This window comes from Luteibacter sp. PvP120, assembly GCF_054055715.1.
Genome location: NZ_JBSRXP010000013.1, coordinates 1 through 56352 on the forward strand (window position 1 = coordinate 1; position 56352 = coordinate 56352).

Below are 56352 nucleotides of genomic sequence, written 5' to 3' on the forward strand. Positions count from 1 at the left end.
CGAGGCAAGCCTCCGAAGGTGGCCATCGTGGCCTGCATGCGCAAACTGCTCATCACCCTCAACGCCATGGTCCGCGATCAGACTCCATGGCACGGCACGGTAGGGGCCTGAAAAAGACAGTTGCTCCTACCGGGATCAAACGGCGGGGCGATTGTCCAGGGTGGCGAGCCAGCTGAGTTCGCTTTCGGAGAAACCGGCGGCGCGGCGGGCATCGAGATTGAACGGGCCACGCAGCGAGCCATTCATGTAGTCGTCGAGCAAACGGGCGAAGGTGGCTTCAGGGTCGATGCCGTCGCGCGCGCAGCACCAGTGGAACCAGCGCGTGCCGGCGGCCACGTGGGCCACCTCCTCACGCAGGATCACGTCCAGGATGGCCACCGTGCGATCGTCCTGCTGGCGGCGCAGGCGCTCCATCATGCCGGGCGTGACATCCAGCCCGCGCGCCTCGAGCACGCGCGGCACCAGCGCCATGCGTGCCGTGTCGCTGTGCGCCGTCTTCTCGGCCATCTCCCACAGGCCGTTGTGCGCGTCGAAATCGCCGTAGGCATGCCCCAGTTCGGCCAGCCGGCCCGACAGCATCGTGAAATGCCGCGCCTCGTCGTTGGCACAGGCGGCCCAGTCCCGGTAATACGCATCGGGCTTGCCACGGAAACGATAGACCGCGTCCCACGCCAGGTCGATTGCATTGAATTCGATATGCGCGATGGCGTGGATCAGCGCGGCGCGGCCCTCCGGCGAACCGAGCCCGCGTTGCGACAACGCACGCGGCGACACCAGCCGTGGGCGATCGGGTCGCCCGGGTAGCTCGATAGGCCGCGGCGGCGGTGAGGCCGAGTCGGGTCGAAGGTCGCCACTTTCCAGCGCGGCGAAGGTCGCGAAGCTCAGGCGTACCTTCTCCGCGGGATCGGTGGCGGCGAGGCAGCGCCCCGCCGCGGCGTGGAGATCGTGCACGTCGGACATGACGTCAGCCGGAGGGCATCGAGGCGCCGCCGGCGATCAGGCGCTGCGGCGTTCGTGCTTCGCGGAATCCGAGCGCATCGCTTCCTGCTGTTCCAGGAAACCGGCGTCCACGCCCGTGACGTACTCACCGGAGAAGCACGAGGTGTCGAACTGCTTGAGGTCCTCGTTGCCGTCGTTGACCGCCCAGATCAGGTCTTCCAGATCCTGGTAGATCAGCCAGTCGGCACCCAGCGCCTTCTCCACTTCCTCCACCGTGCGACCGGCGGCGATCAGCTCGGAAGCGGCCGGCATGTCGATGCCGTAGATGTTCGGGTAGCGCACCGGCGGCGCGGCGGAGGCGAAATAGACGTTCCTTGCGCCAGCGTCGCGGGCCATCTGGATGATCTGGCGCGAGGTGGTGCCACGAACGATGGAGTCGTCCACCAGCAACACGTTCTTCTTGCGGAATTCCAGCTCGACGGTGTTGAGCTTGCGGCGGACCGATTTCACGCGCTCGCCCTGCCCCGGCATGATGAACGTGCGACCGATGTAGTGATTCTTGACCAGGCCTTCGCGCATGGGCACGCCCAGCGCCTGCGCCAGCGAACTGGCGGCGGTGCGCGAGGTGTCGGGAATGGGGATGACCGCGTCGATGCCGTGATCGGGGCCGCGCTCGCGGAGGATCTTCTCGGCGAGCTTCTCGCCCATGCGCAGGCGAGCCTTGTACACCGACACGTCCTCGATCATCGAATCCGGACGCGCCAGGTACACGTATTCGAAGATGCACGGCGCGTGCACCGCGTTCTCGGCGCAGCGACGGGCATGCAACTCGCCGCCCTCGGTGATGATGACCGCCTCGCCCGGTTCGATGTCGCGCACGCGCTTGAAGCCGAGTACGTCCAGCGCCACCGATTCGGAGGCCACGGCGTATTCGCGGCCTTCGGGCGACACACGCTCGCCGAGCACCAGCGGACGGATGCCGTTCGGATCGCGGAAGGCGATCAGCCCATAGCCCAGCACCAGCGCGATGCAGGCATAACCGCCGCGCGCACGCGCATGCACGTTGCCGATCGCCTTGAACACGTGCTCCGGCGTCAGTGCCCCGCGATCGTCCACCTGCAACTCGTGCGCGAGGACGTTCAGCAGCACCTCGGAGTCGGAGTCGGTGTCGATATGGCGACGATCGTCCTCGAACATCTCCTTGCGCAGCGCCTCGGTGTTGACCAGATTGCCGTTGTGCGCAAAGGCGATGCCATAGGGCGAGTTGACGTAGAAGGGCTGGGCTTCTTCCGTGCCCTCCGAGCCTGCCGTGGGATAGCGGCAGTGCCCGATGCCGATGCGGCCACGCAACCGGCTGACGCCAGCCGAGTTGAAGACGTCGCGAACCAGGCCGTTACCCTTGTGCAGGCGCAGCCGCGCACCATCCACGGTAGCGATGCCGGCGGCATCCTGACCGCGATGTTGCAGGACGGTCAGGCCGTCATACAGGGCCGATGCCACTTCCGTGGTACCGACGATGCCGATGATTCCGCACATGGTGTTGCCTTCTACTGATGGGCCGACGTGGTCGCGGCGGCAGGATGAGCATTATCGCTCTTCGGCGCCTGCCCTGGCATGGTGAGGTCGCGAAGTTTCATCAGGTCGGCCCCGCTGGGCATCGACATGTTGGGCATTTTCATCTCCTGCAGCGCCGCGGGCGGATGCAGGTACTGACGCACGTTGCCGGGCACCTGCTGGCCCAGCCAGGCGGCTGGCGCGGCGAACTGCGGCAGCAAGGCGGATTCACGCCAGATCGGCTCGTTGGGCAACGGCGTGAAGCCCATGGCGAACACCACCAGACTGACGATGAGGATGCCACGCAGCGCGCCGAAGGCCATGCCGAAGAGGCGATCCGGCCCGCCAACGCCCGTGCTGGCCACCAGGCGGGAGATCATGAAGCGGAACAGGCCGCCGATCAGCAGCACACCCATGAAGCAGACGCCATAGCCGATGCCGATGCGCGCCATGGGCAGCGAGATGCTGCCCTCCAGGCGCTGCGCGATCAGCGGACCGAACGTCCAGGCGGCCCAGAAGGCGCAGACCCACACCACCACCGACAACACTTCGGAAATGAGGCCGCGCACCAGGCCGATCAAGGCCGAGATGAACAGCACGCCCATGATGACGTAGTCCACCCAGCTCATGGCGCCCCCCATGGTGTCGTGGTCATGCGAGCGTTACGGCGCCGACACCACGACGCCGTCGAGGCCGACCTTGGCCTTGATCTGGTCTTTCAGGCGCGTCGCGTCGTCGCGCTGGGTCTGCGGGCCGGCACGCACGCGCCACAGCTTGGCCCCCGAGGAGGCGACGACCGTATCGACATAGCCGGCGATGCCCGCACCACGCAATTTATCGCGCAGACGCGTGGCTTCCGCCTCGCTGCTGACCGCGGCCACCTGGACGGCGAAGCCACCGGCGCGCGGCGAGGCGGCGGGAACCGCGGCGGCCGTCGGCGCGGCCGCCGCAGCCTGCGTGGGCGTGGGTGCAGCCCGCGCCGGCGCATCGGCGGTCTGGGTCTCCGGTCGGGACGACAGCGAGGCCGGCGCGCCCGGCGCCGCGGCAGTAATCTTCAACCGGGCGGCTTCCGCGGCGGCGCGCGTCTCGAACGGCCCGGCGGTAACACGGGTAAGCGACTTGCCCGCCTGGTTGGTCGCGGCGGTGCTGACGGGATAGCCGAGGGCCTTCACCTTCTGCACGAGGGCATCGGCCTTGCTGCGGTCGGCGTAGGCGCTCAGGTTGATGCTGTAGCTGCCGCGACCGGCCGTACCTGTGGGCAGGGCCTCCGCGGCGGCGGCCTTGGGCTCGGCGGCGGGCACGGCAACCGCCTTGGGCGGCTTGGCCGTGGCGACAGCAGCCGCTGGCGTGGCCGGCGCGGCGGCCTTGGGAGACGCCGGCGCATTGGCGAAATCTTCCGGCAGGGCGTCGGCCGGCTTGCGCGAGGCGATGTCCACCGAGGCGAGCTTGCTGCCACCACCGGGCGTGACCGTGGCCGGCGGCGAAGCAGGCGCCTGGACCGGCTGCGCACCGCCGTTGGCGGGCGTCGTACCGGCTACCTGCGCCGCACCGTTGGCCGCGGCGGGCGAACCGCCGGGGGCCACATCGAGCGTACGGGTTTGCAGTTCGCGATCGGGCGCGGGCGGAATCTCCAGGCTGACCGTCTGGTCGGCGTCCGATTTCGGCGGCGCGCTGGAGAACATCATGGGCACGAACAGGACCAGCAACGCGATCAGTACCGCGGCACCCAGCAAGCGTGTTTTCAAGGAAGGCTCCATACGACCAGCGCAAAGCGAATCGAGCCGATTATAGCCGGCAAAGGGGTGGCCCCGACGCCCCGGGCGCCGGGGCGTTCACGTCGTAGCGGCCAGTGCCGCGCTGGCGACGAAGAACGAGCCGAACAGCAGGACGGTGTCGCCCTCCCCGGCCGCGGAACGCGCCCCGGCCCAGGCACTGGCGACATCGTCGAACACCGCGTGCGCGGCATGCGGCAGGACCCCCGCGAGGCTGTCCGCCAGAGCCGGCCCGGCAAGGCCCCGGGGCGTGTCCCCGTCCAGGCCGGCGAGGTACCAGTGATCGACCCGGTCGCCCAAGGCGGCCATCACGCCCTTCGTGTCCTTGTCGGACAAGGCGCCGTACACGGCCAACAGGCGTCCGTCGCGGTGCTCCGCATCGATCCAGGCGGCCAGGGCGCGCGCCGCCTGGGGGTTGTGCCCCACGTCCACGACGGTCGTTGGATGCTCGCCGATGCGTTGCAGGCGGCCCGGCACCCGTACCGCGGCCAGCGCATGGCGGAGCGCGGCGGTCGGCACGACCACCCGCGGGACCAAAGCATGAACGGCGGCGATGGCGGTGGCTGCATTGTCGAGCTGCACCGGCGCATCCAGGGCCGGCAACGGCAACGCATGCCGCGTGCCGTCGGCGTGCACCCAGGTCCACGCGGCGTCGCCATCGCCACCTGCCGGCTCGACGCGGTAGTCGATGCCCGCGCGGACGAGGCGTGCGCCGTGTGCCGCCAGCGCCGTGAGCAGGCCGTCCGGCGGCTGCCGCTCGCCGACGATCGCCGGTCGGCCGGGCCGTGCGATGCCGGCCTTCTCGCGACCGATGCTGTCGCGGTCGCCACCCAGCCAGTCCTGGTGATCGAGGTCGATCGTGGTGATGACGGCCACATCGGCGTCCACCAGGTTCACGGCATCCAGCCGGCCGCCCAGGCCCACCTCGAGGATGGCCACGTCCAGCGACGCGCGGGACATGAGGTCGATGGCCGCCAGCGTGCCGAACTCGAAATAGGTCTGCGCGATATCGCCACGCGCCCGCTCGATCCGTTCGAACGACGCCACCAGGGCGGCGTCGTCGGCATCGCGGCCGTCGAGGCGGATGCGCTCGTTGTAGCGCACCAGGTGCGGCGAGGTGTAGCAACCGACACGGTAGCCGGCGGCACGCAGCATCCCCTCGACCAGGGCGACGGTGGAACCCTTGCCGTTGGTGCCGCCCACGGTGACCACGAGCGGCGCGGGACGTGGCGCGCCCATGGCCGTCCATACGGCACGGACGCGATCCAGCCCCAGTGCGATGTCACGGGGGTGCGTGCGCTCCTGGTAGGCCAGCCAGTCGGACAGCGAGCGCGTCATGGGGAAAACCAGGGTGACATAGAGCGGAAAGCCCGATGAAAGAGGCGTGCAGCTTAATGCTCCGGACGGTCGCGTGCACCCTTGCGGCCCTGGCACACGCGAAGGTAGGCGGCATGTTCGCGCTCTGGTCTGCACTGGTCGAGGGCACACGCGCCCATGCGATCGTTCCCCTCCTGGCCTTCCTCCACCTGGACGGACTGGCCGGCGACCCGCGGGAGATCGCCGAGGCGATCCTCATCTCGCTGCTGCAGGTGGCGATCATCGGTTTCCTGTTCCGGCCGCTGGAGTCGATGATTCCCGCGGAACGCTGGCCGGACCGCCGCCTCACGCGCGTGGACCGCCAATACACGCTGATGATGCTGCTGGGCATCTTTCCGATGTTCAGCTACCTCGTGCTCACCCCGATCGGCAACTACTTCGGCGGCACGGGCAACGAGGCGGGCAGCGACGATTCGCTGCTGGGCATCACGCACTGGATTCCCGCGCTGGCCGGGCATCCGCTGGCGCTGTTCGTCGTCTATTACCTCATCTACGACCTGGTGTACTACTGGATGCACCGCCTGCAGCACGCCCTGCCCTGGTGGTGGGCGCTGCACAGCATGCACCACAGCACCCGGCAGATGAGTTGCTGGACGAACGATCGCGGCAGCCTGGTCGACGGTTTCCTGCAGTCGATGGTGCTGGCCGGCGTGGGACTGGTCATCGGCGTGGAGCCCACCGACTTCGCATGGCTGATGCTGCTCGGCGAACTGGTGCAGAACTTCTCCCACGCCAACGTCCGCGTGCGCTTCGGCCCCGTCCTCGACCGCGTACTGGTCTCGCCCGTGTTCCACCGACTGCACCACATGCGCGTGGACCCGGACCGTCCCACCCTGCACAACTGCAACTTCGGCCAGGTGTTCTCGATCTGGGACGTGGTATTCGGTACCGCCCTGTACGGCGAGCCGATCCGCCCCACGGGCGTGGGCGATCCGATGGTGGACGCCGACAACGACAAGGGCTTGGTCGGCCTGCACTGGAACGCCTTCCGCCGCTTCTGGGGCGCCGTCCGATGCCGCGCCGGCTGGCGCCTGGGCGACGTGGCCTTCGGCCAAGACTACCGCCCCATATCCGTCAAGGACCTCGACCTCCACGCCCTGGAAACCCGCCACGACACCCCTGCCCGGTAGGAGCGCACGATGTGCGCGAAAAAAAACGCCAGCCGCAAGGCTGGCGTTTTTCACCTCATCTCACCGAAGCAAGATCAGCAACCCGCCTCGCCTCCAAACGGATCGTCCAGGATGATCGTGTCGTCACGATCCGCACCGGTGGCCACCAGCGCCAGCTTGCAGCCGGACAGCTCCTCGACCGCACGCAGGTAAGCGCGCGCGGCGGGCGGCAGCTTGTTCCAGTCGCGGATGCCCGCGGTGGATTCTTCCCAGCCCGGGAACTCCAGGTACACCGGCTTGCACTCGTCCCAGCCATCGGCGTCCAGCGGAGCCAGTTCGCGACGCTTGCCGCGGTATTCGTAAGCGATGCAGACCTTGATGCTTTCCAGGCCGTCCAGCACGTCGAGCTTGGTGATGGCCAGGCCGTCGATGCCGTTGATCTGCACGGCGCGCTTCAGCGCAACCAGGTCGATCCAGCCACAGCGGCGCGGACGGCCCGTGCTGGCACCAAATTCGTTGCCCTTCTTGCGCAGCAGTTCGCCCATGTCGTCGTTGAGCTCGGTCGGGAACGGACCGCCGCCGACGCGCGTGGCGTAAGCCTTGCAGATGCCCAGCACGTAGTCGATGTCACGCGCGCCGACACCGGTGCCGGCCAATGCGCCGCCGACGGTGGTATTGGAGGAGGTGACGTACGGGTAGGTGCCGTGGTCGATATCGAGCAGCGCGCCCTGCGCCCCTTCGAACAGGATGTTGCCACCGTCGCGGCGCACGTCGTGCAGGATGGTGGCGACATCGTCGACCATCGGGCGCAGGTATTCGCCCCAGGTCAGCGCTTCGTCGAGGACGGTCTGGTAATCGACCGGCTCGGCCTTCAGCCACTGCGTCAGCACGAAGTTGTGGTAATCCACCGCGGCCTTCACCTTTTCCGGCAGCTCATGCGGGTACATGAGGTCGGCGACGCGGATGGAACGACGGGCGACCTTGTCCTCGTACGCCGGGCCGATGCCGCGGCCGGTGGTACCGATGGCCTTGGCGCCGGAAGCCACTTCGCGCGCCTTATCGACAGCGATGTGGTACGGCATGATCAGCGGCGTGGCCGGCGAGATCTTCAGGCGCGGACGCACGTCGACGCCCTGGGCTTCCAGCTCGGCGACTTCGCTCATCAGCGCGGCCGGCGACAGCACCACGCCGTTGCCGATCAGGCAGAGCGCGTCGTCGCGCAGGATGCCCGAGGGGATGAGGTGCAGGACGGTTTTCTTGCCCTTGATAACCAGCGTATGACCGGCGTTATGGCCACCCTGGAAACGTGCGACGGCACCGACGCGCTCGGTAAGAAGATCGACGATCTTGCCCTTGCCCTCGTCGCCCCATTGCGCGCCCAGAATTACGACTGACTTACCCATGTTGACGGTTCTCTTTGGTGGCGTTGCCCGAACGGGCGATGTGGATACGGATCAGCGCTGACGACCGGGGCCGTCGTTGAGATAGCGCAGGAATTCGGAATCGGGCTTTAGGACGAGTACGCCCTTGCCATCGGCGAACGACTTGCGATAAGCCGCCATGCTGCGATAGAAGGCGAAGAACTCCGGATCCTGGCTGTAGGCCTGGGCGTAGATGGCGGCCGCCTGGGCATCGCCGTCGCCCTTGACCTTGGTGGCGTCGCGTTCCGCGTCCGCCAGAAGCACCGACTTCTGCCGATCGGCATCGGCGCGGATCTTGGCCGCGCTTTCCTGGCCGGTATAGCGCAGTTCGTTGGCCAGCTGCAGGCGCTCGGCACGCATGCGCTTGTAGACCGACCCGCTGACCTCGTCGGGCAGGTCGATGCGCTTGATGCGTACATCGACCACGGCGATGCCGAGGTTCTTGCGGGCGGCGGCGTCGGTGTCCTTGCGAACCTGGCCGGTGATGTCCTCGCGGCCGCCGGCGATCAGGTCTTCCAGCTTGCGCGAGTTGAACTCGTGGCGCAGGGCGTCCTTCACGATGGGGGTGAGGCGCTGGATCGCCTGGGTGTCCTCGCCCGACGTGGCGCGATAGAACGCCGCGTTGTCGGCGATGCGCCACTTCACGTAGAAGTCGACGTTGACGCTTTTCTTCTCGAGCGTGAAATAGCGCTCGGGCTGGGCGTCGAGGCCGAGGATACGGTTGTCGAAGCGCATCACCTGCTGCACGACCGGGATCTTGAAGTGCAGGCCGGGCTGGTAGTCGGCACGGACGATGCGGCCGAATTGCAGCAGCAAGGCGTTCTCGCCTTCCTTGACCACGAAGACGCTGTTGAGGCCGAGCAGGACGACGAGAAGGACGATGAGGCCGGAAACGATCTTCACTGGGCGCTCCCCTGCGGCGGGTTCGTGGTCGGGGTGGCATCGGTGGTGGCCGACTGGACCACGGTGCCGACGCCGGGCACGTTACGAACGGCGTTGTCGGGCGAGCCGACCGGCAGCTGGATGATGTTCTTGCCGTTGGTGCCGTCGACGATCTTCGGGTTGTCCGCCATCACTTCCTCGACCGTTTCCAGCCACAGCCGGCGCCGGGTGACCTCGGGCGCGGCGCGGTATTCCTTCAGGAGCAGGTCGAAGCGCTCGGCCTCGCCGTTGGCGCGCGCGATGCGCTCGACGCGGTCGCCCTCGGCCACCGCGGCGATCCGGCCGGCGTCACCGCGGGCCAGGGGCACCACGCGGCTCTCGTAGGCGCGGGCGTTGTTTTCTTCGCTCTGCTTGTCTTCGCGCGCGGCGTTGACGTCGTCGAAGGCGTCCTTCACTTCCTTGGGCGGCGAAACGTTCTGGAAGCTGACGCCGGTGACCATGATGCCCGCGTCGTACTTGTCGAGCGTGGCCTGGAGGATGTCGCGGGTCTGCTGCTGCAGGGTTTCCTTGGCAGCAGGCGCGACGCCGGCCACCGGTGCCTGGTCCGGCGCGGGCGTGTCCACACCCGGCGTGGTCAGGATGTTGTCCATGATGTTGGCGCCCACCACCGATCGCACGGCCGCCTCAGCCGCGTTGTGGATGGTGTTTTCCTCACGGTCGGCATTGGAGTAGAGGAACTTGCGTGCGTCCGACACCTGGTACTGCACGTTGAAATCGATGGCGATGATGTTCTCGTCGCGGGTGAGCATCGACACGTTGTCGGAGACAGAACGGACCTGGGTGGTCTCGACCTTGGTCACCGTCTCGATCGGGCTGGGCGCCTTGAGGTGGAAGCCCGGCGGCAGGATGCGCGAGAACTGCCCGAAACGCAGCACCACGCCCACCTGGCGGGCGTCGATCACCGTGTAGCTGCTGACCAGCAACCAGGCCACGATGAAGACCAGCACGATGGCGGTGACGCCACCGCTGCCGGCGCCGAACTTGCCGAAGCGCGCCCTCAGGCTTTTCAGCGCACCGTCGAGGTCAGGTTTGCGCCCACCCGACCGGTTGCGGTTCCAGGGGTCCTTCTGGCCGTTGCCGGGTTCGTTCCAAGCCATGGGCGGCAGTCTCCTTGGGGGACCGTGGTGGGGGCTGCAAAGCCTTCAGCGCGCCGTGGTAGAGGCACGCAAACGCCGTGAATTCTAGCAGATGCGTTCGGGCGGGTGCGGCTCAGAACGCCGGATGGGGCGGATCGATCAGGTCGCGCAGGGCACGCGCATGCTCGTCGTCGCCCAGCAGCGGCGCCAGCACGGAGCGTGGCGCGTCGATATCCAGGTGCCAGCCATGCTCGTCGATGGACTCCCCGGCAATGGCGCCGGCCGCTTTCAGGCGCGCATGCAGGCGGCCTGCCGTGAGCGGAAGCTCAAGGCCCGAGCGGATGCGGTCGCCGCCGAGCAACTCGCCCAACGCCTCGCGCAAGCCCTCGACGCCCTGCCCCGTCGCCGCCGACAGCCATACCTGGCGCGGCTTGCCGTCATCGCCGCGGTCGATCCGCGGCTCGACGTCGATCAGGTCGACCTTGTTCATGACCGACAGCTGCGGCACGTCGCCCGCCCCGATCTCGTCGAGCACCTCGTCGACGACACGCCGCAGCAGGTCGCGCTCCTCGTCGGCGGCATCGCTCAGGTGGATCAGCAGGTCCGCGTCGCGCGCCTCGGCCAGCGTGGCGCGGAACGCGGCCACCAGGTCATGCGGGAGCTCGCGGATGAAACCGACGGTGTCGGCGACCACGGCGGGCCCGCAGGACAGCCCGTCGATCTTGCGTACCGTGGGGTCCAGCGTGGCGAACAACTGGTCGGCGGCGTAGACCCCGCCAGTGGTGAGCGCATTGAACAGCGTGGACTTGCCGGCGTTGGTATAGCCGACCAGGGCCACCCGTGGCACGGTGTTGCGCAGGCGGGAGCGCCGCTGCTGGTCGCGCTGCACGCCGACCTTTTCCAGCCGCTTGCTCAGCATCTTCACCCGCTCGGCCAACAGCCGGCGGTCGGTCTCGAGCTGGGTTTCACCCGGGCCACGGTTGCCGATGGCACCGCCGCGCTGGGCGTCCAGATGGGTCCAGCCGCGCACCAGGCGCGTCGAAAGATGCTTGAGCTGGGCCAGTTCGACTTCCAGCTTGCCTTCGTGGGAGCGGGCCCGCTGGGCGAAGATATCGAGGATGAGGCCGGCGCGATCGACCACGCGCGTCTTCAGCTGCTTCTCGAGGTTGCGCTCCTGCACCGGGGTCAGCTCGTGGTCGACCAGCACCACGTCCGCCTCGAGCGCACGCACGGCCTCGGCGACCTCGTCGGCCTTGCCGGTGCCGATATAGAAACGGGGGTTGGGTTTCTCGACGCGTGCCGAGATGGTCGCGAGGACCTCGGCGCCTGCGGAGGATACGAGCTCGGCGAACTCTTCGCCGCGCCGGATGGCGTCGCCTTCGCCGCGGGAATGCGGCAGCACGAGCACGGCCCGGTCGCCTTTCTTTTGCCTGTCGAACACTTAGGGGGATGACCTCATCGAAAAGAAGGGGTACGCGTAACCCAAGGATACGCGCACCCGTCCTTACACATATGGGTTGCCGCCGGGGTTCCCTCAACCCTCGACGTCGCCCGTGCCTCCGTCCGCATGGTCGTGGCCGCCGACGCGCACGTTGCGGCTGGGCACCACGGTGGAGATGGCATGCTTGTAGACCATCTGGCTCACCTGGTTGCGCAACAGCACCACGAACTGGTCGAACGACTCGATCGTGCCCTGCAGCTTGATGCCGTTCACCAGGTAAATGGCGACCGGCACGCGCTCGCGCCGCAGCGCATTGAGAAACGGATCCTGCAACGATTGCCCTTTGGACATTTCTTCTTCTCCCCTACGCCTTCGTACGGGACCGGGCAAAAAGAACGCCTTTCGACGCCCCGGTCCAAGTGTCTTGAATCTTAACCGCTTTTAAACGCTGGCTGGAAGCGCCGTACGTCACCGTATCGGCTTTTCCAGGAACCCTGCCAGCGCCACGTCCGACGCCGGCAGCGGATCCTGCCTGTCGGGGTCGAAGGTGCGTGCGTCCAGCTCACTGCGCAGCCAGGTGATCTGCCGCTTGGCGAGTTGCCGCGTGGCATAGATACCACGGTCGCGGAAGTTCGTGGCGGTTCCCTGCCCGTCGAGGTATTCCCAGGCCTGCCGGTAGCCGACGGCCCGGATCGCCGGCAAGTCGGCATGCAGGTCGCCGCGCGCCCGCAGGCGCTGCACCTCGTCGAGGAATCCCTCCGCGATCATGGCCTCGAAGCGCTGCGCGATGCGCGCGTGCAGCAGCGTGCGATCCGCCGGCAGCAGGGCAAGCTTGAGCACCCGCCAAGGGAACCGCTCGCGCTGCCCCTGCCGTTGCAGCTCGGTCAGGGTGCGGCCGCTCAGCGCCATCACTTCCAGCGCCCGCTGGATCCGCTGGGCATCGCCGGGCCGGATTCGTGCACCGGCCACCGGGTCGCGCGCCGCCATGCGCGCGTGCATCGCGGCCCAGCCGATGCGTGACGCCTCGGCGCCGATGCGCTCGCGCAGCGCCGGATCGGCCTCGGGCAGGTCGGACAGGCCCTGCTGCAAAGCCCGGAAATACAGCCCCGTGCCCCCGACCAGCAAGGGCACCCTGCCCGCGTCGTGCTGGCGGGCCATCGCCGCCAGCGCATCCGTGCGGAAATCCGCAGCCGAGTAAGGGTGTGCGGGATCGCGTATGTCCACCAGTTCGTGCGGGTAGCGCGCCAGCGTGGCGGCATCGGGCTTGGCCGAACCGATGTCCAGCCCGCAATAGACCAGCGCGGAATCCACGCTGATCAGGCCCAGCGGGTACCGGTCGGCCAGCGCGCAGGCAAGCGCCGTCTTGCCCGAGGCCGTGGGGCCCATCAGGAAGATGGCGAGGGGACGGGTATCCAGGGTCATGCGCGCGTCGGTCGGTCAAACGACCGCAAGGGTAACGCAGGCGGACATGCCGATGGCGCCCACCCTCACCCAGGCAGACATTCCGCCATGAGATGCGGGAACAACCTGCATGACCTAAGGAGTGGTGTCGGGTAACCTCATCGCTCACGCTGTGATCAAAAAGCACCCAGCGCAATCTAAGTCGTTGAGCGGCCAACGCATATGCGACTTATCCACACGGTTATGCAACCTGTATCCACACCGGCTGTGGATAACCACCCGGACCACGGAAGACACCATGCACGCAGCGGACGCATCCACACCAGGCCACGAACAAACCACCCACGTCGAGTTCGAAAAACTCTGCTTCGAAGCCATGCGTACCCAGTTCGAAGCCATGCGCACGCAGGCGGAAGTCGCGAAGGTATGGGCGGAGCACTCGCGCACGCAGGCAGAGACCATCAAGGCACAGTCCGAGGTGAAGTGGTATCCCTACGTAGCCATCGCCTCGCTCGCCGCCGCGTGCATGGGTGCCGGTGCCGCCCTGTACAAGCTCCTGACCATGTTCTGACGCACTGGTCAGCGAATGACTAGCGTGACGCAAGTAGGCGCCACGCGGTGCAAATTCATACTTGTCCACAGGCTTATGCAGCACGTATCCACATTGGGTGTAGATAACCGCTTCAGCGACAGCCCTGCACGCAGCGGAAATATGCCGACTCGTGCGCGTAGTCGAGGGTCATGGCGAAGTGCTGGAAAATGTTGCCGCCCGCCGCACCTTCGGTCGGCTTGTCCATGAACTGCGCCATGAACACGTGGAAGGCGCGGTCGGGTTGTTCAGTGAACCAGACCGGTCCGACCTTCCAGCCCGCGATCTCCACCTCCGGCACCTCGATGATGCGCCCGAGGGGCTTGGCGGCAACCTTGTCGTCCGCATGTTCGACAACGCGCCACTCGGGATGCGCGACGTGCCAGCGCTCAAAAACCGTGGTGGTAATGTAACTGGTCACACCTTCGCCGCGCACGGTGGGCGTGCCACTTGTCTTCACGGCCGCCGCCGTGGGATAGGACGACGCGCCCGTGTCCAGCAACATATCCAAGGACTGGCCGTCAACACGGATGCTCACGCGCGGGAAACCGGACGCCCGGTGCCTGTCCTTGTCGTGGGGAAACCCGAGTGGCACTTTGTGCGCCGTGGCCTCGGGCCGCCATGCCTTGCCTTCGAGCATCAGGCGCTGCGCGGGATAATCGAACGTCCAGATACTCTGGGACAGATAGCCGGCACCCAACTGGCCATCATCGGTGTCGGGAGCCCCCGTAACCACCATCAGCGACGCGCCGCACGGGCCACGGTCCATAAGCGGCAGCCCACGCCCGGCTTTGAAGCGCGGCAACGGCGCCACAAGCGCTTTTTCGTCGCCCAACGCACACTCCCGGATGGTCAGGTGCAGACGTTGAGCCGCAGCCTTACTGATCCAGTACATGCCACCGCCACCACCACCGCCAGTGTCCACCAACAGCCGCAGGCGCTGGCCATCGGCCGTCTCGGGTACGGCAAAGAAGTGCCCCGCCTCGTAGACGGTCGGGATCACCTGTGCCTTGTCGCGATCCGGCGACTCGGCGTGTACGCCGCCTACGAACGACGCGACGGCAAGGAACGACGCAATGCGGAAGTCTCGTGCCACGGCGGCTCGCTCACGAAAAAGGGACGACGCGGCATAGTGGCCCGCGCCGCACCCCACTTCAAGCCACCGCGCGGACTAGGCCGCGGGACGGAAAATCGCGCAAAGCTTGTTGCCGTCCGGATCGCGAACGTAGGCGAGATAGACCTCGCCCGAACCGGTCTGGCGCGGACCCGGCGGCTCTTCGATCGATACCCCACCGGCCGCAACCGCCGCGTCGTGGAATTGCGCAACCTGCTCGGGCGAGTCGCAGCGGAACCCGACCGTCGTGCCGTTGCCGGCCTGGGGCGGCAGATCGTTGATCGGCTGCGTCACACAGAAGGAGCTGCCGTCATGCCGGTAGAACAACCGGACATGACCGCTGCCCGACACGTTCCTTACGGGCTCACCGGCACCCACCACGCCGAGTACCGCGTCGTAAAACCGCTTGGAACGCTCGATATCGCTGGAACCCACCATCACGTGACTGAGCATGCAAACTCCGTTGGGGCTTCAAAGGTCGTCCAGATTGTAATGGCTCACCTCGCCAGCGAAACCGGAAATGTCGCGAGCGTCGCTTTCCTCCCGGGCACCTCAGTCGCCAGCGAGGTGTCGGGTGATCACCCTCTGAGCGAGTTCGGCCGCTTGCGGCCGCTGCCCGAGCGCAGAGGGTGATCACCCGACGCCTCCTCCGCGCATCGCACAAGCAGCAGACGTACGCCTCCTGCACTACGCGAAGAACAAGAAAAAGGCCCGCCAGTAACGGCGAGCCCTTTCCACTCATGCGCGAAGAACCTATCAGGGCAAGCCTCTCAATCCCTGCCCCACACCACTTACTTCGCCGGCACGCCCATTTCCTTCAACAGGTTGTCCGCATGATCGAGGTGGTGCATCACCCACAACATATACCGCACATCCACCTGGATCGACCGGTTGAGCTTCGGGTTGAACAGCCAGTCGCCGCTCACCGACTCCCAGTTGCCGTCGAAGGCCAGGCCCACGAGACGCCCCTCGGCGTCCAGTGCCGGCGAGCCGGAGTTGCCGCCGGTGATGTCGAGGTCGGCCAGGAAGTCCACCGGTAGCGTGCCCAGCTTCTTCGAGGCGTAGCCGTCGAAGGCCTTCGCCCTGATCGCATCGATCTCGGCCTTGGGTGCGTCGAACGGATCTTCACCGGTGTTCTTCTCGACGATGCCTTCAGCCGTGGTGAACGCCGAGTAGCTCACGCCATCGCGCGGCGCCACGCCCTTCACGTTGCCGAAGGTCACCCGCAGCGAGCTGTTCGCATCCGGGTAGACGGGCAAGCCCTGCGACTCCTTCCACGCGATGATCGCCTGCATGTAGCGCGGGCGCAGCTTGGCCAGTTCGCCCTCGCGGGCATCGTCCTGCTGGTCGATCGCCTTCAGTTCCGGCAGCAGTGCACGGGCCAGCTTGAGCATGCTGTCGTTGCTGGCGTCCAGTGTCTTCGCGTCGGCCTTGAACCACTTCATGCGCTCGGCGGTGTCGCCCAGCTGGCTGCCCTTGTACAGGGCGGCCACCTTCGCCTGGATCGCGGGACGCGTGGACGCGCCACCCAGCCAGGTGTCCAACCCGGTCAGGCGTTGGTCCTTCGGCAACGACACGTAGCGCACCAGGGCGTTGGTCAGCAGTTCCTGGTCGGTCTGCGCGTCGTAGCGACGCTCCATCTGCTTAAGGGCGCCCTCGATGCGCGATTCGTCGCGCTCCTGGTAGCCCGACTCGCGGTCCATGTCCGGCTTGGCGCGCTCGTCGGCCAGCTTCGCCAGGCGCACGCCCGCGGAGAACAGCTGCGTTCGCTGGATGAGCATCAGGTCCAGGTCGCGCTCGCGGGTGGCCTGGTACTCGGTCAGCTTCGCCTTCAGCTGGGCGATGTCGGCGGCCAGCGCCTGGTTCTCGGCGCCGCCCTGTTTGGCCAGCCAGGCGTTGAGGTCGGCTTCCTGCTTCTGCTTGACCGCGACGGCGTCCGCGCGACGCAAGCCCTCGAGCTGGCCGCCGAAATTCTTCAGGTAGTTGTTGAGGCCGGCGACGAGGCTGGCGTACTTCACGGTGACGTTGGGATCGCGCTTGCCGTTGGCGGCGATGGTGTCGAGCTGCTGCTGGTAAAGCTTGATCTGCGTCGGGTAGGTCCAGTCGATGGCGCTGCCGACTTCCTGGGCCAGGCGGTACCGGTTGGTGCGGCCGGGGTAACCCACCACCATCACGTAGTCGCCTTCGTCCACGCCCTGCGCATTGACCTTGATGACATGCTTGGGGTGGTACGGCACATTGTCCTTCGAGTAAGCGGCGGACTTGCCATCCTTGGCGACATACGCGCGCAGGTAGCTGAAGTCGCCGGTGTGACGCGGCCACATCCAGTTGTCGATGTCGCCACCGAACTTGCCGATGGACTCGGGCGGGGCGTACACCAGACGCACGTCCTTGATCTCCAGCTGCTTGATCAGCTGGTAGCTGTAGCCGCCGTGGAACGTGTAGACATCGCAGCGATAACCGTCGGTCTCGCAGGCCTTGACCAACGACTTCTTCGCCCGGTCGATCGCGTCGTAACGCTGCTGGCCGGTCATCGACGGGGTGAGCTTGCCGGTGACGTCGGCCGTGACGTCACGGATTTCCTCGGTGACGAAGACCCGCATGTCCGGCGAGCCCGGCAGTTCCTCGGCCGGCGTCTTCGCCAGGAAACCCTGCTCGATGAGGTTCTTGTCCTTGGTGGAGTTGTACTGCAGCGCGCCGTAGCCGCAATGGTGGTTGGTGACCACCAGGCCGTCCGGCGACACGAACGACGCCGTGCACCCGCCCAGGCTGACGATCGCGCCCATCGGGTAGGCCGTGAGGTCGGTGAGCGAGGCCGGATCGAGCTTGAGGCCGTGCTGCTTCAGCGTGGCGGCGATCTTCGGCAGCTGGGCCGGTTGCCACATGCCTTCCACGGCGTGGGCAACGGGAACGAACGCGGCCGCGAGGGCGGCGGCAAGGGCAAGTCGGCGCATGGGGTGATACTCCCTGAGTGTTATAAGGTAACAATGCGGCACGGGCCCGCGAGGGGCTATGTGCCGGAGGTCATGGGTGCGTCGGCGCATGGGCCGCGGGAACCCCCAGTTCCTCCAGCAACGCCGGCGACGGATACACCTTGTCCATCAGCCAGCGCATGTAGCGCATGTCCACGTGGATGGCGCGCTTGTAGCGCGGGTCGTACATCCAGCTGGCGCTGACGGCCTCCCAGTTGCTGTCGAAGTTCAGCCCGACCAGTTCGCCCTTCGCGTTCACCACGGGCGAGCCCGAATTGCCACCGGTGGTGTCGAGGTTGCTGAGGAAGTCGACCGGCATCGCACCGGTCCGTGGATCGGTGTAGCCCGCGAAGTCGGCCTTGCGGATCGCGTCGATGAGTGGCTTCGGCGCGTCGAACGGGAACCGTCCGGTGTTCTTCTCGACGATGCCCTGCACGGTGGTCACCGGCGCGTAGCTCACGGCGTCGCGCGCCGCCAGCGGCGTCACCTTGCCGTAGCTGACCCGCAGGGTCGAGTTGGCGTCCGGGTAGACCGCCTTGCCCTGGCTCTGGCGATAGGCCACCAGCGCCTGCATGTACGCGGGTCGCAGGCGCATGAGGTCACCCTCCCGGGCCTTCTTTTCTTCCTCGATGCGCAGCCATGCCGGGCGCAGCGAACGGGCGGCCACCAGCAACGCATCGTTGTCCGCTGCCACCGTGTCCGGCGCGGCGTCGAACAGGCGTTCGCGCTGGGCCTCGTCGCCCAGGCGGGTGGCCGCGTACAGGCGGTCCAGCGTGCGGGTCAGTTCGGCGGGCGTGCGACCGAACACGGTGTCCAGCTCGTGCAGGCGCTGCGCGTCGGGCAGCTGCTGATAGTGTGTCATCAACGTGCCGACCAGCGCCTTTTCCACAGCGGGATCGTAGCGGCGCTGGATCTGCCGCAGCTGGCTGTGGATCATCTCCTCGTCGCGCGTCTGGTAGCCGGATTCACGCGCCGCGTCGTCCTTGCGCCGCTCCACAGACAGCCGATCGATCGACAGCGCACCACGCATCAACTGCGTCTGCGCGGACAACAGGCCGACCAGCAGGTCGCGCTCGCGCACGTCCTTGCCCTGCGCTATCAACGCCATGACCTGATCGATCGAGGGCCGCAGCGCCTTCGCGTCCGGCTGGGTGGCCAGCCACGCCAGCATGGCCGCTTCGTCCTCGCCACGCACGGCCACCGCGTTGCTCCGCTCGAGGCCTTCGCGCTCGCCGCTGAAACGCTTGATGCTGTTCTTCAACGACTGCAATTGCGACGCATAGCGGATGCCCGCGTCCTTGTCGGTCTTGCCCTGCGCTTCGATCACGTCCTGCAAGGCCTTGAGCACGGCCACCGCGGTGGGCAATCGCCACTGCACCTGATCGGCGAACTCGGCCGCGGTGCGATGGCGATAGGTGGTGCCTGGGTAGCCGGCCAGCATGACGAAGTCGCCTTCGGCCACGCCCTCCGCGGCGATCTGCAAATGCGAAGGCGGATGGTAGGGCACGTTGTCCGGCGAAAAATCGGCCGGCTTGCCGTCCTTGCCCACGTAGGCGCGCAGTACCGTGAAGTCGCCCGCATGGCGCGGCCAGACGAAATTGTCGATCTCGTCGCCGTAGTTGCCGATGGCGCGCGGCGGGGCGTACACCAGCCGGATGTCGCGCAGTTCCAGCTGGCGCACGAGGTAGAAGTCGCGGCCGTAGAACATCGTCGAGACGCTGCAGCGGATGCCGGCCTCCGCTTCGCACTCGGCGACGAGCGCCTTGCTGGCGGCATCCACGGCGTCGTAGTACGCCCTGCCCGTGGTACCGCGCGCGGCGGCCAGGATGCGGTCGGTGACCTTGTCGAAGCCGACGGTCACACGAAGACGGTAATCGGGGTTCGCCGGCAGTTCGCCGGCGCGGTCGGGCGTCACGAAGCCGTCGGTGATCAGGTCGCGGTCTGCCCGCGTGTTGTACTGGATCACCCCGAAGGCCACGTGGTGGTTGGTCAGCACCAGGCCGTCGGACGAGACGAACGCCCCGGTGCCGCCACCGATCCGGACCACCGCGTTCAACGGCGCGCGGGTGAGATCGGCGAGATCGTCCGGGTTGCCGCGGAAGCCGGCCTCCTTGAGGTTCTTCGCAAGCGAGGGGAGTTGCGACGGCAGCCACATGCCTTCGTCGGCCTTCGCATCCAGCCCCAGCGCCATGGCCGCGCCCAGCATCATCGTTCGGATTCCCATCATCGGTGCCCCTGTCGGTCTTGCCCAAAGCGGACCCGACCATAGAGGCCCCGGGGCGGTCGTGGCAATGGCGCGGCGCACCACGGCCGGATCGGTGGCGGCCTTATAATCGCGGTTTGGGTCCGCCCCCGGACCTTCCCCGCACGGAACCCTTTGAAGCCCATGCAGCAGACGATGAAGGCGCTGGTCAAGCGCAAGCCCGAACAAGGCATCTGGATGGAAGAAGTGCCGGTGCCGCAGCCCGGCCCGAACGAAGTCCTGATCAAGATCGAGAAAACCGCCATCTGCGGTACCGACCTGCACATCTACAAATGGGACGAATGGTCCCAGCGCACGATCACCCCGGGCCTCACCATCGGCCACGAGTTCGTCGGCCGCGTGGCCGAGATCGGCCCCGGCGTCACCGGCTACGCCATCGGCGACCGCGTCTCCGCCGAGGGGCACATCGTCTGCGGCCATTGCCGCAACTGCCGCGCCGGCCGCCAGCACCTGTGCCCGAACACCACCGGCATCGGCGTGAACCGCAACGGCGCCTTCGCCGAATACATGACCATGCCCGCCTCGAACCTCTGGCCGATCCCGGACCAGGTGCCGTCCGAGCTGGCCGCCTTCTTCGACCCGTACGGCAATGCCGCGCACTGCGCGCTGGAATTCGACCTGATCGGCGAAGACGTGCTGATTACCGGCGCCGGCCCCATCGGCATCATCGCCGCGGGTATCGCCAAGCACGTGGGCGCGCGCAACGTGGTGGTCACCGACGTGAACGACTACCGCCTCAAGCTGGCCGCCGACATGGGGGCCACGCGCGTGGTCAACGTGTCGAAGCAGTCGCTGAAGGACACCGTGAAGGACCTGCACATCGAAGGCTTCGACGTGGGCCTGGAGATGAGCGGCAACCCGCGCGCCTTCGGCGACATGCTCGACTGCATGTACCACGGCGGCAAGATCGCCATGCTGGGCATCATGCCGCGTGGCGCCGGCATCGACTGGGACAAGGTCATCTTCAAGGGCCTCACCCTTCAGGGCATCTATGGCCGGAAGATGTACGAGACCTGGTACAAGATGACCCAGATGGTCCTCACCGGCTTCCCGCTGCAGAAGGTGCTCACGCACCAGATCGCCATCGACGATTTCCAGAAGGGCTTCGACCTGATGGACGCGGGTCACTGCGGCAAGGTGGTGTGCTCATGGACATGACCTACCCGGGCCAGACACGTTTCGCCAGCGAACTCGACGCCATCCGCGAACAGGGCCTGTTCAAGCGCGAGCGCATCATCGTTTCGCCGCAGTCGGCGCAGATCACCCTCGAGGACGGCCGTTCCGTCCTCAACTTCTGCGCCAACAACTACCTGGGCCTGGCCGACCACCCCCAGGTGATCCAGGCCGCGAAGGATGCGCTGGACACGCACGGCTTCGGCATGGCCAGCGTGCGCTTCATCTGTGGCACGCAGGACCTGCACAAGGAACTGGAGGCGAAGATCGCCACGTTCTTCGGCAAGGAGGACACCATCCTCTATGCCGCCTGTTTCGACGCCAACGGCGGCCTGTTCGAACCGCTGCTGGGCGAGGAAGACGCGGTCATCTCCGATGCACTCAACCATGCGTCGATCATCGACGGCATCCGGCTGTGCAAGGCCAAGCGGTTCCGCTACGCCAACTGCGACATGGCCGACCTGGAAGCCCAGTTGCAGGCGGCCGACGCCGCCGGCGCGCGAACCAAGCTGATCACCACCGACGGCGCGTTCTCGATGGACGGCTTCGTGGCCCCGCTGGCCGAGATCACCGCGCTGGCGGAGAAGTACGGCGCCCTTGTGCACATCGACGAATGCCATTGCACCGGATTCCTCGGTGACACCGGCCGCGGCTCGGCCGAGGTACACGGCGTGCTCGACAAGATCGACATCATCACCGGCACGCTGGGCAAGGCCCTGGGTGGCGCGCTGGGCGGTTTCACCACCGGCCGCCGCGAGGTGATCGAACTGCTGCGCCAGCGCTCGCGGCCCTACCTCTTCTCCAACTCGCTGCCGCCGCATGTGGTGGCCGCGGGCACGAAGGTCTTCGATATGCTGGACGCCGCGGGCGACCTGCGCGAGAAAGTGAAGGAGAACACGCGTTATTTCCGCGAGAAGATGACCGAGGCGGGTTTCGACATCCGTCCCGGCCAGCACCCCATCGTGCCGGTGATGATCTACGACGCGAAGCAGGCTCAGGCCATGGCGGCCGACCTGCTCGACGAAGGCGTCTACGTCACAGGGTTCTTCTTCCCGGTGGTGCCACAGGGCAAGGCGCGTATCCGTACGCAGATGAGCGCCGCCCATACGCGCGAGCAACTCGATCATGCGATCGCGGCGTTCACCCGGGTGGGCAGGAAGCTGGGGCTGCTTTCCTGAGTGGAATCTAAGGACGTTGCCGCAGCGCGGCGACTTCCGTCGCGGTCAGGTGGCGCCAGGCGCCCTTGGCCAGCTCGCCGAGTGCCAGATCGCCGACCGCGACACGAACCAGGCGCTGCACGTCGAAGCCAAGCGCGCTGAGTAACCGGCGAATGTGACGGTTGCGACCCTCGTCCAACGTCACTTCCAGCCAGGCGTTGCGATCGCCCTGGCGCAGCAGTGACACGCCTGTTGCGCGTAAACGTTCGCCCGCGTCCATGAAACCGTCCAGCATGGCCGTCATGGTTGCCGCGTCCGGGCGGCCCCGCACCTGCACGTGATAGGTTTTTGCCACGTGCGTCGAAGGCTCGGTGATCCCGGCCGCCCACACCGTGTCGTTACTGAGCAGAAGCAGGCCTTCGCTGGCCTTGTCCAGGCGACCTACCGGACCCAGCCACGGCAGGGCGGACCCTTCTAATAGCGCATACACCGTGTCGCGTTCGCGCTCGTCGGCGGCGGAGACGACGATGCCACGCGGCTTGTTCAGCACCAGGTAGACCGGTGCCGCCGCCTCGGCCCCGACGCCGTCCAGGACGATGTGCTCTTGCCCCACCATCGGCCACTCCGGATCGCGCACGATCTTCCCGTCGACCCGCACCCGGCCTTCCCGCACGGCCTTCTCGGCCTGACTACGCGAGCAGACGCCACGTTTGGACAGCACGCGGGCAAGGCCGTACCGCGGCGATGACGATGGCCCGCGGGATCGGGGTGCGGTGTGACCGGGATAGCGTGGCATGACCAAAAGGATAGCGCCGATCGGGCCGGATTTGCCTCGGACGCACCTACAACGCCTGCTCTATGGCCGGATCGGCGACAGGTGCGGACAATGCGAACGGCAGCATGATGTTGCACAGTCCCGTAGCCGGCTGCATGGAATGGCTGCCATGAAGGAGAAGGATATGAGCTTCGTTAAACCGGGCCGCGCACGCGGTGGCAAATCGGTCAATAACACACAGTCCACCCTGGTCGAGGACTTCGACGGTATCGCCGCTGGCACCTGGATCGTCCCCGAGAGTCCTTTCACCGCTGGCTGGTTGACCATCGAGCCGGTGTACGGCCATGCGGTCGTCGCACCGATTACCGAGCAAGGCGGGAACCAACTGTCCGCAGTCCAGGGAGAGGGCGGTGGAGTGCCCTTGTTTCTCGGCCTGGCATTTTCCTCGCGGCCCGCCTCAGCCGTCATCATCGATCTTTTCTCGCCTGCCGCGGGTGTTGCAATTGTCCAGCTCTACGATCGTTATACCGATAATCCGGATGAGTCGACGTTCTTGGACAAAACGATCTCACTGACCAAGGGACGAAACCTTATCCAGGAGTCGCACCCGCAGGGCCTTCGCATCGAGGCCGTGGGGTTGTTTTCCGAGGACCTACACCTCCTCGTCCTCGACAACCTGACCCTGATCGGCGTCTAGGCTCCGGCAAAAAAAACGGCATGCCGGAGCATGCCGTTTCGGAAAATACGTTGAAGGGTACCCGTCAGATCTTGGCGATACCTTCGGGGCGCTTGGCGCCGGCGAAGTGCTTGGACCAATAGGCCTCGTTGAGGCTGTCCACGCGAACCGTCTTGCCCGCCGACGGGGAGTGGATGAACTGGCCGTTGGCGATGTACATGCCGACGTGCGAGATGGCCTTGCCGCGGGTGCGGAAGAACACCAGGTCGCCCGTCTTCATTTCGTTGCGCTTGACCTTGAGACCGGCGAGGAACTGGCTGGCCGAGTTGGTCGGGAGGTCGAGGCCGATGCTGTGGGCGAAGACGTAGCGGACGAAACCGCTGCAATCGAAGCCGGTGGACGGAGCGCGGCCACCCCGGTGGTAGCGGATATCGCGCAGTTTCATCGCGAAAGAAAGCAGGGCCTCGCGGGCATGGCCATCGACGTGGCCGGCGAGCTTGGCGGAGGCGGCGGCAACGACGCTGTCGTCGTCTTCGTCGTCGGCCAGGGAATCTTCGTCGGAGGACGTGGTATCAGCGACCGCGGCGGTGGATTTCGGGGCGGTGAGCGACGCCTTGGGGGCGGTGAGCGAAGCGATGTCCGGAATGGCCGACTGGGCCAGGGCGTTCGCCGGTGCGAACACGGGAAGATCGGTGAGGAGCAGCGTTGCGGACTGGTCAAGACCCTGTGGAGCGGCGACGGTGTCGGCCATGACGGGTGTGACGGAAGCGATGCAGCAGGAGGCTAACGCGAGAGCGGTCAGTCGCTTTAAATGCATGAGCGATAAGGCCTATTCATCGTGAAGTTAAGCCGCCGTGAAGGTGAGACGACCGTGAACGAGTGGTGAAGTTACCAAACGACGACGGCCTTGTTGTTGGCATAAAGTTAAAAGCGGTCAGTCCTAGGAAACATTCATACAAGTCGCACAAAAATGCGGGCTGCGAGACGGAAACCTGAACACATAGAAGCACTTGGCTTCACATATGTGAGCATGAAATCACGTAATCGGCCGTCTGACGGGTGCTGGACGCCGTCAGGGCGTGTAGGTGCGAGCCCCGAACAAGGCGCTGCCAACACGTATTTCCGTACTGCCTTCCGCGATCGCCAGGGCGAAATCGCCACTCATGCCCATGGAAAGCCGGTCCAGCGTGTGGCCCGCCTGGCGGCCCGTCTCGCGGCACCCGTGCAACGTACGGAAACACTGCCTGACCACGGCCTCGTCGTCGGACGCTTCCGCCAGGGTCATCAGGCCACGGACGCGCAACGTGTCGAAGGCGCGCAACTGTTCCAGGAAGGCGGGCAACGCTTCCGGGGCCAGCCCGAACTTGCTCTCTTCCCGGGAGGTCTTCACCTGCACGAGGACATCGATAGCCCTGCTCTCCGCCTGCAACGCCTTATCGAGGGCCACGGCCAGGTCGAGGCGGTCCAGCGACTGCACCTCGGTCACCAGGCGCGCCACCGGCTTGGCCTTGTTGGTCTGCAGGTGACCGATGACCACCCAGTCGAGCGCTTCGGCAGCCAGCTCGGCCGCCTTGGCCTGGATCTCCTGGACCTTGTTTTCGCCGAACCGGCGCAGGCCAAGGGCGACAGCCTCGCGCACCACGTCGGCACCGAACGTCTTGCTGACCGGCAGCAGGGTCACCTCTGCCGGATCGCGCCCCGCCGCCGTGCACGCGGCGGCCATGGCACCGCGCACGCCCGCGAGGCGATCGGCGAAGCTGCCCGTCCCGTCGGTCATGCCCTCGAGGCTTCCTGGAAGTGGCGCGCGACCACATCGGCCACCACCATGCTCACCCGTTTGCCCGTGGGGATATGCAGGAATTCGTTCGGGCCGTGGGCGTTGGAATGCGGCCCCAGCACACCGGTGATGAGGAACTGCGCCTGCGGAAACTTGTCCCCGAGCATGCCCATGAACGGGATGCTGCCGCCTTCGCCCATATACGCGGCGGGCGCGCCGAAGTAATGCTGCGACGCCTGCGCCACGGCATCCTCCAGCCAGGGCGAGAGGGCGGGCGCGTTCCAGCCGCTGCCATCCTTCTCGAGGTCGAAGCTGACCCGGGCGCCGTAGGGTGGATCCTTCTCCAGCAGGTGCTTGAGGAACGCGCCGGCCTCCGCCCCCGAAAGGGTCGGCGGCACACGGAGGCTCAGCTTCACCGACGTCTTCGGGCGCAGCACGTTACCAGCGCTGTCCAGCGGAGGCATGCCACCCACGCCGGTCACCGCCAGCTGCGGCCGCCAGGTGCGATTGAGCACGAGCTCGCTCAGGTCGGTGGCCGCCGGTTGCATGCCTTCGACGAAGGGAAACTTGTCGTAGATGGCAGTGCCAAGGACCTCGGCGGAACGGCGGGCCTGCTCGACACGCTGGGCCGGGATCTCGACATACAGCTCGCGCGGCACGATCTCGCCGGTCTGCGGGTTTTCCAGGCGGCTGAGCAGGTCGCGCAGGATGCGGAAGCTCGACGGCACCACGCCGGATGCGTCGCCGGAATGGACGCCTTCCTCGAGGACCTGCACGGTCAGGTTGCCGCCGGTCATGCCGCGCAGCGACGTGGTCAGCCACAGCTGGTCGTAGTTGCCGCAGCCGGAGTCGAGGCAGACCACCAGGGCCGGGTTGCCGATGCGGCCGGCCAGGTGATCGACGTAATGCGGCAGGTCGTAGCTGCCCGATTCCTCGCAGGCCTCGATCAGGATGACGCAGCGGGCATGCGGCACGCCCTGTTCGCGCAGCGCCAGCAGGGCGGCGAGCGAGCCGAAAATGGCGTAGCCGTCGTCCGCGCCGCCACGGCCGTAGAGCTTGTCGCCCTTGATCACGGGCACCCACGGACCGAGGTCCTCGGCCCAGCCCGTCATCTCCGGCTGTTTGTCGAGGTGGCCATAGAGCACGACGGTTTCGTCGGTGCCCTTGCCGGTCACGCCCTGCGCGGGCACGTCGATGTAGATCAGCGGCGTGCGGCCTTCCAGGCGCACCACCTCGAGCGTAGCGCCCTCGAAGGCCGGCAGCTTCGCACGCGCCCAGCGCTCCATCAGGTCTACTGCCTGGTCCATGTAACCGTGTTCCCGCCACTGCGCGTCGAACATCGGCGACTTGTTGGGAATGCGGATGTACTCGACCAGCTGCGGGACGATTTCCGCATCCCAGAGGGCACTGACGAAGGAGGTGATGCGTGAGGTATCCATGGCGGGCGGCTTCAGGTGGACAAGCGGCGATTGTAACAGCGCCGACGGAACGGCCCTTCGCGCTGTCGGTGCGGGCGGCGGGCAGGCGCGGCGTACGCGCACGCCGCGCTGCCCAGGACGCCGGTTCGCGCGCGGGCGGGCTCGCCGCACAGTGCCCGGGCGTCATGCGACGCGCCATCGAAGGAAACACACCGTGAATCGTCTCATCCTCGCCCTCGCGGGCCTCATGATCTCTTCGTCCGCCTTCGCCTCCACGCCGGTGAACGTGAATACGGCCGACGCGCCCGCCCTCGCCCAGTCGCTGGATGGCGTGGGGCTGGCCAAGGCGCAGGCCATCGTGGCCTGGCGGGACGCCCATGGCCCCTTCGAATCCGCCGACCAGCTCACCGAGGTCAAGGGGATCGGCCAGGCGCTGGTCGACCGCAACCGCGAGGCCATCCAGGTCGACGGCGGCAAACCGGGCAAGAAGCCCCGGCCGGCACGGGCCGCACGCGCCAAGGGCGTCGACGCCGACGACTGAGCCCGACCTTACGCCGCCGGCGGAACGCGCTACACTCGCGCCCCATGCCGGCGGCGCTTCAGCCCTGCCGACGGGACCTGGGGCCAGATGATCCGATGATCGTGCCGCGTTACCGCATTGCCGCCTCAGCCATTCCCGGCGCCGGCAAGGGTCTTTTTCTCGACGAAGCCGTTGCCGCCGGTCGCATCGTCACCGCGCCCGACGCCATCGATCGCACCCACCGCTGGGACGAGATCATGGCGTCCGCCACCCTGTCCGCCGACCTCCATGCCGCCGCGCGCTGGTTCGAGGACCGCTACACCGTCTCCCCCGAGTGGCCCGACGAGTGCTACGTCAACCACAGCTTCGAACCCACAGGCCTGTGGCACCTGGGGTTCATCTTCGCCGCGATGGATCTGGTCCAAGGCGATGAAATCACGGTGGATTACCGCCACCTGCTCGCACCGGGCCAGGAAGAAAGCTTTAACGACGCGGCAAGTGGTGAGAAAATAACCGGCTTGTCCTGGCACGAAAGCCTCACACGCTCGACGCGTGCCCTGGCCGCCCTGCTCGGCTGACTCCCTTGGTCACCTCCATGCCCCTATCCAATATCCCCGTCCTGGAAACGCCGCGCCTGCGGCTCACCGCCCTTACCGAACAGCATTTCGACGACTACGCGCGCATGCTCGCGGATGCCGAAAGCACCCGGTGGATCGGTGACGGCCAGCCTCTTGACCGCATGAACGCCTGGCGGTCCATGGCCATGCTGCTGGGTCACTGGGCCCTGCGCGGCTGCGGCATGTGGGCCATGGAGCTGAAGGGCACCGGCGAATTCATCGGCCGCGCCGGCCTGATGAAACCGGAAGGCTGGCCCGACCTGGAACTGGGCTGGATGCTGAAGCCGGAGCACCGCCACCACGGCTATGCGACGGAAGCGGGCGAAGCCATCCTCGACTTCGCGTGGAACACTATGCACGCCCAGCGCGTCATCAGCCTGGTGCGCATCGGCAACGAGGCCTCAGACCACGTAGCCGAGCGGCTCGGCGGCGAACACATCGACAACATCGATTTCCTCGGTGGCGCCACCCACCTGTTCGCCTACTACCCGCCCCATCGCGAGCTGCGTCGCGCCAGCTAGGTCCGCGCGGGAAAGTCGGTACGCCGGCGGCGCTGCAGGTTCGTGCCGGCCAGGCCGGCCAGCGCCAGCAGGCGTGCGGTACGCATCCAGGCGATCACCGCCACGCCCAGCTGCACGACCAGAAAGGCGATGAACCACTCCCCGCCCACGGCCACCGCATGCCCGCGCCACGCGGCGATCAGGGCGGCCACACCCGCGCCAGGCACGGTGATCGCCAGGTACACCGACAGGCTGGCGAACGGCCGCCGCGCAAACTGCGCGACACCGCGCACAAAGGCGAGCAGCGACGAACGCAGCCCGGCATCGGCGATGAACTGGGCGCGCGCCGACTCGACCAGGGCCTGCGCGATCACGAAACCGAGCACGGTCAGCGCGAGGGCACCGTCCTGGTAGAGGTCCGCCGTCGACGGCAGCAACGCCGCCTCGACGCGCTCGTCCGCAAGCGACGTCACACCCTGCGAAAGCAGCACGACCAGGCCATAGGGAATCAGCGAGAGCGGCAGCAGGCGCAGCATCCGCCCGTACTCCGCGGCGCCGCCCTGCAACAGGGCACCGAAGCCCAGCGCGCGGCCAGCACGACCGCCGGCCACTACCATGCCCGTCAGGAACGGGGAAAAGGCCAGTGTGAGGATGGCGCCCACGGTGAAGGCCGAGCCCGTCCAGGTACTGCGCTGTACCGTGGCGACGGCATCGGCGAAGAACAGGCCGTCAAAGTGGCGCGCCCAGGCGCCCGCATGCACCGAATGTCCGGTCATGTCGTCGAGGACGCTCCACAGCGGCAACGCCACGACCAGCGTCGGCAGCAGCGTGATCGCCATCCACAGCAGCATCAGCCGCCATTGCAGGCCGCCGATCGCACCCAGGCCCAGGGCCGCTGCGGTCGATCGTTTGGTACGGGCGTTCATAGGGTCACCAGGAAAGCGTAGAACCCCTGCAGCAACGCCGCGACGTCGGCGCTCCAGCGATGGGAAGCGGCGTGGTCGGCCTCGACGGTGCGGCTGTCGTTGAGCTTGTTCGCATCGAGGTAGAGGGTGCGCTCCGGGTCCAGCTCGGCGGAAACGCCCTTGGCCGGCCGGGTGAAGACGAAGCGGGCCCAACGCCGCGTGTCGTCCCAGCGCGCGGTTTCCACGCCGCCATCGGCAAAGGTGACCTTGAGTGTCTGCGGTACCGGGGCACCGTCGCGCCAGAGGGTCACCGTGGTCTTCCACGGGAATGGGCCCAGGCCCTTCGCCGCACCGGGATGGGCCTTTTTCCAGGCGTCTCGTTGGCGCTCGATGGCCGCGTCGTTGTCGTCGGTACTGGTTTCCACACGCTTGCCGTCGACCAACGCCGTACCGGCCAGCGGCAGCACCTCCTCGCTGGCAATGTCGCTGACGCGGTCGTCGATGCGGTCGGTGCCGTAGACGTACTGGTCGAACACCTGCGCCACCACGGCCGGCTGCCCCGTCGAGGCCGACAGGGACGCCTGCAGGTCGCCGATCGACGGATGACGGAAGCGCCAGGTGGCGTAGTAATCCTTGAAGGCCTTTTCGGTCGCCGCCTTGCCCAGCCGTTCCTCGAGGTCGTGCAGGGCGGTGGCGGTACGCGAATACACCGTGACATACGTGCCGCTGGACAGGCGATCCCATGAGTTCGCGCCCAGCGCATCGGCCGGTCGCGACAGCATCGCCGTCATCCGTTCGAGCATGAATACCGGCAGTGCCGGCTCGACGCCGAAGAACCGCCACAGCGGCGTGGTCAGGTACACCGGCTGGTTGCGCGCGCGCAGCATGCGCTCGTCCCAGTATTCGTTGAGGCCTTCGTCGAGCATCGGCTCCTCGAACTCGTTCGAGGCGATCAGCCCGTAGAAATAGCCATGGCCGAACTCGTGCACGGTGACGAAATCCAGCATGTATTCGTCGATCGTCTTCGCCGGCACGCGGGTGTAACTGTCCGCGGTGAAGAAGGTGGGGTATTCCATGCCGCCCGCCTCGTCGGCGTTGAACGGCGGCACCACGGCGGTTACGGTCTTGTACGGGTAGGGGCCCAGCGTGGACGAAAACCAGCCGAGCGCATCGACGGTGGCCTTGAGCACCGGCTTCGCCGTGGCCGCGTATTCGGGTGGGTAGATCACGCGCACTTTCACGGTCGGGCTGCCCGGGCCTCGCCATTCACCGTCCATCGTGCGGTAGCCGGGCGCCGCCATCCAGGCGAAATCGTGCACGTCGGCCTGGATGAAATGCCAGGTGAGCGCGTCGCCTTCCGGCACCGGCTCCCCCTGCTGTTCGCCGGTGGCACCCACCACGTAGCCCTTGGGCACGGTCATGCGGACGTCGTACTCGCCGAAGTCGGCGTAGAACTCGCTGTTGAAATGGAACGCGTGCACATTCCAGCGCGGCGCCGTCGCGCCGCGCTCCCCGGCCAGTTCGAGCACGCCGATCTTCGGGAACCACTGCCCCACGAGATGGAACGAGCCGACGTAGCCGGTGCGCTCGATCACCCGCGGCAGCTGGCTGTGGAACGACATGTCGAGCGTGACGCTGGCACCGGGCGCCACCGGCCGGGCCAGGTCGACCCGCACCACGGTGTGGTCCGTCGTGGGGCCACCATCCGGGTGCACGTAGCGCCACGACAACGCGGCGCCGTCCTGCTCCACCCTGCCCAGGTCGATGTACCCCCATTCGCCCTTCTTCACCTCGGCCGCACCGCGCGAACCGCCGGCACCGGCGAGCACGTTGCGCTCGGTGAAGAACAGGCTGCCTTCCCCTTCGAAGGCATTCAGGTACAGGTGCAGGAACACCGACGACACCGGACGATCGCTGCGGTTGCGCCAGGTCAGCTGCTGCTGGCCGTCCACTGTGTGCTTTCCCGGATCGAGCCGCGCCTGGATGCGGTAGGACACGACGCGGTCGGACAGCGTGGCCTCGTCCCCCTTGCGTGGACCGCCCCACGCCTCGGGTGCGCTGGGCGTGCGGACGAAGCCGGCATGTGGCGATGCGAAGGGAATCTCGACGGGAAGCTGCGGCGCCGCGGCAACGGTGCTGGCAGAGGCCGGCACGGGCGGAGCGACGGGCGCGACGGGAACGGCATCCTGCGCCCATGCCCCGGCGAGGCCGAGCAGCGCCACCGCTGCGACACAACGAACCACCCTGGCTGCCTTGCGGCGCATCGACCACCCTCCCCTGCAATCCGGAAAGATTGCGGGCTGGGGCCTTCATGCCGATATAGGCCAGAGGTCACGGTTCACGCCCATGCGATCAGCCGGGGAACGGGCGCTCGCGCATCCACTTGGTGACGATCCATTTCTCGCCACGGATCACCGGTGCGCCGCCGTGCAGCGACAGCACATCGAGTGCCCCGTCGGCGTCGGTGTACTCGAAATACAACGCCTGCCCCTTGCGCGGCACGTAGCTGAAATCGATGCGCGGGAAGATGGTTTCCCCGCCTGCTTCGACATCCGCCAGGTACATGATCAGCGTGGATACCCGCTGGCCGCCTTGCCGCAGCGGAACCTCGCTGCCCTTTTCCTCCGGCGGGAAATAATCGTAGTGGGGAACGTATTCGCCACCGACGCCGTAACGCATCACCTGCAGGCCTTCACCGTGCTCCTCGCTCAGGCCCATGATGGCCGCGGCCCGTGCATCGATACGCTGGATCAGCGGATTCTCCGACCGCTGGAAGAACGCGCCTTCGCTCGTGCGGATATCCATGACGGTGTTGGCCCCGGATTCCGGCGAGACCACGGCGGAGCGTTCCAGGCGAACCTGCGCCATGTGCATCAGCTGCTCGCACTCCGCCTCGTCGAGCACCCCGTCGAGCAAGGCGACCACGGGCCGCGCGATGCGCAACAGCACCCGGATATCGCGGTCGGGGGCGTGCAGGATGTGGCCCTGGGCAAGGCGCGAGACGTGGGGCGTGGCCGGCGTCGACGGCTCGGCGACCGGCCCGGCCCCGCCGAACAAGGCATCGCTGATGGCACTGCGGGCGATACCGGTATCGAACTGGTGGTCGCGCATCGTGGCCAGGATATCGGCCGGCGCGTTGCCCGCGGCGAGCGACTCGGCGATCCAGCGGTACCAATCGGGCGTAACCCTGGTGTGCTTGCGCGTCTCCATGTGCGTGGAGCTCCCTGGCGAATGATCGTGAACAGTGTGCCTTTCCGGCGCCGAAAGTGCATCGTACGCAGCGTGAAGACGCCTGCGCTCAGCCGGCCGAATCGGGCGGCGATGCGACCAGCCACGCCAGCTTCTTCGCCCGCGGCAACCGTTTCACCACCCACTCGGCTCGTGACGCCTCGGCCCGGTCGGCGAACGGCCGCGAGCCGAGCAGGCGCACGGGCGGATTGGCCCGGGTATAGCGCGCGCCCTTGCCGGCCACATGCGCCGCATAGCGGGCGTCCAGGTCGTTGGTGATCCCCGCGTACCAGGCGCCGTTGCGGCATTCGATCAGATAGACACACCACATGCCGCGTAGCGTAACCGGCATGCCTACAATCGGGCCATGCATCCGTCCTACGACCTGGCCGTCAACTACCCCCTGCGAACCCCGGTAGCCGCCCGGCTGGCCGAGGCACTGGCCCACGCGACCGTGGGTCCCGACACGCTGGCCTATCCCGATCCGCAGGGTGCGGCGCCGACGCGCCAGGCGATCGCACAGTGGATGACCCGTATCGGCGGGCATGCCGCCGTCGATCCCGGCCACCTCGTGCTGACCCTGGGCGCGCGCCACGCGTTGTGGCTGGCGCTGGCGTGCCTTGTCGCCGAGGGGGAGGCGTCGACGGTGATGGTCGATACCCTTACCTACCACGGCTTCCGCGACCTCGCGTCGGGCATGGGAACCCGATGTGTCGATGTCGCCATGGATGAGCACGGCATGCTGCCGGATTCACTCGACGCCGTGGCGGCACGTTCGGGCAGCCGCGTCGTGTACGTGCAGCCGACCCTGCACAACCCGACCACCCTCACGCTGCCCCTGCAACGGCGCCTGGACCTCGCCGCGGTGGTGGAGCGACGGGGGCTGTGGATCGTCGAGGGCGACGTGTACAGCCACCTGGTGCACGACACGGGCGAGGCACTGCCGCCGTTCGCCACCCTGTTGCCCCAGCGCACCCTGCATGCGGGCGGCGTCGGCAAGCTGCTTGGCCCGGGCCTGCGCGTCGGCTGGCTGCGACTACCGAATCCGGCGCTCCTTGCGGCGTGCGTGGAGCCGCTCCGCCGCGCCACCGACGGCTTGCCGGGATGGCTGCCGGCCGTGGTCGCCGGCTGGATGCGGGATGGCACGGCGCTGGCGCTGAACCAGGCCCTGCAATCGGCGATGCGGGAGCGTGCGGCCCTCGCACGCCAGGTCGTGGGGCCCGACCTGGTGACCTCCGGCGCCAGCCTGCATGCGTGGCTGCCCTGCGCAGATGCGGAGGCCTTCAGCGAGCGCCTCCTGGCACGGGGGGTCAGGGTCGGTAACCCGGCCGGGTATGGCGATCCATCCACCCGTGCCACGGGGGTGCGCCTGTGCCTGGGGGCCGAGGAGGATATCGGCCGGCTGGAGGTGGCGTTGGGGATCGTTGGAGGGTGTCGTTAGGCCGGATTCGCGCACATCGTGCGCTCCTACCCGTGCGGGGGTGAGGGCGGGCCGTGCGGGGGTGAGGGCGGGCCGTTTGGCGATGGGGTGGCGGTCAGCTTTTCGAGGGCCTTGCCGACGGCGGCGAAGGCGAAGGCGCCGGTGACGTGCGTGGCGGCGCCCAGGCCACCGCCGCAATCGAGCTTCACCGCGTCGCTGCCGGAGGGTCGCACGCCGCAGACGCTGCCATCGGGCTGTGGGTAGCGCACGTTCTGCAAGGAATACACCGCGGATACGCCGAAAAAGCGATCGGGGTTGCGCGGGAAGCCGTGCTCTTGGCGGAGCTTCTTCCGGATCATGCTGAGCATGGCGTCGTGCTCGGTGCGCGACAGGTCGCGCACGCGCACCTGCGTGGGGTCGGTGCGGCCGCCGGCCGCGCCCACCGTCACCAGGGGCAGCTTGCGGCGGCGACACCAGACGATGGTCTCCAGCTTCACCTTAAGGGCGTCGCAGGCATCGATCACGACGTCGTAGTTGCGGTCCAGAAGCTCGTCCAGGCTGGACGGCGTAAGGAAACGCTCCATGGCCTCGAGCCGGATCGTCGGGCTGATCGCATGGGCGCGTTCGGCGATGACGCCCACCTTGGGCCGGCCGTACTGGCCGTCCAGCGCGTGCAACTGGCGGTTGGTGTTGGACAGGCAGACATCGTCGCCATCGATCAGCGTCAACCGGCCGACCCCGCTGCGCGCCAGGGCTTCGGCCGCCCACGAGCCCACGCCACCCACCCCGATGACGCATACGTGCGCCCGGGCGAGGCGGTCGAGGCTGCCGCGCCCGTACAGGCGCTCGATGCCGGCGAAGCGTTCCGCCTGTGCGGTACCCACATGATTTCCAGGGGAAAGGACTGTGCTCATGGTCTCATATTGAAAGAACGGAGCCGTCAGCTATGCTGACGACCGTGCCAGGCCAGGGATCCCCCATGCGTGCGTTGCTCCTCGTCATCCTCGGCCTCGCGGTCGGCGCGATGGGCGCGACCTTCGCGCTGTCCGCCCTGCGCCAGGGCACGCCGTTCCACAGCGGCGTCATGGCCGTGATGCAACATCGCATGGGGGTGCTGCGAGCCAACGTGCGGGCGAGGCAGTGCGATGCCAAGGTGTCGGCCAGGCAACTGGCTGCCCTGCGGGTCTCCGCCGGCGATATCCGCGACGCCTTCCCCGACATGGATGCCCCGTTCTTCGCCGCTGGCGACGCCCTGGGCCAGGCCGTGGATGTGGCGCGTACCGCCGCACCGGCCAGCTGCGACGCCCTGGCCACCGTCCTCAAGCCCATCGGCGATGCCTGCCAGGCCTGCCACCGGCAGTACCGCTGACCCATGACCGACGCCGGACCCGCCATGGACACGCCCACCGACAAACCCAGCGGTCCGCAGGGCTTCCTGCGCATGCGCTGGTGGCTGCTGGTACGGGCCATGGCACGTTTCGAAACCACCATGTTCCTGCGCACGCGCTACTCGCAGCCGAAGATGGTGGCGATCGGCGTCGTCGGCAGTTTCTGCCTGGCGGTGTATTACCCGGTCTGGGCCTATCTCTTCCCCCAGCCCTACGAAAACCTGCCCATGCGGCTGGTCTGCAGCGCCACCTTCATTCCGCTGGCGTTGCTGCCATGGTGGCCACGGCGCCTGCGCACCCACCTGCCGACCTACTGGTACTTCGCGATGACGGTGGCCATGCCCTTCTTCGTGGGCTACATGACGCTGCGCAACGCGACCCCGGCCTGGCTGATGACCCACCTCGCGTGCATCATGCTGCTGATGATGCTGTTCGACCTGGTCAGCTTCCTGCTGGTGTTCTCGCTGGGCAGCCTGCTGGCGGGGCTGGTCTTCGTGCTGTCGCCGGAGGCCCACCTGCATACGCGGACCATGCTGGAGTACATCCCGCTGCTGCTGTTCGGCATGGTCGGCGGCGCCACGTGCACCGTGTCGTCCAACATGGCGGAGCAATCGCGCATCGATGCCCTCACCGCCGCGTCCAACAACATCGCGCACGAGCTGCGCACGCCGCTGGGCTCGTTGCGCATCGCCGCGCGCGCGGTGGCTCGCTACATGCCCGACCTGATCCGCAGCCACCGGCTTGCCGAGGGTGAAGGCCTGGCCGTGCCGGAAATGCGGGCGCAGAACCTGCACGCACTGGAGCGAAGCATCGGCGTGATGGAGCGCGAGGTCACCTACGCCAATACCATCATCGACATGCTGCTGCTGTCGGCAAGGCCGATCGGCGAGGTGCCCTTGTCACGCCTCCAGGCCCGCGAGTGCGTGGAACAGGCCCTCCGGCGTTTTCCCTACGGTTCGCGCTCCGAGCGAGATCGCATCACCCTGTCGCCCTTGGGCGACTTCCCCCTTTACGGCGAAGAAAGCCTGGTGGTCCACGTGTTGTTCAACCTGCTGCGCAATGCACTTTTTCATACCGATCGCGCGGGCAAGGGCGACATCCGCGTGATCATCGAACCGGGCGAAGGCGTCAATCGCATCCGTGTGCACGACACCGGCCCGGGCATCCCCGCGGATGTCCTTCCCCGTGTTTTCAACCGGTTTTATTCCTACTCCAGCGACAGCGCCGGCACCGGCGCCATCACGGGGCTGGGAATAGGACTCGCTTTTTGCCGCGCGGCGATGGAGCATATGGGCGGTGGCATCGCATGCCGTACCGAACTGGGTGAATTTACCGAATTCACCCTGACCTTCCCGCATTCGGAACCCGGGGACCGGCAGTGACGACGTTGAACGCACAGGGCGACATCCAGCCCTTCCATTTCCCGACGACCACCGTGCTCGTCGACGACCACGAGGAATACCTCGACGTGGTCCCGCTCCTGCTCGACCCCATGGTCCGGGTACGCACCTTCAGTTCGCCGCGCAGCGCGCTGGCCACGCTGGGCAACAACGGCAGCCGCCCGGTGCCCGGGGGCGGCTGGCTTTACCGTTGGAAAGACCGCCCCTCGGAAACCCAGGAGCTGGTGGCGCTGGACATCGACTCGATCCACCGCGTGGTCTACGACCCGGAACGCTTCGCCGAGATCTCGGTGGTGGTGGTGGACCAGGCCATGCCCGAGATGGACGGCATCACCTTCTGCAAGCGCCTGCCCAACCCGCACATCGGCAAGATCCTGCTCACCGGTCGTGCCGACGACGCCACGGCGATCGACGCCTTCAACTCGGGCGTGATCGACCGGTTCATCCGCAAGAACGATCCCCTGGCGATCGAAAAACTGCAGACCGCCATCGTCGAACTGCAGCGCCGCTACTTCGACCGCGCCAGCGCCTTCGTGGCCGAGACCCTCGCCCTGGGCAATTTCCGCTTCCTGCGCGACCCCGCGTTCCGCGAGGTATTGCAGAGCGTCACGGCCACGTTCCAGCCCGTGGAGTGCTACGTGCACTGCAACCCGACCGGGCTGCTGCTGGTGGACGCCTGGGGCATAGGGCGTTTCCTGCTGGTGCAGACCGACGAGGACCTGCGTACGCACTATGAAATTGCGGCAGATCTGGGTGCGCCCGGCGCCGTGCTGGATGCCCTGCGCAGCGGCGACGCCCTGCCCTGGTTCAATTCGCGCGACGGGTTCTACCACAAGGGCGTGGAGCACCCGGAAAACCACATGTACGCAGCCACCGCGGTGTCCGGCGAGCAGTGGTATTACTACGCCCTGATCGACGAAGTCGAACGCTTCCGCCTGCAGCACGTCAAGTCGTACCGCACCTGGCTCCGCGAGCAGGACCTGAGCCTGGCCGCCGACAGCCGGCCCCGATTCATCTAATCGCGTTACCGTCCCCGGTCTCTCTGGCATTGCCAGGGGCCGGAGGACTTCCCCTCCTTTGGTCTCTCTCGTATTCGCGCCCGCCTGGGCGAGGCTGGCGCGCGCGCGTCGTTCGCGGTGAACGACGACGCGTTCATCGCCCATGACATCACAGAGAGATGACCATGGAAAACGTTTCCGTTCTGCACCGCGTCACCCGGGCGCCCGCGCTTCCCGCTTTCGTCGCGACGCGGGTCGATCGATTTCACAATGAACGTGTCGCCATCGACTGGGGCGGCCGTCACATTTTGCGAGGTCGCCGCCCCGAATCCGGCGACCTGATGCTCCAGAGCAACGATTACCTCGCCATCGCCGGCCATCCCGCGATCGTCGAGGCCCAGCGCGATGCCCTGGCCGCCGGCGGTCTGGGCATGATGATGTCCGCCCTGTTCCAGCAGGACGCCGACCAGCCGCTGCACCGTGTGGAGGCGGAACTGGCCCGGGCGGTCGGCAGCGAGGACGGCATCCTCGCCCAGTCGGGCTTCGCCGCCAATGTCGGCCTGCTGCAATCCATCGCGGGCGAACGGGTGCCGGTGTACGTGGACATGCTGGCGCACGCGTCATTGTGGGAGGGCATCCGCAGCGCGGGAGCGAAGGCGGTGCCGGTACTGCACAACGATGTGGGCCACCTGGAGCGCCAGGTGCTGCGCCATGGACCCGGCGTCGTCGTGGTGGATGCGGTGTACAGCACCAACGGCAGCATCGCGCCGCTGGAGGCGATCGCCAACTTGTCGCAGGCGCACGGCTGCGTGCTGGTGGTCGACGAATCGCACTCGCTGGGCACCCACGGCAGCCGCGGCGAAGGACTGGTCGCCAGCCTGGGGCTCAACGACCGCGTGCACTTCATCACCGCCAGCCTGGCCAAGGCGTACTGCTCACGTGCCGGCTTCGTCGCCTGCACCTCGCGCTTCAAGGACTACTTCGGGTGCGAGGCGTTGCCGGCGATCTTCAGCTCGTCACTGCTTCCCCATGAACTGGCCGGCCTGTCCGCAGCCCATCGGGTCATCCAGACCGAGGGCTGGCGGCGACAGCGCTTGCGCCAGGTCACCCGGCGCGTCCGCGCGGAGCTGACCGAACTGGGTTACCCGATCGCCGACGGCACCGAGCAGATCGTGGCATTCGAAGCCGGACAGGAATTGCTGACCGGCAAGGTCCGCGATGTCATGGAGCGCCACGGGGTGTTCGGTTCGGTCTTCAGCGCACCGGCCACCACGGTCAACCGCTCGCTGCTGCGCCTTACCCTCAACGCGGGCATGAGCGACGACGACGTATCACGGCTCATCGAAGTATGTCGCGTCGCCCGGGATGCCATGGACGTGCCGGCATGGAGCGCGTCGCGCCGTGCGCGACGCGACGGCGAACGTGGGATGGCTACCTCGGAAGTAGCCTGACAACGGGCTCATAGCCCATCGGCGATCCGGCGCGCGATCGCGTCGGGCGCCTTCATCCACGTGAAATGATCCGCCGCCTGCCCGTCCAGGTCCACCGGGGACACCAGGTGGACCTGGCTTGGCGCATCCGGCATCTTGCCCAGCAGGAATTCCAGCGACGCCGCGGGGGCCAGCCAGTCGTCGCGAAGCCGCAGGGCCAGCACGGGTGACGTCTGGCGTCGCAGCGCGGTTTCCAGGTCGACGCGGAGACCACGTGCCGAATACGTGCCTCGGCGCCCGCTGCGCGCCCAATCGGCAATGACCCCGCGCGCCTCGTTGCCGCCGAAGCCGATCCGACGCCCCGGCAGTCGCCCGACCAGGTTCGCGAGCGCGGGCGCCGCCATGTAGGCAAGCACAACCCAGGGTTTGAAGCGCCGCCAGTACGGCGCCCCGCTCCCCACCAGGACCACGCCCGCCGGAGGCTGGGGCGCGGTGGCCGCAAGGAGGCAGGCCAGCTGCCCGCCCAGGCTATGCCCGCCGACGTGGACGGGGCTGTCCGGTACGGCGCGGCGCAGGGCCGCCAGGCTGGCCGGCAAGTCGTCGCCCAGCAATTCGCGGTAACCCCAGTTCGCGCGGCGCGATGCGCGTCGGTCGCTCGAGCCCAGACCACGCCACTCATGCAAGGCGACGGCCACTCCACGTGCCGCCAGCGCACGGGCCAGGCCGTCGTAGTGACGCGCGCCGACACCCATGGCGGGCAGCCAGAGCAGCGCCGCACGAGGCGGGGCCGAGGCCGGCCGGTAGATCAGGAGGTCCGCCGATGCGCCGTCCGTCATGCGGAGGGGCTGGGACGAGGTGACGATGTCGGGTGTGCTGGCGGTCATACAAAAAACCCTCCCGGCGCGAAGCACCGGGAGGGTCAAAGTCATGCAGGAACGGGCGGCGCGAGGCAGCCCGAGGGCATTACTTCGGAACGACGTTGTCAGCCTGCGGGCCCTTCTGGCCCTGGGTCACGGTGTATTCCACCTTCTGACCCTCGGCAAGCGACTTGAAGCCGTTGCCCTGGATGGAACGGAAATGCACGAACACGTCCGGACCACCCTCATCCTGAGTGATGAAGCCAAAGCCCTTGGCGTCGTTGAACCACTTCACAGTACCAGTTGCCATCACACACACCTCTATCCAACACACTAAAAACCCGACTCGGCGAGCCGGCGACTTACTGGGCATGCTGGACCGGGTGAGGCGATGAGCGTGGATTACGCGCTTACATCGGGTCACTCGCGTAACCGCGCAGACTCAGTGGGGTCGATCATAACCGTATTTTCGCGAAGTTCTGTAGGGGAACCCCTACATGGGACGAATTTTTGACGTCTATCACGTGATTTGGGTCGAAATCTTGGGAAAAAATGACTTTGTGAAGGGCTCTGGAGGGGGTGGGCTCGCCTTTGGCATCGCGTTGGGCCTTGGCACCTTGGCACCTTGGCACCTTGGCACCTTGGCACCTTGGCACCTTGACGCCTTGGGGCAAGAGCCGGCGGGTGCCACCCTCGGGGCCACGCCTGCGGCGACCCGCTAAGGAAAGGCCGCGTTCGCGGCCGTGTATCTATTCCCCTACGGGGCGGGTCGGGCTTCGAACGGGGGTTTCCGATTCGCCATCCATGGCTCAGCGGAAACGGCCGGCCGTCCTGGCCGGCCCCCTGACGGGCCTTTTCCGTTCGAACCCCTCGCCTACGGCTACCGGCCCCGAGGGTGGCACCCGCCGGCTCTTTCGGCGACTGAGGTTGCGTGTGGGGAAAGCGCAGAGCCAGGTTTCGCTTCGTTGCTGGAAACGCTCGCCTGCCTGGTGCGCATGGCATCGGTCGCCTTAGGTACGTCGAGGGTTCGCGCACGTGCGTGCGCTCCTACCCCCAGACGGCAGATCACGCGTTGGATATGCCACAAACTGACCTATCCCTGGGGTAGGAGCCCACGATGTGGGCGAAAAGCCAACAAAGCGGCGACGCCCTACCCTGCACGTCTGCGGTCGCTCGCGTCACAACCTACCTCAGTCTTGGGAAGAGCCGGCGGGTAGCCCCCTCGGGGCCGGTAGCCGCAGGCGAGGGATTCGAACGGACAAGGCCCGAAGGGGGCCGGCCAGGACGGCCGGCCATTTTCGCTGAGCCATGGATGGCGAATCGAAAATCCCCGTTCGAAGCCCGACCCGGGCCCGTAGGGCAATCAATAAACGGCCGCGCACGCGGCCCTTCATTGACGGGTCGCCGCAGGCGTGGCCCCGAGGGGGCTACCCGCCGGCTCTTGCTCCAGTGCCCAAGGCTCCAAGGCTAAACGCGATGCCGAAGGCGAGCCATTCGCCCACAAAAAAAGGCCGGGCGTCGCCGCCCGGCCTTTCTTATGCAGCTCGGATATCCGAAGGCTTAGGCCTTCTGGACTTCCTCAGCCTGCAGACCCTTCTGGCCGTTGACGACCTTGAAGGAGACCTTCTCGCCTTCGGCGAGGGACTTGAAGCCGTTACCCTGGATGGCGCGGAAGTGCACGAACACGTCCGGGCCGTTCTCACGGGAGATAAAGCCGAAGCCCTTGGCGTCGTTGAACCACTTGACGGTGCCGATTTCACGATCCGACATAGAAACACTCCAAAACAATTTTTACGAATAAAACCGGCAACTTGAAATAGCTGCCGCCTAACTGGTGTGCAAGGAAACGCGAGGAGCGAAGCGATGTTGCGGATACGTGATCAGCTGCATCGGGTCAAACTGACTCTATGACCCCGGCAAACACAGTCCGGCGACTATACAGCGCCATGTCACAAATAGCGATGCCGCTCAGGCCGCATCCGTAGTCGGCTCACTGACGTAACTTTCACGGTATGGGCGCACATGCTTGCGGGCGGTCGCAAAAGCACAGCGATCTCACCTACCATCCGCTCACGTTCTAACCAAGGGGGACCGCTCCATGAACCACTCCAGCATCCGACTCGTTCCGCTTCTCATCGGCGCCCTGGCGCTGGCGGCGTGCGCGGATCACAACGCCAGGACGACGTCGGGCAACACCCGCACGACCGTGTCCTCGACACCCGCGAGCAGCTCCTCCAGCAAGCCGCGTGTCACCTCCACCACGACCAGCGGCTCGACCTCCCGGACGACCAGCCGCACCGCGACCGCCACCAAGGACGCCCCCCTGCCCGACAGCACGGGTATCGCCGCCTGTGACGAATACCTGGCCAGCTACAAGAGCTGCCACCTCGCCGCCGGCATCTTCGCGCGCGACCAGATCGACAGCCGCTACGACATGATGCGTACCAGCCTGCTGCGCCAGTCGCAGGACCCGGACATGCGCGGTCAGCTGGGTGCGCGCTGCGCATCGCTGGCCAGCCAGTTGAAGGACGCGCTGCACGGCAAGTCGTGCGCCGACACGCCGGCTCCGGCCTCCACGCGCTGAGTTTTCGAGAGTCACCCACCAGCGCCGTGCACGTCCTGTCGGATGGGCGTGACGGCGCGGTGCAGGGCCTTTCGTAGTTGTGCCGCCGTTAAATCTCTCCTTGGTAGCGTCGGGAACGATGCTGCGGATCGACGATCCGTGGCGATCCGACCACCGTTACTAAGGAGGCTTATATGAAGACGCATATTCGCGCTGCCGCACTGGGCGCTTCGTTGTTGCTGGCCGGTGCCGCTTTTGCACAGGACGTTCCGCCGCCGGGCCGCGTGCCGCCTCCGCCGGCCGGTGAGGCCACGCCTCCGCCGCCGCCCCCGTCGGACACGGCACCGGGCACGATGCAGCAGCAGGACCCGGCCATGCCGCCGCCCGCCGCCAATGCGCCGCCTCCGCCGCCCCCGGGCGACATGCCGCCGCCGCCCCGTCCGGGCGATGCCCCGCCCCCGCCTCCGCCGGGTGGCGAAGCCGGCTCGATGGGTCGCCCCATGCCGCCGCCGCAGGGCGCTGGCCAGGTTGTGGTGAACAGCAGTCCCGCACCGGCCAAGCCGTCGGGTCCGGCACCGGATTTCGCGACGCTCTCAGGCGGCAAGGGCTCGATCAGCCCGACGCAGGCTTCGGCGTTCCCGCTGCTGGCTAACGACTTCCAGTACGCCGACGCCAACCGCGACGGCCGCGTCTCGAAGGCTGAGTACCAGAAGTGGGTGACCAAGTCGGGCGCCAGCGGACAGTAAACACGTTCTATCCCGCGCCAAGGAAACGGCCCGCATGTCGGGCCGTTTCCTTGAGTATTCGCGCACATGCACGTTTTTCACATTTGTCACGGATACACTTCCGCTTGCCGGGCAGTCACCGGCTCAGGGAGTCTCCGTACGATGAAACGAATCCACGCCGCCGCCGGCGCCTTCGGCGCTTACGCCTGTCTGCAGGCGAGCCTCGCCTTTGCGCAGAATCCGAGCCCGATGGATATTCGCGCCTGCTCGGGTATCGAAACCGACTCGCAGCGGCTGCTCTGCTACGACAAGGCGGTGGGCCGACCGAACATGACCACGGCGGCGAAGAAGGAAGATCCCAAGGGTGAATCCATGAGCGTCGACCTGGCCACGCGCAATTCGGGCGACGTGCCGCGTCCGCTTTCGCTGCTGGACAGCCGCTGGGAGCTGTCGCCCGAGAGCAAGCTGGGCACGTTCAACCTGCGTGGTTACAAGCCGACCTATGTCCTGCCGTTCTTCGGTACGAACAAGCAGAACACTACGCCACACACGCCCGCGCCGGACCACACCGTCACGACGCCGCAGAACCTCGACAACGTCGAGGCGAAGTTCCAGATCAGCATGAAGACCAAGGTGGCCGAGAACCTGTTCGGCGACAATGGCGACGTGTGGGTGGGTTACACGCAGTCGTCCCGCTGGCAGGTGTACAACAAGGACAACTCGCGTCCGTTCCGCGAAACCAACTACGAGCCGGAAGCGTTGCTGGTGTTCAACACCAACTACAACCTCTTCGGCTGGAACGGCCGTCTGGCCAGCATCGGCATCAACCACCAGTCCAACGGACGCGCCGACCCGCTGTCGCGCAGCTGGAACCGCGTGGTCGCCGACATCGGCCTCGAGCGCGAGGGCTGGGTCATCATGCTGCGCCCCTGGTGGCGCATCCCGGAAGCGCGCAAGGACGATGACAACCCGGATATCAAGGATTACATGGGCCGCGGCGAAATCACCGTCGTGCACGAGGTGGGTCGCCAGGAGTTCTCGCTGACCGGCCGCCATTCCTTCCGCACGGGCGACCGCTCACACGGCTCGCTGCGCGGCACCTGGAGCTTCCCGGTCGTGAACAACCTGCGTGGCTACGTGGAAGTGTTCAACGGGTATGGCGAAAGCATGATCGACTACAACCACCGCGCGACGTATCTGGGCGTAGGTGTGTCGTTGCTCGACTGGTATTGAGTCTGAGGGTGGCTGATTCGCGCACATCGTGCGCTCCTACCAAGCGTCGCGTGTAGGAGCGCACGATGCGCGCGATCAAATCCGCGCCACATTCGGTGTAGGAGCGCACGATGTGCGCGATCCTCAAGACGCTCGCGATCGAACCAGGCCGGGGCGCGACAGACGCACGCCCCGCCCCATCACCCTCAGTGCTGGTGACCGCCCGCGCCATGGACATGGCCGTGGGCCAGTTCGTCCTCGGTGGCATCGCGCACATCGGTGATCTCGACGGCGAAGTGCAGCGTCTGGCCGGCGAGCGGGTGGTTGCCGTCGACGGTGACGTTGTCGCCCTCGATCTTGCTGACCGTGACGTTGATACTGCCCTGGTCGTTGCGACCCTGGAACTGCATGCCCGGCTGGAGGTCTTCCACGCCCTGGAACGCCGCGCGCGGCACCACCTGGATCAGTTCCTCGTGACGGACGCCGTAGCCTTCCTCGGGAGCGACGTCGACCTTGAACTGGTCGCCGACCGAACGGCCTTCCAGCGCTTTCTCGAGGCCGGGCACGATATGGCCTTCGCCATGGATATAGGCCAGCGGCTCGCGACCGTCCGAGCTGTCGACGACGTTGCCCTGGTCGTCGGTCAGCGTGTAATGGAAGGAAACGGCGTGGCGGTTGGCGATCTGCATGAAATTCTCTCGCTGGGAGGGGGAAAGGGAAGACATGAAGGCGCCTTCCCGAACCCTCAAGGCTAGGCGACCCGCCGCCCGCGTGCAAATCCACGGAATCGGAGCATGCTGCGCCGCAACCCTTCGCCGCACCGCGATCTGCTAATTTTTCCGCTTTTCCCCACCCTGTCCAGCTCGCCGGGAGCCGCATGTTCGAGTGCATTCTGATCGCCAACCGCGGAGAGATCGCCTGCCGCGTGATCCGGACCTGTCGCCGCCTCGGCATCCGTACGGTCGCGGTGTATTCCAGCGCCGACGCGGATGCCCAGCACGTACGGCTGGCCGATGAGGCCTGGCCGATCGGGGGACCGCGGCCGGCCGAGTCCTACCTGCGTGGCGACGCGATCATCGAGGTAGCGCGACGCAGCGGCGCCCAGGCGATCCATCCGGGGTACGGTTTCCTCTCCGAAAACACCGATTTTGCGCGTGCGTGCGCCGCCGCCGGCATCGTGTTCATCGGGCCGCGTCCGGAGAGCATCGACGCCATGGGCTCCAAGGCGGCCGCCAAGGCACTGATGGAGCGTCACGCGGTGCCACTGGTGCCCGGCTACCACGGCGCCGACCAGGATCCCGGCCACCTCGCCGACGAGGCCGCGCGCACGGGCTTCCCGCTGATGATCAAGGCGGCCTCCGGCGGTGGCGGCAAGGGCATGCGTATCGTGCACGACGCCGCCGGGTTCGCCGAGGCGCTGGCGTCCGCGCAGCGCGAGGCGGCCAACGCGTTCGGCGATACGCGGGTGATCCTGGAGCGTTACGTCGAACATCCGCGCCACATCGAGTTCCAGGTGTTCGGCGACACCCACGGCAACATCGTCCACCTCAACGAACGTGAGTGTTCCGCGCAGCGGCGCTACCAGAAGGTACTGGAAGAAACACCGTCGCCCTTCCTCGACGAGGCTCGCCGTGCACGCATGGGTGCCGCCGCCGTGGCCGCCGCGCGTGCCGTGGATTACGTAGGCGCCGGCACCGTGGAATTCATCGTCGGCCAGGACGGCGAGTTCTTCTTCATGGAGATGAACACCCGCCTGCAGGTGGAGCACCCGGTCACCGAGGAAACCCTGGGGCTGGACCTGGTGGAGTGGCAGCTGCGGGTCGCCGCGGGCGAGCCCCTGCCCTTGGCCCAAGAGGACATCCGTGCCGAAGGCCACGCCATCGAGGTTCGGCTTTACGCGGAAGACCCGGAAGCCGGCTTCCTGCCCGGCTCGGGCAAACTACTGTCGCTGACCTTGCCGCCGCCCTCGCAACACGTTCGCCTGGACGGCGGCGTGATCGCCGGTGACATCGTGACCATCTTCTACGACCCGATGATCGCCAAGCTGATCGTCCACGACCGCACCCGCGCGCAGGCCATGGAGCGGCTGCGCGAGGCACTGGCGGCCACGGACATCGTCGGCCCGAAGTCGAACGTCGCCTTCCTCGAACGCCTCGTGCGCCATCCCGTGGTGGTAGAGGGGCGGATCGACACCGGTTACCTCGACCGGCACCTCGAGCAGTTCCTCGTCGGTAACGACCAGCCGGCCGACATCGAACGGTTCGCCGCCGCCACCGCGGTGCTGCTGGCCGACGAAGCCGGCGTCGCCGGGGCCGCCGGCGATCCCCACTCGCCCTGGGCAAAGGCCGACGCCTGGCGCCTCGGGCATCACGGCAAGCGCGTCGTCGCGCTCATGCAGGGCGACGTACGCCACGAGATCGAGGCGCACGGCCACGACGGCGCCTACGTGCTGCGCGAAGGAGAGGCGTCATGCACGGTCGCCGGCGCACGGCGGGACCACGGCGTGTTGTCGGCCCGTTTCGACGGCGAGAGCCGCCGCGTGCCCCTGGCGGTCGACGGCGATCGCGTCCGCCTGCACGACGGACAGGGACGCCGCTGGACCTTCACCCGTGCGCCGGCTTATGCCTGGGCCGGCGCCGATTCCGCCGGCGCGCGTCATCTCGCGGCACCGATGCCGGGTCGCGTGGTGCTGGTGCGTGTGGCCGCGGGCGACGTGGTGGAGGAAGGGCAGGAGCTGATGGTGATGGAGGCGATGAAGATGGAGCTCGCCTTGAAGGCACCGCGCGCCGGCACCATCGAGAGCGTCTCGGCAGTACAAGGCGATTTCGTCGACGCCGATGCCGTGCTCGTCCGCTTCGCCGAACCCGCCTGACCGGAACCCTTCCATGACCGCATCCAACCACGTCCGCATCGTCGAGGTCGGGCCACGCGACGGCCTGCAGAACGAAAAAACCATGCTGGCCGCCGAGGTGAAGATCGCGCTGATCGATCGCCTCTCCGCGACCGGGCTGGCCACCATCGAAGCCACCAGCTTCGTCAGCCCGCGCTGGGTACCGCAGCTGGCCGATGCCGCAGAAGTATTCCAGGGCATCCACAAGGCGCCCGGCGTGGTCTACCCCGTGCTGGTGCCCAACCTGCAGGGATACGAGCGAGCGCGCGAGGTCGGCGCCACGGAAGTCGCGGTGTTCACCGCCGCGTCGGAAGCGTTCAACCAGAAGAACATCAACGCCTCCATCGATGCGTCGATCGATCGCTTCGTACCGGTAATGGAGCGGGCCCGAGCGGACGGCGTGGCCGTGCGGGGTTACGTATCCACCGTGCTCGGCTGCCCCTACCAGGGCGAGGTGCCGGTGGCCGACGTGGTCCGTGTCGCGCGTCGCCTGCACGAGCTGGGCTGCCACGAGGTGTCGCTGGGCGACACCATCGGTGTCGGCACGCCCGCCAAGGCGCGTGCGATGCTCCGCGCCGTGGCGGCGGAGGTGCCCATGGCGTCGCTCGCCGTGCATTTTCACGATACCTACGGGCAGGCGCTGGCCAATATCCTCGCCTGCCTCGAGGAAGGCGTGCGCGTGGTGGACAGCGCGGTTTCGGGCACCGGCGGCTGCCCCTACGCGCGCGGCGCCACCGGCAACGTGGCCAGCGAGGACGTGATCTACATGCTGCACGGCATGGGCATGACCACGGGCGTCGACCTGGACCGCCTGGTCGATACCGGCGCCTGGCTGGCCGGCCAGCTGGGCAAGGAAACCGCCAGTCGCGTGACCCGGGCCCGCACCGCGGCCTGACCTCCGGCACGGGCGGACGCCCGGTTGGCGCTTCCGCCGCCGATCGGGCAGCATCGGGGGATGCCTGCCGACTACCTCATCCGCCCCATCGAGCCCCGCGACGATGCCGACATCGCCGCGGTCATCCGTCATGTCATGCCGGAATTCGGTGCCGACGGGCCGGGCTTCGCCATCCACGATGCCGAAGTCGACGCGATGTCCACCGCCTACGCGCGGCCACGCGCGGCGTATTTCGTGGTGGACAAGGGCGGTCGCGCCATCGGCGGCGCCGGCATCGCGCCACTGGAGGGCGGTGACGACGAAACCTGCGAACTGCGCAAGATGTATTTCCTGCCCGAGGCGCGCGGCATCGGTGCCGCGTCCAACGTCATGCGCGCCTGCCTGGATGCCGCGCGGCGCGCCGGCTTCTCGCGCTGCTACCTTGAAACACTGACCGGCATGGATGCCGCGCAGGCGGTGTATTTCCGGCACGGCTTCACGCGCATCGACGCCCCCATGGGCGGCACGGGCCATTTCAGCTGCGACCGCTTCTTCCTGCGCAGCCTCAACGACGGCGACCTGATCGTGGCGCCGAAGCCGCCTTCGCTGGTGTTCGGCATCGACGATCCGGGCAAGGACGACGTGCTGCCGCTGATTGAACAATTGCACGGCTACCTGTCCGATCTCTATCGCCATCCCCTGCCCCAGGCGGTCGGCGTGGAAAATCTCCGTCGGCCCGACACCACCTTCATGACGGCGCGCGTGGACGGCCAGCCGCTGGCCTGCGGTGCCTGCGTAGACCAGGGCAGCTATGTCGAACTGAAATACATGTACGTGGTGCCCGCCTGCCGCGGCATGGGCCTGGGCAAGCAGATGCTGGAAGCGCTGGAGAGGCAGGTGCGCGCCGGTGGCGGTACACGGGTGAAGCTGGAAACCGGCGTGGCACAGACCGAATCGATCGAACTCTACGAGCGTTCGGGCTACCGTCGCTGCCCGCCCTTCGGCGATCATCACGCCAACCCGTCCAGCATCTTCATGGAAAAGCCCCTGTGATACGTATCGCCCACGAGGCCGACGCCGCTGCCTGCCATGCCATCTACGCGCCCGTGATCGAAGGCAGCGCGATCACCTTCGAGACCGAACTGCCCGGTGTCGAGGCCATGCGCGGCCGCATCGCCGCACGCATGGCCAGCCACCCTTGGCTGGTGTGGGAGGAAAACGGCACGGTGCTGGCCTATGCGTATGCGGGACGCTTCCGCGAACGCGCCGCTTACGACTGGGTCGCCGAAACCTCGATCTACGTGCACGAGGACGCGCGCCGCCGCGGCATCGCCCGGCGCCTGTATGGCGCGCTGCTGGACGCGATGCGCCTGCAGGGCATCAATCAGGCGGTGGGCGTGATCACGCTGCCGGGCGATACCAGCGTAGCCATGCATGGGTCGATGGGCTTCACGCCGGCCGGCGTCTGGCCCAGCGCCGGTTACAAGCTCGGCCGGTGGTGGGACGTCGGCGTATGGAGCCTCTTCCTCAGCGCGCCGGAAAACCCGCCGTCACCCGTCGTCCCGTTCGCCGCCCTGGTGGCGTCGGGTCGCATGCAGGCGTTCCTCGCCGAACGCTGATCGCATGCACCGCGGCCGTGTGCTCCCGCACAACGCCAAGCCGCGGTGCCTCGGCTAAGATGGGCCTCTTTGCCAGTCGCTTCCGCGGAGTTTCCATGCAGCTCGAACAGGTCAGGGCCGTCATTACCGGCGGCGCATCCGGTCTCGGCCACGCCGTTGCCAAGCGTCTCGTCGAGGCCGGCGCGAAGGTCGCGCTTTTCGACGTCAACGAGGAAAAGGGCCAGGCCGCCGCCGCCGCGCTGGGATCTCAGGCATCGTTCCGCCGCACCGACGTCACCTCGGAAGACGGCGTGGTCGCCAACATCGCCGCCGCCAGCGAAACCATGGGCGGCCTCAACGCGGTGATCAACTGCGCCGGCATCCTGGGCGCGGGCCGCGTGCTGGGCAAGGAAGGCGCAATGCCGCTGTCCACCTTCAGCACCACCGTCATGGTCAACCTGGTCGGCAGCTTCAATGTGGCCAAGGCCGCCGCGCAATTGATGCAGGCCAATCCGCCCGGCGACGACGGCGAGCGCGGCGTCATCATCCACACCGCTTCGGTGGCCGCGTACGAAGGCCAGATCGGCCAGGCCGCGTATTCCGCCTCCAAGGGTGGCGTGGTCGGCATGACGCTGCCGATGGCGCGCGAACTGGCACGGTTCGGTATCCGCGTGAACACCATCGCGCCCGGCATCTTCTGGACGCCGATGGTCGACGGCATGCCGCCGCAGGTGCAGGAGTCGCTGTCGGCATCGATCCCGTTCCCGTCGCGCCTGGGCAAGCCGGAGGAATTCGCCGACACGGTGGCCTTTATCCTCGCCAGCCGTTACCTCAACGGCGAAACGATCCGGCTCGACGGCGGCGTCCGCCTCGCCCCGAAGTAATCCCCCTTCCCTCACCCCACTCCATTCCACGACATCGAAGTCGAACGCCATGAAAGCATCCGAAGTCAAAAAGGGTAACGTCGTCGAGAACGACGGCACCGTCTACCAGGTCCGCGACATCGAACGCAGTGCGCCGTCCGCGCGCGGCGGCAACGTCACGTATCGCTTCACGCTGTATTCCATCCCGGGTAACCGCAAGTTCGACCTGAGCGTGCGCGCCGACGACGAACTGAAGGAAGTCGCGCTGGAGCGCCGCCAGGCGAAGTTCTCCTACATGGATGGCGACGCGTTCGTCTTCATGGACGACGAGGACTACACCCAGTACACGCTGGACGCCGCCGTGGTCGGCGACAACGCCGGCTATGTCGTGGAAGACCTGGAGGGCTACTACATCCAGGTGATCGACGATGCGCCCGTGGGCCTGCAGGTGCCGACCTCGGTGGTGCTGACGGTGACCGACACCGCGCCCGAGATGAAGGGTGCCAGCGCCACCAAGCGCTCCAAGCCCGCCACGCTGCAGACCGGCGTCGAGATCCAGGTGCCCGAGTACATCACCACCGGCGAGAAGGTTACCGTCAACACGCTGACCGGCGAATTCGCCGGCCGCGCGTAAGGGTCGTCGAAGCGCCCATGCCATGAACGGCCGCTATTCGTTTCGTGCCAGTGTCATCGATACGCTGATCCGGACGAAGCGGCCCGACGTACCGGTGCGCGTGGCCTTGCGCAACACCGCGGCCGTGGTGTTGCCCATGGCCCTGGGCATCCTGCTGGGGTATCCGGAGATCGGCCTGGGCGTGGCCGCCGGCGCGCTCGACACGATGTTCTCCGATCAGCCGGGCCCCTACCAGCAACGGCTCAGCCGGTTGTTCCTCGCGGCGCTGGCCGCGGGTGCGGCCTCGCTGGTCGGTTTCCTGATCGGCGACTGGGTGGGGCCGATGTGCCTGGCCTGCCTGGTCTGCGGCTTCCTCGGCGGCATGCTGGTGGTGTTCGGCCCGGACATCGCCCGCGTCGGCATGACCAGCATGCTGCTGCTGGTCATCACCGCGGCGACGCCGAAGGATCTCATCGGTGCGCTCAGCGGCGGCGCCCTGATCTTCGCCGGCGGCATGCTGCTGGCCGCATTCTCCGTCGCCGCCTGGCCGCTGCAGCGCTATCGGCCCGAGCGACTGGCCCTGGCCGTGGTGTACCGCGGGCTGGCCGACCTGGCGCGCAAGCCGCAGAAGGACGGCGAGGCACCGGCGCTGGCCGATGCCATGAACACGCTGCAGACCACGCTGCTGGGCCGCCACCATGCGCACGGCCGTGCCATGGAAGCCTTCCGGGTGCTGCTGGAACTGGCCGAGCGCATCCGTCTCGAACTGATCGCCATGGCCGAGTTGGACGCCCGTCGCGACGGCATGGGCGACATGTTCCGTGCCGATGCCGCGCGGGTGCTGGACGCCACGGCGGACGCCCTGGACGCGGCCGAGCCGCCGCAGCGTGCCGAGCGCGCCCTGGCCACGCTGCAGGCCAGCGAGCGCGCCCTGCTCGCCGGCTCGACCGGCACGGGGCTGGGCGGGCATATCCGGGCCTTGTCCGGCCAGTTGGCCGCCGCGGTGCGCAACACCAACTGGGCCGGCTCGCGCGGCGAGGAACGCGCGCAACGCGCGGAAACCGCACTGCCGGAAACCCTGCGCAGCGGCTCGGCGCTGGCCACCCTGCGCGCCAACCTGACGCCCGGCTCCGTCGCCTTCCGTCACTCGGTGCGCTGCGCCGTGGTGCTCACGCTGGCCTTCGCCGTGTCGCGCCACTTCGCCCTGCCGCACGGCTACTGGCTGCCGATGACAGCCGCCATCGTGCTGCGCCCGGATTTCGCCGCCACCTTCAGCTTCGGGCTGCTGCGCGTGGTCGGCACGATCCTGGGCCTGCTGCTGACGACCTTCGTGCTGCGCCTGACACCGGACGTGGCGTGGGCCCACCTGGCCGTGATGGGCGTGCTGTGCGTCGGGTTCCGCTACCTCGCCGTCGCGCACTACGGCATCGCGGTGGCCGCCCTCACCGGCACCGTGGTGGTGCTGCTGTCGTTCGAGGGCGTGGACCCCAACGCGGCCATGGCCGACCGGGTACTCAATACCGTGCTGGGCAGCGGGCTGGCGCTGCTGGCCTACCTGCTGTGGCCGTCGTGGGAGCGCCACCAGGCACGCACGTCGCTGTCGACCATGCTCCGCGCCTATGCCGACTACCTCGACGCCCTGGTGGTCCCGGCCGACCGGGGCACGCGTCATGAGGTGCGCACGGCGACGCGTACGGCCCGCACCAATGCCCAGGCGTCGGTCGACCGCATGCGCGCCGAGCCCGGCACGCCGGCCGTGCTGCTGGAACTGGCGGAAACCCTGTTCGCCAACGGCAACCGCCTGGCGCGTACGGCGATGGCACTGGAATCCCTGATCGACGGGGACGAAGTGCCGGAAGCCTGGGCACACGTGGGACCGTTCGTGCACGAGGCCGCCGTCGCGCTGCGGGCGCAGGCCGAGGCCCTGACCCGCACGGAGGGCATCGCCGTGCCGCCCCTGCTGCGCGAGCACCAGCGCCACCTGATGGCCTCGCTGGGGCGCGCCACCGATCGCGAGCTGGCGGGCGCGCTGGAGCGCCTGACCGACCGCCTCACCGACAACGTCGACACCATCGCGCACGTGGTCACCCGGCGGTCGGTCACCCCGGCCTGATCCGACGCGGGATTGCTGCACCGCCAGAGGCCTTGTCCGCGGGCCGGCGCTACACTCCGGCCATGCTCAAGATCGACACGCATGCGCATATCCTGCCTCGTGACTGGCCCGATCTGGCGGCCCGCTACGGCGACGACCGCTTTCCCGTGATGACCCATGCGAGCGGCCACCATCGCATCTACAAGGACGGGAAGTTCTTCCGCGAAGTGTGGGAGACGGCCTTCGATGCCGAGGTGCGCATCGCCGATTACGCGCGCTTCGGTGTCGACGTCCAGGTCGTCTCGACCGTGCCGGTGATGTTTTCCTACTGGGCCCGCGGCCATCACGCGCTGGAGCTGCACCGCCACCTCAACGATGCCATGGCCGAGGTCTGCCAGGCCCATCCCCGGCATTACGCCGGTATCGGCACGGTGCCGTTGCAGGCACCCGAGCTGGCCATTCGCGAACTGGAGCGCTGCATCGGCGAACTCGGCCTGCAGGGCGTGCAGATCGGTTCGCACTGCAACGCCTGGAACCTGGACGCGCCGGAGCTGTTTCCCTTCTTCGAGGCCGCCGCCGACCTCGGCGCCGCCGTGCTGGTCCACCCGTGGGACATGATGGGCAGCGAGAGCATGCCCAAGTACTGGCTGCCCTGGCTGGTAGGCATGCCGGCCGAACAGGCGCGTGCCGCGTGTGCGCTGATCTTCGGTGGCGTGCTGGAACGCCTGCCCTCGCTGCGCGTCATGCTGGCCCACGGCGGCGGCAGTTTTCCGTATTCCATCGGGCGCATCGAACATGGCTTCCGCATGCGCCCCGACCTGGTCGCCACCGACAACCCGCGCAACCCGCGCGAGTACCTCACGCGTCTGTTCTTCGATTCCTGCGTGCACGACGCGGCCGCATTACGCTACCTGCTGGCCACCGCCGGCACCGATCACGTCATGCTCGGCACGGACTACCCGTTCCCGCTGGGCGAGCAGGAGCCCGGCAGCGGCATCGACGCGCTGGGCCTGGACGACACCGACCGGGCCAGGCTATTCCACGGCACCGCGCTGGCATGGCTGGGGGTGCCGCTGTCCCGCTTCGAGATGGACCCCGTACCCGCGTGACGTGACGTGGTGCTGTGCAAGAATGCGTGCATCGCGCGGCACCGCCGCTGGACCTGGGGAATCCGTACCGTGAACCGCTCCGTGCCTGCCCTCCTGCTAGGCCTGTTGCTGGCCAGTCCCGCCATCGGCGCCGCCGAGGTATCGATGGCCGAGGGCGCCATCCGTTTCAGCGTGCCCGACAGCTGGATCCCGATCATGCAGTCGCAGGGCGAGACCGAGACGCAGATCTTCCAGGTACCCGGTGCCAATGCCGCCGACGCCACGGTCGCCCGTGTCTCGGTAACGCTGCAGAAGGTGCCCAACCTCAACGGGTTCCAGCAGTTTTCGGGCAACATGCGCAGCCGCGCGTCCGGCCTGAAGGACTACGCGGCGGGCAAACCCGCCGGCCCCACCGAAAACGTCTACAAGGCCCGGGAAGGCACGGTGACACTCGAGTACTACGAGCGTTATTTCTACAGCGGCGGCTATGCCATCCAGCTGCGCTGCGCACGCCCCGCCGGCGACGCGAAATGGAGCGCCGGTTTCGACAAGGGCTGTGCCGAACTCGCCGCCCGCATGCCCTCCTGATGTACCCGAGGCTTTTCGTATGACCGGTTTTGAAGCGACCCGCGCGTGGGCCGATGCCCAGGACGCGAACGACCCGCTGCGTGCGTTCCGCAACGCGTTCCACATCCCGCCGCATGCCGGCGGGGACAGCCTGTATTTCTGCGGCAACTCGCTCGGCCTGCAACCGAAGAGCGTGCGCACGGCGATCGAGGCCGAGCTGGCCGACTGGGCCGACCTCGCCGTGGAAGCCCATTTTCGTGGCCGCTCGCCATGGATGCATTACCACGAGTACGTGCGCGACGCGATGGCGCTGGTGGTCGGCGCACAGCCACACGAAGTGGTGGCGATGAACACGCTCGGTGTGAACCTGCACCTGATGATGGTGAGCTTCTACCGGCCGACCGCGGAGCGCCCCGCCGTCCTGATGGAGGCCGGCGCCTTTCCGACGGATCGCTATGCGCTGGAATCGCAGGTCCGCTTCCACGGGTTCGATCCCGCCACCGACCTGATCGAGCTGACGCCCGATGGCCCGGGCGGCACCTTGTCGGCCGATGCGATCGAACGGGCCATCGCCGAGCACGGCCACCGCGTGGCCCTCATCATGCTGCCGGGCGTGCAGTACCGCACCGGCCAGGTGTTCGACCTGGCCACCATCGTCCGCCTGGGCCATGCCCAGGGCTGCAAGGTAGGCTTCGACCTCGCGCACGCCGTGGGCAACCTGCCGCTGGCCCTGCACGACAGCGGCGCGGACTTCGCCGTCTGGTGCACATACAAATACCTCAACGCCGGCCCGGGCGCCGTGGCCGGTTGCTTCGTGCACGAGCGCCACGCCCACGCCGACGTGCCGCGCTTCGCCGGCTGGTGGGGCCATGACAAGGGCACGCGTTTCCAGATGGGCCCGCATTTCGTTCCCACGCCGGGCGCAGATGGCTGGCAGCTGTCCAACCCACCGATCCTGGCACTGGCGCCGCTGCGCGCCTCCCTGGATATCTTCACCCAGGCCGGCGGCATGCCGAGGCTGGTGGAAAAGAGCCGCCGCCTCACCGGTTATCTCGAAT

General features: G+C 67.3%; 54 protein-coding genes and 2 pseudogenes (1 of these 56 only partly in view). 28 read left to right on the forward strand and 28 right to left on the reverse strand.

Annotation, left to right across the window (positions count from 1 at the left end):
* Nucleotides 1-111 (forward strand): annotated as a pseudogene (locus ACVKN3_RS18415) (IS110 family transposase); the annotation flags it as partial.
* A gap of 24 nt (nt 112-135) precedes the next feature.
* Here ACVKN3_RS18415 and ACVKN3_RS18420 read toward each other — a convergent pair.
* The 5 genes from ACVKN3_RS18420 to folC all read right to left on the reverse strand — a co-directional run bounded on the left by ACVKN3_RS18420 (nt 136) and on the right by folC (nt 5603).
* Nucleotides 136-951, reverse strand: a complete 816-nt coding sequence (locus tag ACVKN3_RS18420) for a ferritin-like domain-containing protein (RefSeq protein WP_354517488.1) — start codon at nt 949-951, stop codon at nt 136-138.
* Between the two features lie 45 nt (nt 952-996).
* Nucleotides 997-2475 carry an amidophosphoribosyltransferase gene (gene purF / locus ACVKN3_RS18425; RefSeq protein ID WP_036142784.1) on the reverse strand — a complete coding sequence of 493 codons (1479 nt, stop codon included), beginning with the start codon at nt 2473-2475 and terminating at the stop codon, nt 997-999.
* Between the two features lie 11 nt (nt 2476-2486).
* Nucleotides 2487-3122, reverse strand: coding sequence for a CvpA family protein (locus tag ACVKN3_RS18430; protein ID WP_036142787.1), 636 nt, complete (start codon nt 3120-3122; stop codon nt 2487-2489).
* A gap of 33 nt (nt 3123-3155) precedes the next feature.
* Nucleotides 3156-4238 (reverse strand): SPOR domain-containing protein, encoded by a 1083-nt coding sequence (locus tag ACVKN3_RS18435; protein ID WP_285406382.1) that lies wholly within the window; start codon nt 4236-4238, stop codon nt 3156-3158.
* A gap of 87 nt (nt 4239-4325) precedes the next feature.
* A complete protein-coding gene (gene folC / locus ACVKN3_RS18440) occupies nt 4326-5603 on the reverse strand; it encodes a bifunctional tetrahydrofolate synthase/dihydrofolate synthase (protein ID WP_285406381.1) in 1278 nt (425 codons plus the stop codon).
* A 113-nt stretch (nt 5604-5716) separates the two neighbouring features.
* Here folC and ACVKN3_RS18445 point away from each other — a divergent pair, with 113 nt between their 5' ends.
* Nucleotides 5717-6772, forward strand: coding sequence for a sterol desaturase family protein (locus ACVKN3_RS18445; RefSeq protein ID WP_354517475.1), 1056 nt, complete (start codon nt 5717-5719; stop codon nt 6770-6772).
* 74 nt (nt 6773-6846) lie between these two features.
* On the opposite strand, the gene ACVKN3_RS18450 is transcribed toward ACVKN3_RS18445, so the two are convergent.
* The 6 genes from ACVKN3_RS18450 to miaA form a co-directional block, all read right to left on the reverse strand.
* A complete protein-coding gene (locus ACVKN3_RS18450) occupies nt 6847-8154 on the reverse strand; it encodes an adenylosuccinate synthase (protein WP_036142797.1) in 1308 nt (435 codons plus the stop codon).
* A gap of 51 nt (nt 8155-8205) precedes the next feature.
* A complete protein-coding gene (hflC, locus tag ACVKN3_RS18455; RefSeq protein ID WP_036142798.1) occupies nt 8206-9075 on the reverse strand; it encodes a protease modulator HflC in 870 nt (289 codons plus the stop codon).
* Nucleotides 9072-10211, reverse strand: coding sequence for a protease modulator HflK (gene hflK / locus ACVKN3_RS18460; protein WP_285406376.1), 1140 nt, complete (start codon nt 10209-10211; stop codon nt 9072-9074). The genes hflC and hflK overlap by 4 nt, the downstream gene beginning before the upstream one ends.
* Before the next feature lie 112 nt (nt 10212-10323).
* Entirely contained in the window at nt 10324-11631 is a 1308-nt protein-coding gene (gene hflX / locus ACVKN3_RS18465; protein ID WP_036142801.1) for a ribosome rescue GTPase HflX, read from the reverse strand.
* A 93-nt stretch (nt 11632-11724) separates the two neighbouring features.
* A complete protein-coding gene (gene hfq, locus ACVKN3_RS18470) occupies nt 11725-11982 on the reverse strand; it encodes an RNA chaperone Hfq (protein WP_036142805.1) in 258 nt (85 codons plus the stop codon).
* Nucleotides 11983-12099: 117 nt separating this feature from the next.
* Nucleotides 12100-13053 carry a tRNA (adenosine(37)-N6)-dimethylallyltransferase MiaA gene (miaA, locus tag ACVKN3_RS18475; RefSeq protein WP_354517480.1) on the reverse strand — a complete coding sequence of 318 codons (954 nt, stop codon included), beginning with the start codon at nt 13051-13053 and terminating at the stop codon, nt 12100-12102.
* 277 nt (nt 13054-13330) lie between these two features.
* On the opposite strand from miaA, the gene ACVKN3_RS18480 reads away from it, so the two are divergent.
* Nucleotides 13331-13603 carry a hypothetical protein gene (locus ACVKN3_RS18480; protein WP_354517482.1) on the forward strand — a complete coding sequence of 91 codons (273 nt, stop codon included), beginning with the start codon at nt 13331-13333 and terminating at the stop codon, nt 13601-13603.
* A gap of 112 nt (nt 13604-13715) precedes the next feature.
* On the opposite strand, the gene ACVKN3_RS18485 is transcribed toward ACVKN3_RS18480, so the two are convergent.
* The 4 genes from ACVKN3_RS18485 to ACVKN3_RS18500 form a co-directional block, all read right to left on the reverse strand.
* Nucleotides 13716-14717 (reverse strand): hypothetical protein, encoded by a 1002-nt coding sequence (locus tag ACVKN3_RS18485; protein WP_354517484.1) that lies wholly within the window; start codon nt 14715-14717, stop codon nt 13716-13718.
* 75 nt (nt 14718-14792) lie between these two features.
* On the reverse strand, nt 14793-15188 hold the full coding sequence (locus ACVKN3_RS18490; RefSeq protein WP_354517486.1) for a VOC family protein: 396 nt from the start codon (nt 15186-15188) through the stop codon (nt 14793-14795).
* 338 nt (nt 15189-15526) lie between these two features.
* Nucleotides 15527-17689, reverse strand: coding sequence for a S46 family peptidase (locus tag ACVKN3_RS18495; RefSeq protein WP_354512520.1), 2163 nt, complete (start codon nt 17687-17689; stop codon nt 15527-15529).
* A 70-nt stretch (nt 17690-17759) separates the two neighbouring features.
* Nucleotides 17760-19931: a S46 family peptidase gene (locus tag ACVKN3_RS18500; protein ID WP_354513375.1), complete on the reverse strand. Its 2172-nt coding sequence runs from the start codon at nt 19929-19931 to the stop codon at nt 17760-17762.
* Nucleotides 19932-20105: 174 nt separating this feature from the next.
* On the opposite strand from ACVKN3_RS18500, the gene tdh reads away from it, so the two are divergent.
* Together tdh and kbl are read left to right on the forward strand one after the other, a co-directional pair.
* Nucleotides 20106-21128: an L-threonine 3-dehydrogenase gene (gene tdh / locus ACVKN3_RS18505; RefSeq protein WP_036144754.1), complete on the forward strand. Its 1023-nt coding sequence runs from the start codon at nt 20106-20108 to the stop codon at nt 21126-21128.
* Nucleotides 21125-22321 carry a glycine C-acetyltransferase gene (gene kbl, locus ACVKN3_RS18510; RefSeq protein WP_036144755.1) on the forward strand — a complete coding sequence of 399 codons (1197 nt, stop codon included), beginning with the start codon at nt 21125-21127 and terminating at the stop codon, nt 22319-22321. The genes tdh and kbl overlap by 4 nt, the downstream gene beginning before the upstream one ends.
* Before the next feature lie 7 nt (nt 22322-22328).
* Here kbl and ACVKN3_RS18515 read toward each other — a convergent pair whose 3' ends face one another.
* Nucleotides 22329-23096 (reverse strand): pseudouridine synthase, encoded by a 768-nt coding sequence (locus ACVKN3_RS18515; protein WP_036142841.1) that lies wholly within the window; start codon nt 23094-23096, stop codon nt 22329-22331.
* A 148-nt stretch (nt 23097-23244) separates the two neighbouring features.
* Here ACVKN3_RS18515 and ACVKN3_RS18520 point away from each other — a divergent pair, with 148 nt between their 5' ends.
* The gene (locus ACVKN3_RS18520; protein ID WP_036142843.1) at nt 23245-23772 is read left to right on the forward strand and encodes a hypothetical protein; all 528 of its coding nucleotides are present in this window, start codon (nt 23245-23247) and stop codon (nt 23770-23772) included.
* A 64-nt stretch (nt 23773-23836) separates the two neighbouring features.
* Here ACVKN3_RS18520 and ACVKN3_RS18525 read toward each other — a convergent pair whose 3' ends face one another.
* The 3 genes from ACVKN3_RS18525 to ACVKN3_RS18535 form a co-directional block, all read right to left on the reverse strand.
* Nucleotides 23837-24502, reverse strand: coding sequence for a C40 family peptidase (locus ACVKN3_RS18525; RefSeq protein WP_285406363.1), 666 nt, complete (start codon nt 24500-24502; stop codon nt 23837-23839).
* A 321-nt stretch (nt 24503-24823) separates the two neighbouring features.
* Nucleotides 24824-25528 carry a YggS family pyridoxal phosphate-dependent enzyme gene (locus tag ACVKN3_RS18530; protein WP_354512523.1) on the reverse strand — a complete coding sequence of 235 codons (705 nt, stop codon included), beginning with the start codon at nt 25526-25528 and terminating at the stop codon, nt 24824-24826.
* Nucleotides 25525-26967: a M20 family metallopeptidase gene (locus ACVKN3_RS18535; protein ID WP_354512525.1), complete on the reverse strand. Its 1443-nt coding sequence runs from the start codon at nt 26965-26967 to the stop codon at nt 25525-25527. Before ACVKN3_RS18535 ends, ACVKN3_RS18530 begins: the two co-directional genes overlap by 4 nt.
* Before the next feature lie 193 nt (nt 26968-27160).
* On the opposite strand from ACVKN3_RS18535, the gene ACVKN3_RS18540 reads away from it, so the two are divergent.
* From ACVKN3_RS18540 to ACVKN3_RS18550, 3 genes are all read left to right on the forward strand, one after another.
* Nucleotides 27161-27487: a ComEA family DNA-binding protein gene (locus ACVKN3_RS18540; protein ID WP_345782917.1), complete on the forward strand. Its 327-nt coding sequence runs from the start codon at nt 27161-27163 to the stop codon at nt 27485-27487.
* A gap of 95 nt (nt 27488-27582) precedes the next feature.
* A complete protein-coding gene (locus ACVKN3_RS18545; RefSeq protein ID WP_354512527.1) occupies nt 27583-28044 on the forward strand; it encodes an SET domain-containing protein in 462 nt (153 codons plus the stop codon).
* A 17-nt stretch (nt 28045-28061) separates the two neighbouring features.
* The gene (locus ACVKN3_RS18550; protein WP_354512529.1) at nt 28062-28604 is read left to right on the forward strand and encodes a GNAT family N-acetyltransferase; all 543 of its coding nucleotides are present in this window, start codon (nt 28062-28064) and stop codon (nt 28602-28604) included.
* Here ACVKN3_RS18550 and ACVKN3_RS18555 read toward each other — a convergent pair.
* From ACVKN3_RS18555 to ACVKN3_RS18570, 4 genes are all read right to left on the reverse strand, one after another.
* Nucleotides 28601-29509, reverse strand: coding sequence for a hypothetical protein (locus ACVKN3_RS18555; protein WP_285406351.1), 909 nt, complete (start codon nt 29507-29509; stop codon nt 28601-28603). The two genes, ACVKN3_RS18550 and ACVKN3_RS18555, sit on opposite strands and share 4 nt — an antisense overlap.
* Nucleotides 29506-31752, reverse strand: coding sequence for a M1 family metallopeptidase (locus tag ACVKN3_RS18560; protein ID WP_354512531.1), 2247 nt, complete (start codon nt 31750-31752; stop codon nt 29506-29508). Before ACVKN3_RS18560 ends, ACVKN3_RS18555 begins: the two co-directional genes overlap by 4 nt.
* Nucleotides 31753-31840: 88 nt before the next feature.
* The gene (locus tag ACVKN3_RS18565; protein ID WP_354512533.1) at nt 31841-32698 is read right to left on the reverse strand and encodes a 2OG-Fe(II) oxygenase; all 858 of its coding nucleotides are present in this window, start codon (nt 32696-32698) and stop codon (nt 31841-31843) included.
* Between the two features lie 88 nt (nt 32699-32786).
* Nucleotides 32787-33068, reverse strand: coding sequence for a GIY-YIG nuclease family protein (locus tag ACVKN3_RS18570; protein WP_285406345.1), 282 nt, complete (start codon nt 33066-33068; stop codon nt 32787-32789).
* A 15-nt stretch (nt 33069-33083) separates the two neighbouring features.
* Here ACVKN3_RS18570 and ACVKN3_RS18575 point away from each other — a divergent pair, with 15 nt between their 5' ends.
* Nucleotides 33084-34157, forward strand: coding sequence for an aminotransferase-like domain-containing protein (locus ACVKN3_RS18575; protein ID WP_354512536.1), 1074 nt, complete (start codon nt 33084-33086; stop codon nt 34155-34157).
* 26 nt (nt 34158-34183) lie between these two features.
* On the opposite strand, the gene ACVKN3_RS18580 is transcribed toward ACVKN3_RS18575, so the two are convergent.
* On the reverse strand, nt 34184-35050 hold the full coding sequence (locus ACVKN3_RS18580) for a tRNA threonylcarbamoyladenosine dehydratase (RefSeq protein WP_456992265.1): 867 nt from the start codon (nt 35048-35050) through the stop codon (nt 34184-34186).
* A gap of 65 nt (nt 35051-35115) precedes the next feature.
* On the opposite strand from ACVKN3_RS18580, the gene ACVKN3_RS18585 reads away from it, so the two are divergent.
* From ACVKN3_RS18585 to cqsA, 4 genes are all read left to right on the forward strand, one after another.
* Entirely contained in the window at nt 35116-35505 is a 390-nt protein-coding gene (locus ACVKN3_RS18585; protein WP_285406339.1) for a cytochrome C, read from the forward strand.
* 3 nt (nt 35506-35508) lie between these two features.
* A complete protein-coding gene (locus tag ACVKN3_RS18590) occupies nt 35509-36906 on the forward strand; it encodes a sensor histidine kinase (protein WP_354512540.1) in 1398 nt (465 codons plus the stop codon).
* A complete protein-coding gene (locus tag ACVKN3_RS18595; protein ID WP_051938940.1) occupies nt 36903-37943 on the forward strand; it encodes a response regulator in 1041 nt (346 codons plus the stop codon). Before ACVKN3_RS18590 ends, ACVKN3_RS18595 begins: the two co-directional genes overlap by 4 nt.
* Before the next feature lie 164 nt (nt 37944-38107).
* On the forward strand, nt 38108-39373 hold the full coding sequence (gene cqsA / locus ACVKN3_RS18600) for an alpha-hydroxyketone-type quorum-sensing autoinducer synthase (RefSeq protein ID WP_285406333.1): 1266 nt from the start codon (nt 38108-38110) through the stop codon (nt 39371-39373).
* 8 nt (nt 39374-39381) lie between these two features.
* Here the strand turns inward: cqsA and ACVKN3_RS18605 are convergent, their stop codons facing one another.
* The 3 genes from ACVKN3_RS18605 to ACVKN3_RS18615 form a co-directional block, all read right to left on the reverse strand.
* The gene (locus ACVKN3_RS18605) at nt 39382-40236 is read right to left on the reverse strand and encodes an alpha/beta hydrolase family protein (RefSeq protein ID WP_354512542.1); all 855 of its coding nucleotides are present in this window, start codon (nt 40234-40236) and stop codon (nt 39382-39384) included.
* 79 nt (nt 40237-40315) lie between these two features.
* Complete coding sequence (gene cspE, locus ACVKN3_RS18610; RefSeq protein ID WP_036111837.1) at nt 40316-40519, reverse strand: transcription antiterminator/RNA stability regulator CspE; 204 nt, start codon at nt 40517-40519, stop codon at nt 40316-40318.
* A 1250-nt stretch (nt 40520-41769) separates the two neighbouring features.
* Entirely contained in the window at nt 41770-41979 is a 210-nt protein-coding gene (locus tag ACVKN3_RS18615) for a cold-shock protein (RefSeq protein ID WP_036111834.1), read from the reverse strand.
* 328 nt (nt 41980-42307) lie between these two features.
* On the opposite strand from ACVKN3_RS18615, the gene ACVKN3_RS18620 reads away from it, so the two are divergent.
* From ACVKN3_RS18620 to ACVKN3_RS18630, 3 genes are all read left to right on the forward strand, one after another.
* A complete protein-coding gene (locus ACVKN3_RS18620; RefSeq protein WP_285406937.1) occupies nt 42308-42793 on the forward strand; it encodes a hypothetical protein in 486 nt (161 codons plus the stop codon).
* A 173-nt stretch (nt 42794-42966) separates the two neighbouring features.
* On the forward strand, nt 42967-43518 hold the full coding sequence (locus ACVKN3_RS18625) for an EF-hand domain-containing protein (RefSeq protein ID WP_354517397.1): 552 nt from the start codon (nt 42967-42969) through the stop codon (nt 43516-43518).
* Between the two features lie 141 nt (nt 43519-43659).
* On the forward strand, nt 43660-44730 hold the full coding sequence (locus ACVKN3_RS18630) for a phospholipase A (protein WP_285406933.1): 1071 nt from the start codon (nt 43660-43662) through the stop codon (nt 44728-44730).
* A gap of 185 nt (nt 44731-44915) precedes the next feature.
* Here the strand turns inward: ACVKN3_RS18630 and ACVKN3_RS18635 are convergent, their stop codons facing one another.
* A complete protein-coding gene (locus ACVKN3_RS18635) occupies nt 44916-45398 on the reverse strand; it encodes an FKBP-type peptidyl-prolyl cis-trans isomerase (protein WP_036142876.1) in 483 nt (160 codons plus the stop codon).
* A 188-nt stretch (nt 45399-45586) separates the two neighbouring features.
* On the opposite strand from ACVKN3_RS18635, the gene ACVKN3_RS18640 reads away from it, so the two are divergent.
* The 11 genes and pseudogenes from ACVKN3_RS18640 to kynU all read left to right on the forward strand — a co-directional run.
* A complete protein-coding gene (locus tag ACVKN3_RS18640) occupies nt 45587-47581 on the forward strand; it encodes an ATP-binding protein (protein WP_354517401.1) in 1995 nt (664 codons plus the stop codon).
* A gap of 13 nt (nt 47582-47594) precedes the next feature.
* Nucleotides 47595-48494, forward strand: coding sequence for a hydroxymethylglutaryl-CoA lyase (locus tag ACVKN3_RS18645; RefSeq protein WP_285406928.1), 900 nt, complete (start codon nt 47595-47597; stop codon nt 48492-48494).
* Between the two features lie 60 nt (nt 48495-48554).
* Nucleotides 48555-49040 (forward strand): annotated as a pseudogene (locus ACVKN3_RS18650) (GNAT family N-acetyltransferase); the annotation flags it as partial.
* A gap of 150 nt (nt 49041-49190) precedes the next feature.
* Nucleotides 49191-49526, forward strand: coding sequence for a GNAT family N-acetyltransferase (locus ACVKN3_RS18655; RefSeq protein WP_255349648.1), 336 nt, complete (start codon nt 49191-49193; stop codon nt 49524-49526).
* Nucleotides 49523-50092 carry a GNAT family N-acetyltransferase gene (locus ACVKN3_RS18660; protein ID WP_354517404.1) on the forward strand — a complete coding sequence of 190 codons (570 nt, stop codon included), beginning with the start codon at nt 49523-49525 and terminating at the stop codon, nt 50090-50092. Before ACVKN3_RS18655 ends, ACVKN3_RS18660 begins: the two co-directional genes overlap by 4 nt.
* A gap of 95 nt (nt 50093-50187) precedes the next feature.
* Nucleotides 50188-50955: an SDR family oxidoreductase gene (locus ACVKN3_RS18665; protein ID WP_354517406.1), complete on the forward strand. Its 768-nt coding sequence runs from the start codon at nt 50188-50190 to the stop codon at nt 50953-50955.
* 49 nt (nt 50956-51004) lie between these two features.
* Complete coding sequence (gene efpL, locus ACVKN3_RS18670) at nt 51005-51568, forward strand: elongation factor P-like protein EfpL (RefSeq protein ID WP_285406921.1); 564 nt, start codon at nt 51005-51007, stop codon at nt 51566-51568.
* A 22-nt stretch (nt 51569-51590) separates the two neighbouring features.
* Nucleotides 51591-53660, forward strand: a complete 2070-nt coding sequence (locus ACVKN3_RS18675; RefSeq protein WP_285406919.1) for an FUSC family protein — start codon at nt 51591-51593, stop codon at nt 53658-53660.
* A gap of 62 nt (nt 53661-53722) precedes the next feature.
* Nucleotides 53723-54748 (forward strand): amidohydrolase family protein, encoded by a 1026-nt coding sequence (locus ACVKN3_RS18680; protein WP_354517409.1) that lies wholly within the window; start codon nt 53723-53725, stop codon nt 54746-54748.
* 69 nt (nt 54749-54817) lie between these two features.
* The gene (locus ACVKN3_RS18685) at nt 54818-55315 is read left to right on the forward strand and encodes a hypothetical protein (RefSeq protein WP_285406913.1); all 498 of its coding nucleotides are present in this window, start codon (nt 54818-54820) and stop codon (nt 55313-55315) included.
* Nucleotides 55316-55334: 19 nt separating this feature from the next.
* Nucleotides 55335-56352, forward strand: the 5' portion of a protein-coding gene (gene kynU, locus ACVKN3_RS18690) for a kynureninase (protein WP_354517411.1). 266 nt of this gene lie beyond the right edge of the window; 1018 of the gene's 1284 nt are visible here — the first part of the coding sequence; the start codon lies at nt 55335-55337; its stop codon lies beyond the right edge, outside the window.

Bases quoted from the DNA above. Each gene is read 5' to 3' on its own strand.
- ACVKN3_RS18630 (WP_285406933.1), top strand. From the start codon at position 43,660: ATGAAACGAATCCACGCCGCCGCCGGCGCCTTCGGCGCTTACGCCTGT.
- ACVKN3_RS18665 (WP_354517406.1), top strand. From the start codon at position 50,188: ATGCAGCTCGAACAGGTCAGGGCCGTCATTACCGGCGGCGCATCCGGT.
- ACVKN3_RS18590 (WP_354512540.1), top strand. From the start codon at position 35,509: ATGACCGACGCCGGACCCGCCATGGACACGCCCACCGACAAACCCAGC.
- efpL (WP_285406921.1), top strand. From the start codon at position 51,005: ATGAAAGCATCCGAAGTCAAAAAGGGTAACGTCGTCGAGAACGACGGC.
- hflK (WP_285406376.1), bottom strand. From the start codon at position 10,211: ATGGCTTGGAACGAACCCGGCAACGGCCAGAAGGACCCCTGGAACCGC.
- ACVKN3_RS18520 (WP_036142843.1), top strand. From the start codon at position 23,245: ATGAAGGAGAAGGATATGAGCTTCGTTAAACCGGGCCGCGCACGCGGT.
- miaA (WP_354517480.1), bottom strand. From the start codon at position 13,053: ATGACCCTGGATACCCGTCCCCTCGCCATCTTCCTGATGGGCCCCACG.
- ACVKN3_RS18640 (WP_354517401.1), top strand. From the start codon at position 45,587: ATGTTCGAGTGCATTCTGATCGCCAACCGCGGAGAGATCGCCTGCCGC.
- ACVKN3_RS18605 (WP_354512542.1), bottom strand. From the start codon at position 40,236: ATGACCGCCAGCACACCCGACATCGTCACCTCGTCCCAGCCCCTCCGC.
- ACVKN3_RS18620 (WP_285406937.1), top strand. From the start codon at position 42,308: ATGAACCACTCCAGCATCCGACTCGTTCCGCTTCTCATCGGCGCCCTG.
- ACVKN3_RS18480 (WP_354517482.1), top strand. From the start codon at position 13,331: ATGCACGCAGCGGACGCATCCACACCAGGCCACGAACAAACCACCCAC.
- ACVKN3_RS18580 (WP_456992265.1), bottom strand. From the start codon at position 35,050: ATGAGCACAGTCCTTTCCCCTGGAAATCATGTGGGTACCGCACAGGCG.
- ACVKN3_RS18555 (WP_285406351.1), bottom strand. From the start codon at position 29,509: ATGAACGCCCGTACCAAACGATCGACCGCAGCGGCCCTGGGCCTGGGT.
- folC (WP_285406381.1), bottom strand. From the start codon at position 5,603: ATGACGCGCTCGCTGTCCGACTGGCTGGCCTACCAGGAGCGCACGCAC.
- ACVKN3_RS18430 (WP_036142787.1), bottom strand. From the start codon at position 3,122: ATGAGCTGGGTGGACTACGTCATCATGGGCGTGCTGTTCATCTCGGCC.
- ACVKN3_RS18625 (WP_354517397.1), top strand. From the start codon at position 42,967: ATGAAGACGCATATTCGCGCTGCCGCACTGGGCGCTTCGTTGTTGCTG.
- ACVKN3_RS18450 (WP_036142797.1), bottom strand. From the start codon at position 8,154: ATGGGTAAGTCAGTCGTAATTCTGGGCGCGCAATGGGGCGACGAGGGC.
- ACVKN3_RS18680 (WP_354517409.1), top strand. From the start codon at position 53,723: ATGCTCAAGATCGACACGCATGCGCATATCCTGCCTCGTGACTGGCCC.
- ACVKN3_RS18445 (WP_354517475.1), top strand. From the start codon at position 5,717: ATGTTCGCGCTCTGGTCTGCACTGGTCGAGGGCACACGCGCCCATGCG.
- ACVKN3_RS18560 (WP_354512531.1), bottom strand. From the start codon at position 31,752: ATGCGCCGCAAGGCAGCCAGGGTGGTTCGTTGTGTCGCAGCGGTGGCG.
- ACVKN3_RS18490 (WP_354517486.1), bottom strand. From the start codon at position 15,188: ATGCTCAGTCACGTGATGGTGGGTTCCAGCGATATCGAGCGTTCCAAG.
- ACVKN3_RS18615 (WP_036111834.1), bottom strand. From the start codon at position 41,979: ATGTCGGATCGTGAAATCGGCACCGTCAAGTGGTTCAACGACGCCAAG.
- cqsA (WP_285406333.1), top strand. From the start codon at position 38,108: ATGGAAAACGTTTCCGTTCTGCACCGCGTCACCCGGGCGCCCGCGCTT.
- purF (WP_036142784.1), bottom strand. From the start codon at position 2,475: ATGTGCGGAATCATCGGCATCGTCGGTACCACGGAAGTGGCATCGGCC.
- ACVKN3_RS18565 (WP_354512533.1), bottom strand. From the start codon at position 32,698: ATGGAGACGCGCAAGCACACCAGGGTTACGCCCGATTGGTACCGCTGG.
- ACVKN3_RS18585 (WP_285406339.1), top strand. From the start codon at position 35,116: ATGCGTGCGTTGCTCCTCGTCATCCTCGGCCTCGCGGTCGGCGCGATG.
- ACVKN3_RS18675 (WP_285406919.1), top strand. From the start codon at position 51,591: ATGAACGGCCGCTATTCGTTTCGTGCCAGTGTCATCGATACGCTGATC.
- ACVKN3_RS18535 (WP_354512525.1), bottom strand. From the start codon at position 26,967: ATGGATACCTCACGCATCACCTCCTTCGTCAGTGCCCTCTGGGATGCG.
- ACVKN3_RS18575 (WP_354512536.1), top strand. From the start codon at position 33,084: ATGCATCCGTCCTACGACCTGGCCGTCAACTACCCCCTGCGAACCCCG.
- ACVKN3_RS18515 (WP_036142841.1), bottom strand. From the start codon at position 23,096: ATGCCACGCTATCCCGGTCACACCGCACCCCGATCCCGCGGGCCATCG.
- ACVKN3_RS18545 (WP_354512527.1), top strand. From the start codon at position 27,583: ATGATCGTGCCGCGTTACCGCATTGCCGCCTCAGCCATTCCCGGCGCC.
- cspE (WP_036111837.1), bottom strand. From the start codon at position 40,519: ATGGCAACTGGTACTGTGAAGTGGTTCAACGACGCCAAGGGCTTTGGC.
- tdh (WP_036144754.1), top strand. From the start codon at position 20,106: ATGAAGGCGCTGGTCAAGCGCAAGCCCGAACAAGGCATCTGGATGGAA.
- kbl (WP_036144755.1), top strand. From the start codon at position 21,125: ATGACCTACCCGGGCCAGACACGTTTCGCCAGCGAACTCGACGCCATC.
- hfq (WP_036142805.1), bottom strand. From the start codon at position 11,982: ATGTCCAAAGGGCAATCGTTGCAGGATCCGTTTCTCAATGCGCTGCGG.
- ACVKN3_RS18530 (WP_354512523.1), bottom strand. From the start codon at position 25,528: ATGACCGACGGGACGGGCAGCTTCGCCGATCGCCTCGCGGGCGTGCGC.
- ACVKN3_RS18495 (WP_354512520.1), bottom strand. From the start codon at position 17,689: ATGCGCCGACTTGCCCTTGCCGCCGCCCTCGCGGCCGCGTTCGTTCCC.
- ACVKN3_RS18570 (WP_285406345.1), bottom strand. From the start codon at position 33,068: ATGCCGGTTACGCTACGCGGCATGTGGTGTGTCTATCTGATCGAATGC.
- ACVKN3_RS18500 (WP_354513375.1), bottom strand. From the start codon at position 19,931: ATGGGAATCCGAACGATGATGCTGGGCGCGGCCATGGCGCTGGGGCTG.
- ACVKN3_RS18645 (WP_285406928.1), top strand. From the start codon at position 47,595: ATGACCGCATCCAACCACGTCCGCATCGTCGAGGTCGGGCCACGCGAC.
- ACVKN3_RS18550 (WP_354512529.1), top strand. From the start codon at position 28,062: ATGCCCCTATCCAATATCCCCGTCCTGGAAACGCCGCGCCTGCGGCTC.
- ACVKN3_RS18525 (WP_285406363.1), bottom strand. From the start codon at position 24,502: ATGGCCGACACCGTCGCCGCTCCACAGGGTCTTGACCAGTCCGCAACG.
- ACVKN3_RS18635 (WP_036142876.1), bottom strand. From the start codon at position 45,398: ATGCAGATCGCCAACCGCCACGCCGTTTCCTTCCATTACACGCTGACC.